This is a genomic window from Nostoc sp. UIC 10607 (assembly GCF_047228265.1).
Lineage (GTDB): Bacteria > Cyanobacteriota > Cyanobacteriia > Cyanobacteriales > Nostocaceae > Nostoc > Nostoc foliaceum_A.
The window spans coordinates 1-44186 of the sequence record NZ_JBIQNW010000052.1 but is presented as its reverse complement, the minus strand read 5'-3'; the positions used below and the strand labels follow the sequence as shown (position 1 = coordinate 44186).

Sequence of the window (44186 nt, the reverse complement as noted above, 5' to 3'; positions counted from 1 at the left end):
TCTTTTCCTCGTACCCCTGTTGATGAATTTTACTGTTATAACTCCTCCTAACTGTAAAAAACCTACACTTGTCAGGGAACTAGTGCCCCCTTTTTAAGAGAGTTGGGGGATCTCAAACCACGGTAAATTGAGTGTTTTAGCTTAAGTTGACACTAAACCCTATTGGATTTTACTCAACTCACGATCGCACCCGCACCCGACACCCCATTCATAGATCCATTTGTGGAAGAAACCTTAACAGAATCACCTGCTAAAGAATTGGTGGGTTTGGAATTGCCTAGTACGCTTTGCTTCTTCTTGGTATTACCTCGTCGCGCACCACCCGCCATCTCGTATTCTGGGCTGGTTTTACCGTAACGGCTGCCAACTCCTAGTAACATTTTTTCTGATATCGCTATTACAGCCTTTTCTGCGTTATTCACGTCATCTGTGAGTTTGTCAATGGTAGATAATGCAGTGTTGTAAGCAGCAAGCTTAGACCGGAGATCGTTAATTGTTACGGTGTAAGCTTGGATAGTCAATCCTTGGCCAAAGTCAAGTTCTACACTGATAGATTGCAAACTTTCAATCCGGCGATCGGCTCGTTCTAAAATGCTGGAATTTCTTTTACGACGTGCCATAATGCATCTCTGCTACTAGGTTGATAGTACTGTTTTATACCAAAATATTTCTGATTGTCATGGGAAAATATAGCAAATCAGTTGCGTAGGTGTAGCCCGTCGTAGACATCGCATCTCAAAAATTTTAGTTAATTTCACTTAGACTATATTTTATTTTCGGTATTAAATAGATTCATAAATTTGTTACAACAATTGCTGCAATGATTTAAGCCTTTCTTATACATGGAATAGCATTTGTTGCAAAGTATTAAACAATTGCAGCAACGACTTATACATTTGTAAGAAAGACTTAAGCCTTTCTTATACATGGAAGAACATTTGTTGCAAAGTATTAAGCATTTGCAGCAACGACTTATACATTTGCAAGAAAAACTTAAGCCTTTCTTATACATGAAGTAACATTAGCTGCAAAGGTTTAAATTTTCACAGCCTCAAGCGTAAGAGCGTGGGCGTAGACCGTCGTAGACATCGCTTTCAATACGGTTCGGTTAAGCAAAGACGCGATAAATCGCCGTCTCTACAATAATTTTTATTTGAACATTTAACGCATCTACTTTCTAAACTGTCACTCCTTCCAACTCTTCATCTGTCAACTCATACAACTGACGCAATTTATCCAACTTATCAGCATCAGCTTCCCAGAAACCCCGCCCATGCGCCTCCAACATTCTCCCTAAAATATTGCGAAAAGCTTCAGGATTTGCCTTGCGTAATTTCTCCGCCATCTCTGCATCTAACGCATAAGTATCAGCCGCTTGGTCATAAACCCAATCATCGGTAAAATCGGCAGTACCACTCCAACCAATCAACGCCGTCATTCGTTGGGAAATTTCAAACGCACCACCAGAACCTTGATTCGCCATCGCTTGCGCCCATTTGGGATTCACCAACTTAGTGCGATACTCCATTCGCAGCAAATCATCTAAATTGCGGGGTGTAGTATCCTTCGAGAAACTTTCCACAAAGCTGGTTGTAACCTTCTTACCGCTTTGTTTTTCTGCTGCCTTTTTCAAACCGCCAGTATTAGCGTAATATTCTTGAATATCGGTTAAACCATATTCTACCGAATCGATTTCTTGAACAATGCGATCGCTAGTTTTTAACAATGTATTCAAAATTTCCGGTCTAGCTTGACCTTTATCTTCTCTCCCGTAGCTAAACACATTGCGACTTTGCCAAGTATTGCCTAACTCCTCACCAGATTCCCAGTTACCATCCACAACCCGATCATTTACCAAAGAACCAAAATCACCCGCCGGGTTAGAAAACAATCTCGCTGATGCATTTTCCACACCTTGGGCTTTTAAAGCTAAAGCGTGTTTCCTAATAAAATTCTGATCTTCCGATTCATCAACATCAGTCGCCCGTTGAAATAAATCATCCAACAATTCGATGATATTTACAAAACTATCCCGGAAAATACCAGACAAATTACCCAACACATCAATACGGGGATGTCCAACCTCCGCCAACGGCTTCAACTCATAACGAACAACTCTACCAGTTCCTTCCTTAACAGGTTCAGCCCCCACCAATTCCAACAGAATCCCCAGAGATTCACCCTTAGTTTTAATTGCATCCAATCCCCAAAGCATCACCGCCACCGTTTCAGGATATTTCCCATATTCCTCCAAATGCTGGGCAATAATTTTTTTACCAATTTCCCGTCCCCGTTCATACGCCGCAGGCGAAGGCATCCGATAAGGATCTAAAGCATGAATATTCCTCCCAGTCGGCAAAACCCCAGCCCCATCCCTTAACAAATCCCCCCCAGGCGCAGGCGGAATATACTCCCCATTCAACCCCCTCAACAAATTCGTCAACTCATCCGTAGACTGCATCAACAAATCCCTTATTAGCCTTTCCTCCTCCTCTCTGTGTTCTCCGCGCCTCTGCGGTTCGTCTCCAAAATAAGCCTCCAAATAAGACCCCAACTCCTCCTCACTCGGCTTTTCCCCCAAAGTATGCAACCCCGAAGAAAACAACCGATTCTCTAAAACTTGTAAATATTCGTACAACTCCACCAAATAATCATCAAAAGCATGACTGCTAAACATCCGAATATTCTCCGGCGTAAACGCAATCCCCAACTTCTTCGCATCCTCAAACGGACAATCTGCATCCAACCCAGAGTCCACAATTTTTTTACAAATCCCTTCCTTTAAAACATAATTCTTTTGCGGATCTTCACGATACTCCGAAATCAAATCCCGCAACGCTACCAATTCCTTATATAAACCTGCGCGACCATAAGGCGGTACATTATGAGAAATCAACACACCATAACCGCGACGTTTTGCCAACATCGATTCAGAAGGATTATTCGCCGCATATATATATAGATTAGGCAAGTTTCCTAACAGAATATCCGACCAAGAATAACCCGTATTCCCCAAAGGAGAACCAGGCAACCATTCCACCGTCCCATGCATCCCAAAGTGAACGATAGCATCAGCTTCAAACTCATTTTGCAGCCATTTATAATAAGCTGCATATTGAGGATGTGGTGTTAAATCTCGTTCAAACATTAAGCGCATGGGATCACCTTGTATCCCCAAAGGTGGTTGTACACCTATCCATACATTTCCTAATTGCACACCGCCAACCTGGAATTCGTCGCCATAAGTTTTAATTCCAGTTCCAGTGAGAGATTTCCATTGTTTTTCGATGCGGGAGGTTTGCAGATATCCCAGCCATTTTTCTAGGGTACGGGCGCTAACGGACGCGGGAATATTTTTTGTATCATCTAAAGATTCATCCGCCTCTTTCACCCAGCGAATTAATTCTTCCCCATCTTCTGGTAAATCTCCTACGGTGTAACCTTGTTCTTTAAGTGCGTGGAGAAACTTCAGTAAACTACGCGGCACATTTAATAATGCAGCTGTGCCTACAGCACCATAACCTGGAGGAAACCCATATAAAATGATGGCAATCTTGCGTTCCGAAGCAGGTTTTTGTCGCAAAGACACCCAAGTTTTTACTCTACCAATTAATCGCTGCACTCGTTCGGGAACCAGATAAATATTTTCGCCCACTAAACCACCGAGGGGAACGGTATCAATAGCCCCATCTAATTCTGGTAAAGCGTACAACACCACACTTTGCAATCCGCCGACACCTTGGCGCGTCCACGAGGAAATATCTTGAATTAATAATGGTGCGGCAACAATATAAGGTACATTTTTGGCAGTGAGGATGCGTTTTGCTACTTCTATCTGACGCCCAGCTTCCATTGAACCAGCCGGGCCACCCACCAGAGGAAAGCCAATTGTGGAAACGATCGCATCTACTTTTACTGCTTCACTTGATAGTGAGGGAGTCTCTATATTGCCTAGTTGTCGTTGCTGAATTTCATAGTCGGTTGTCATTAAATCTCGTACCGCTACATGTCCTTCTACGCCGTTGATGAAGATGGGTAAAGGAGTTAAGCCAGCTTTTTCAAAACTGCGAATCAGTTGGGGAATGTATGGTTGTTTGGTGATGACATGTTTGCGGTAGAGTAAAATCCCAACAATCGGTTTTGTAGAGACGCGATTCATCGCGTCTATTGGGAAGACGCGATGAATCGCGTCTCTACAATGGGTTTTATACCATTCTAAATAGTCGCGGGGGGATTCAAAAAACCCTTGATAGTCGGGGTGGAGTAATCCGATGTTGGGGGTTTCAATTAACGGGGGAATGTCGCCGACTTTTAAATTTAAATATTTTTCTGCTAGTGTCCAGAATAATGAGGCGACGTTTTCTGGGCCGCCTGCATTCCAGTAACCATAGATAATTAACCAGTTGCGTAAGTCTTGGACTTTTTGCACTGGGACATATTTCAGTAGTTTGGGGCCAATTTTTAAGAAGCTGATGTAACCAGCGAGTTTGTCTTCTTCTCGTCCGTTGCTAAATTTATCGAGGATGAATTTAACTGGTTTGGGCATTCCTTTGGGTTTGTCGCCAATGGCAAATATACCCAGCTTGGTTAAACTCATCAATTCCAAGGCTGACTCAAACACCAAACGGATGGGAATTTGGGAAATGCGATCGCGCAACCACACAACCTGGTCATAATCAAATAGTAGGCTACCGAAAAACACATCAGCCCCATCCAGTGCTGCTTCTACCTCGGTACGTTTGTTGGTAAGATCGCGATCGCTAAATACCCGAATATCCAACTCAGGACAGCGAGAGTTAGCCAAAAAAGCTGCTTTTCTATACAAGTCAGCATTGAACGATTCAAACCCAGCAACCAAGACGATGCGTTTCATGCCTGTAAGCTACGAAATATTTCTTTACTTAAATTTTAAACGTGCTTTCAGGTTGAGTGTTAAATATCTACCCACAGATTCTGGTCAGTAATTCCTTGAAGGAGTTAGGACTTCACTATCACCGCTGCCTTTTAGATATTTTGATTTCAAAAAAGTTGTGATGTGTTGAGTCAAATTAAGGGCATCATTGAATTCTTTCGACTCCTGTAGCGCTTCATATAGCGAACGAATTTCTTGTGGTGACAGGTTTGTGAATGTACGCAACTCGGTAATATCTAATCTCCGATTAAACTCATTAGCAGTATGCCGCCATTGATGTATAAGCGAAAACAACTCTCTATCTTGACGTTCTGCAAAAACATTAGATGCGATCGCTGTTTCGGTAACAGATATAATTAATCGCGGAAAGACTATTGGTCGTCCCGGCTTATGCGAGTTTGGGTTGAAGCGGCTATCAGATAAAATTACCTCATTTGATCTGCACTCATTCAGTAAAGCACGCAGAAATTCTATCCTCTTTTCGTTAACTGATGCCCATCGTTCGCCAAAAATCCCGGTAATTGTTGCTAATAATCCCAGACCTGTCAGTAGTGACTCAAAACTTCCTCCCTGAGTCCACCATACGGCAGCTAGAATAAATCCTAGAAGTAAAGGGAAAAACGTGATAAAGGTCACTAAGTTTTTCATACTCATATCACATTTTACCGTTTAGACCATATACTATCTGCTACAGAAGAATTCTTGTTAATTCCTGAAGAGTCAGGGGCAACTAAGATTAAATCCATACCAAATCCATTCTTCAAACGTGGTTCCAATACTGTATGTAGCCTATCAACAAGCACAAGCTTACTGTCTGATATAGTTTTATCGATACCATTAGAAGTATATTTCCGAGTCAGAAGCAAACGAATCGTGTCTTGGTCTTCAAAATTCATTACTGACCGGTCAGGTAACACCACTTCAATTTTGTTTCCAGTGAGGTTACGATACAAGATTTTTATTAAAATTCCTCTATCAGTCTCTATAGAACCATCAAAAAATACACTATTCAAGTCGATATGTAAATCAGTGTTTTGCAGCAATGCACTTGTGACAAACTCTTTAAAAGACCTAGTTTTAGCGTACTCTTTCGCTGCCTTTTGTGCTGCTTCTTCGCTTAAATCTTCAGTGGTTGCTACTTCTAGGAGTAGCCTATCCTCAGGTCGCATTAACTTAGAAAGACTTTCCAGCAGTTCTGTATCTCTTTGAAAATTAGCTAATGTGTTTCCCAATAGAGAAAATAGTACAGGACTATCATTGATGACTTTATCTAGTAGTTTTCGTAGTTCGTCAACATTTCTCTCGATTGAAAAGTCAACTTGAATTGGTAGCACATGACTACCTTGCAATTGCGAACTTCGAGTTGCCCGTTGCACACCTAGCCTTAACATCTCCGAACTCATATCAACTGGAAAATAGAGTAAATCGGAATTTGTGTTGAGCAATAAACTTAAAATATTTTGGTCTTTTTCACCTGTGCCGACACCTAAACTTACATAATGATATTTCTGATCTCTAATATTATTAGAATGAATTTGATGCCATCGATATCTAAAAGACTCTATACTCTCTTTCATCACGAGATAGAATCGATCATTGCAAGCATGATCCCATGCGATCGTTGGGCCTATTCCCCAATAGGAAAAACCAGATAAAATCTCTTTTCCATCGCCTGTGGTGGAAAATTCTCCTCTCAATTCCTGCGTGAGTTCTGCAAGTTTGTTAGATTGATCTTCCCCTATAAAGCAGAGAGTCCACCCTAAACCGGGTTCATTGATGGAATTCTCCAGTAACTTCACAAAATTTAAAGATCCCATGTTGAGCCTCGTTTCTTGAGCAGTTTATCTGATTAATCTCCGCAGATGTTTAGAAGCCATCAGGTATTAGTTAATACTGTAAAGCATTATGTGTTAAGCTGCTCAGGTAAAAAAAAGCCCAGGGTAGAGTATGTAAATAGTTTACGACTTTATCAGCCCACATTCACATCAAAGGGTGCGTTCGGTCTAGGGATTTGGGCATCGAACTACTACAGCAGAGCGTAAACCTATGCACCATCTCAATTAACAAGACTTGGGACTTAATAAGGGGCTTAAGCCTTAGACAAAGTTCCGCCACAGTTTACTAAGTACATTTGTCATGGCTTTCTACTTTTACAAAGCGTTATTATCTGAATAACGGAGGCAATTACTGCATTTAAATTTTTTGCAAAAGTTAACGGATTATTCACGATTTGATAACTTATACTAGTTGTATTTTTGGTTATAATATACCTTTAGATTAGTGGATTTTAGTACATAAAATTTGCTGTTCATATTTGCACAAAAAATTATTTTGCCTACTAGCGTAATAATGATTAAAATCATATAGACATTGCTAACAAGTACCTCAATTAATTTATTAACAAAACTTTATCTGGATATGTTAGAAAAGTTTTGAACTAGTGCAAAAACAAGTAACTTGAGGATGAAATCATGAAATTTGGAATTGATAGTGGGCACAATTGTCCACCAGACACAGGAGCCAGAGGAATCAAAGTTGAGGATAATTTAACTCTAGATGTAGGTAATAGAGTTATAGCTAAGTTAAGAGCTTTAGGACATGAAGTCGTAGTATGTAAACCAAGTAGTGCTAGAACAGTCACGGAATCACTCTCAAAAAGATGTGCTACAGCTAATGCCAGCAGAGTAAATGTTTTTGTTTCAATTCATTTTAATGCTTTTAACAGACAAGCCAATGGCACAGAAGTATTTGCAACTAGCGAAAATGGGAGAAAAATCGCTAAACCTGTATTAGATGAAATCGTCAAGTTGGGATTTTTTAATCGTGGTGTTAAGAGTGGTTCCCACTTGTATGTCCTGAAAAATACAGATATGCCTGCGATTCTTGTAGAATGTTGCTTCATTGATTCGCAAAAAGATATGAATCTTTTTAATCCAGAAACAATGGCCAATGCGATTGTCAAAGGCTTAACTGGTAAATTGCCAAGTGTTCCTGTTAATCCAGTGCCAGATGAAGAAGATAATGTAGATGCCACTATTCTCAGACTGCAAAAATCTTTAAATCGACTCAAAATAACTGATAAAAATGGTAAGGCGTTAGTAGAAGATGGCATAACCGGAGCTAATACAAAATCTGCCGTAGAAAAATTTCAGGCTATTGTCGGGGTTCAAGCGACTGGAATTGCTGACTCAGCTACATGGAATGCCATAAATCTAATTTTGGCAAAACGGATTATCCGACCAAACCATGCTGGTGGTGCAGTTGTCAGATACTTGCAATACCGTGTAGGTGTTGAGGCTGATGGCGTTTATGGGCCGCAAACAGAGGTTGCAATTCAGAACTTTCAAAAGCAAAATGGTTTAGATGCCGATGGCATTGTCGGGCCTGCTAGCTGGCAGAAATTAATTGGTTAGATTGAGGGGTAAGTATTGTTCGTAGTTGGCGTTTTAGTGCTAAAGCACCAACTATGAACTTATGACTCTTAGCTAACTCGTGAAGGTTCTAGATGGTATTGGCTATTACGTCAGTTTCCTCAATTTTAAGGATGCTTAGAGAGGATCGAGTTTAAACTCACAAGCGACGCAGAATAGCCCGTCGTAGACATCGCTTTAAGCCGTTGACCTAAAAATAATTAAAAGAAATAACCAGGGCGTAGGAAGTCACCTATGCTGCTGACAGGAATATGTTCAACTTAACCAGGTTTACGTTTGATAACTATCAATCGCACTTGGTCATAGGTAATTTCCTATCGCTCTGGTGCTTTTTTGGCGGTGAAGTTTCGCCAAAAGTATAAAAGTAAAGGGCTTTTCAAGCCTATAACAATTATTACTATTTTGTTGTATAAGTGGACACAATTTTTTTAGTTTTCAAATTTCTTTTTTATGTTATAGCAATGGACAAGGCTAATCACTGGACGAACTAAAAAGCTATTTTTCTACTTAAGAATATTTGGGTTCTAGCACTCACAGTAAAGACGTTACACTCCAACTTCTTTACATGATCGACAGACAAATTATTTGATATCTAAAATTCATCACCCTAGTGTGTAGATATAAGGGAACTCCAAAAAATAAATTATCCTAATTTCTGGACTCAACACGACTGTTGCTGCTCCCTGCTCCCTGCTCCCCTGCAAAGAAAGAAATGGGATATTTTTTTAGTTGGAAGTCCCTAAACTTGTCTTAACCGGCGTTGATCAGTCTATTCTTGTTCTTCTAGGCGCGATCGCAGCCGTTGTCCCTGACGTTCTGTTATGACTAATAGACCCACAAGGTTCATGATTTCGCAGGGATTTGTAAAATGCCAAGGATGAACAGGGCTGTATCTTTTTCGGCGCGGCGAAGAAACGATCGCAGTAGATAAAATACTAATATTTAGATTATGAAGAAAACAACTATAAATGCGCCAAATGTATAGAATAAAGAGCTAATTTGTGCGCCTGTTGGTAAAGTTGGGGGTGGTGGTACTACGCTAGCTTTTGATGCAGATTTTGCCACTTGGGCGATGAAAGGATAATTCATTGGTCTCTACTTTTTTATCAGTGCGATCGCTTCCTGTGCGTTTTCGTTGTGCGCTAAATAACGCTGTCAATTCATCAATGGGTTCTCCCAAAAGAATTGAATCTTATCGACAAGATTCACGACTGGCGCTAAAAGAGATATTTAAACATCAGCATCCTCACAATCCATCTGCACCACACAATTTCTTCCTTGTGCTTTTGCTTGGTAGAGTCCCTGGTCAGCAGCAGCAATTAAGATTGCGGGAGATAATTGGCTATGAGGAGTGATGGTTGCCACACCAAGACTTAGGGTGATGAATTCATTGACATGAGAATAGAGATGAGGCATTTTTAATGCACTAACATTCTTCTGAATATTTCTTGCAACTGCCATGGCCCCTTCGATATCAGTATTTGGCAAAATGACCGCAAACTCTTCTCCACCATAACGAGCGACTAAATCAGCGGGGTGTTTAGCTGTCTGAGAAATTGCCTTGGCAACCTGTCTGAGTCCATCATCTCCTGCCAGATGTCCATGCGTATCGTTGTAAAGCTTAAAGTAATCGACATCACACAAAATCAAAGATAGCGAACCTTGCTCTCGTGCCAACCTTTCCCACTGTGCGTTTAACGTATCATCAAAGCAACGTCGATTTGCCACTTGGGTTAGACCATCCGAACAGGCAAGACGCTGTAATTCATGGTTTGCTTGTTGTAATTGGTGGTAAAGTTCTGATTGCTGAATAGCGATCGCAGCTTGTCCCGCTAACTGGTTAAATAGGTTAATCTCCGATTGTTGCCATTGTCTGCTATTACGGCATTGGTGAGCTATCAATAGTCCCCACAAACGCTCTTGCTGCAAAATGGGCACAACAAGGTTTGCCCGGATTTGCAAACTCCGCAAAAGGTCAACATGACACGGCGATAGTCCCGCATTTTCAACGTCTTTGATCGCTCTGGTGTTACCTTGTTGATAGTAAGCTGCACGTGTAGATTTAAAGCAGGTGTCCATGACGTGAAATCCCAAAATCGACATGCACCCTTCTGCTAAGGATTCTACAGCGACTAATCCACTCCAGTCTGGCTCAAACTTGTAGATCACCACTCGGTCTACCTCAAACAGTTGTCGCACTTCGGCTGCTGTGGTTTGCAAAATCTCGTCCAACTCCAACGATTGTCGAATTCGCTGCGTCACAGCCGCGACAATTCGCTCGGACTCGCTTTGGTGTTGGACATGCCCCTCAACCTGCTTACAATTTGCCAATGCTACATTTAACGCGATCGTATCAAAATGAGGGGTTGTAGTAACGGGCACTGCACTGGCTTTAGCAATCAAATGACCTTGAGCAAGAGTTGCACCTCGTTCTTGCAGCCAGTTCAGTTCCTCAATGCACTCAATTCCTTCAGCAACGGTCTGGATGTTTAATTTTTGAGTAATCTCTAGAAGCTTCTCGGTAATCGAGGCTTTGTACAGGTCTTGATGCACATTTCTGATTAATTCCATGTCCAGCTTGATAAAATCTGGACGTAACTGATGCAGCAAGTTTAGGCTGGAATAGCCAGAACCGAGGTCATCAAGGGCGACTAAAAACCCAGCATCTCGGTAGTATTGAAGCACTGCCTTGAGGTGGGCTAAATCTTGGGGATTATCTGACTCCACGACTTCAAAAACAACCCGCTCATGGGGAATGCTAGCAGCATCAATTGCCTCTACCGTACTACGTAGGCAAAAAGCTGGATCATAAAGTGACGTTGGTGCAAAATTAATGAAGATGTGCCCACTCACTTGATAGCGGCTGAATTGAGTAATTGTGCTAAGGCGAGCCACTTGGTCAAGTTGTGGTAGGAGTCCGGCTTCGGTTGCTAACTCCAGAATTGGCCCCGGTAACACTAAATTGCCTTGTTCATCCAGTCCCCGCAAGAGCGATTCATATCCAAAAATCTGCGATGTATCCTTAATTGAGACAATTGGTTGAAAGTAACTGGTGAATCGTTCCGTTGCCAGCATTTCAATCAGCCAGTCGGATTGGTTGAACTTAATAAAGCGTTGTAATGAGGTTATATCACTAAAATCGTGGAGTTGAGGTTGCATAGCGCCTTGAATGAAAAGGACTTGCGTCTCTTTTAATTCTCTCGGTGCAAGTAGTTGGGCCAGATTACGCGCAATTTCTAGCGAATGTCCGGGTCTACAGTTCAAACTCAGACCTGGACGCTCGTGCATCAGTTCATACTCAAGGGCAAACTGCTGTAGGTAGGTGGTGACTTTTTTCAGGGTATGTGGAACGGGGAACCAGAGAAAGAGCCTACCTGCCTCCTTAGTCCGGCAGCGTGCAACATTACGACAAGCACAGGTTTTGGAGATAGGACATATGTGGCTCATAGCTAACTAATTTGTTCAATCCGATTTACTTTATTATTCCCATTATTTTGCCTATAAAAGATAAACTAGACTTCAAATATATGAAGATTTGATGAGTTAAGTTAATTGAATAATTTAGCTGCTCAGGTAACTCGCCAACATCTCCCCAAAATTATATTAAATACTCAATTAATTGCCGATATATTCTGTGCAATTAATCAAAATAGCGAAAATTTAAATTAATAATTAAATTTCTCAATTAAAGATAAAGTCAGACAAGATTAGGAATAGTTTTTAGCTAGATTAACGTAATTCCGATGAACCTTTCCATGCCTTTAACTAAAGCTAAAGTTTCTCTCACCCGTAAGAGCTACGCTGTATACACAAGTCTTATAACATTGTTGCTCCATAAGCTTTAAATTTCCCCAAACCCGAATAAATTGGCTGGCACAAAACTCTCAATTTCCGCCATTTTTAAACTATCCATTACCTACATCTTTATTAACAATCTTGAACCCATTATTTTATAAGAATAAGAAGACTTATATTTTCTTTTTATCTTGGCAAATTATCCCATATTTTTCGATAAAAACGCAACTTTATGCAGAATAGACAACGTAGCTTTAAGGCTTCGGGATTTGGTGAGCGATCGCTCTGGCAAATGTTATTTGAATTTTCCCCAGCCCTTGCTATACGAACAAAAAGAAAGCAATTAAAATTGCACTGAGAATAATAGCGATCGCAATAGCATATTCAACTCTGCGACTAAAAAATCCTACAGCAGCAATCAGGGTGATCGCTAGCCCGATAATGCCAAAATACTGCTCTTTTTGTAAACTGCGGGCAATTAGTGGGTCTGTGGCTGGTGAGGGTGTTTCTTGAATGGTTTTTGGAGAGATATCTAACGCTGGTATTTCTTGCACGAATAAATTCATAAATTCCTCTGGTATAAATATGCATTTACATGGTTTCTGCACAGCAGCCGAATACTCAGCTATTCTCACTCCTTGCAATCAGAGTTGCAATTGCCTTGACTAACTCCTCTGGTTCGACGGGTTTGGACATATGTTTTTGAAACCCTGATTCGAGTGCTTGTTGCTGGTTGATTTCTCCGGCATAAGCAGTTAAAGCGATCGCGGGAATCTGTTTAGCTTGCAATGCCTGCAATGTTTTAACTTGGCGCATCAGCATATAGCCATCTGTTTCTGGCATCCCAATATCACTGAGCAGAATATCTGGTTCTGACTCTGCCAATACTTGCAGTGCTTCTTTTGCCGATGCCACAGCATTCACCCTAGCTCCAGCCTGCTCTAGGACAAATGTGTGGAATTCACGGGTATCATCGTCATCGTCTACAACTAAAATTTGGATACCTGCAAGGATTTCAGTTGTAGGAGAAGCATTTAAGGTAGCAATTATCTGTTGTTTTGGGGTTAACTTTTTTTTGATGAGCGGTATCCTAGCCGTGAAAATAGCTCCTTGCCCTTCACCTAAACTTTCTGCCCAAATCGTGCCGCCGTGTAATTCTATCAGATGATGGACAATTGCTAACCCTAACCCCAACCCACCAAACCTCCGGGTTGTTGTGCTATCAGCCTGACGAAAATATTCAAACACATGAGGAAGAAATTCAGGGCTGATTCCCTTGCCGCTATCGCTGACGGTAATCTGAGCTTGAGTATCAACGCGCTCCAGTTGAATAGCAATTTTTCCTCCTTCAGGAGTGAATTTAACGGCATTCGATAGGAGATTCCAGATAACTTGTTGTAAGCGACCGGAATCACCCAAAACTTGCCCGCAAGAAGCATCTAGCATTATCTGAATTTGAATATTTTTAGCCTCTGCGGCCAATCGCACTGTCTCTAATGCCCCCTCAATCACAAGCACTAGGTTGACGGGAAACATGTTGAGGTTGAGCTTGCCTTGTAAGATGCGAGAGACATCGAGCAAATCTTCAATTAGTTGAGCTTGTAATTGAGCATTCCGCTCGATGGTTGCAATAGCTTTCTTCACCGCTGCTGCATCAAACTCACGAGTCTGTAAGAGTCTAGCCCAACCAAGAATAGGGTTGAGAGGCGATCGCAATTCATGGGAAAGCACTGCCAGAAACTCATCCTTAATGCGGTTGGCTGTTTCGGCTTCAGTTCTGGCAGCTTTCTCAAGTTGCAAGAGGCGATCGCATTCGGCTTCTGCTATTTTGCGTTCTGTAATGTCAATTACTGAGCCAATATAACCTTTAAATTGACCGTCTACCCCAAACCAAGGATTAGCAGCATCGATCACCCAGCGATACTCGCTATCTTTGCGCCGCAAGCGGTACTCGATACGGAAATCCTCGTAGCGCCTGTTAGCTTCTAGGAAAACATTCTTGGCCTGATTGTAATCCTCTGGATGCACAGCGTTCAACCAGCCAAATCCCAGACCTATTTCCTCGCTCTGACCCGTAAACTCGTACCAGCTTTTGCTGAGATAGGTGCAGTAGCTATCTGTATCAGTTACCCAAACCATAAAGGGGGCATTGTCAGCCATGTTGCGGAACCGTTCTTCGCTTTCACGGAGTGCTTTCTCTGCCTGTTTGCGATCGCTGATGTCTGTAACAAAAATGCTTACTCCAAAAGCATTGGGGTAGAGGCGATTCTCAAACCAGCGCTGCCAAGCCGGATAAAAGTATTCAAATTGAACAACGGTATTTTGTGCAAACGCGCGCTGAACCTGAGTATAAAACTCGCTTTTGACCACATCTGGAAAAACTTCCCAAATGATCCTACCTAGCAACTTTTCCTTTTGGATGCCAACAACTTCTGCTACCTGGTTATTGACAAAGGTATAACGCCACTCTCGATCCAACACAAAAAACTGGTCTTGGATGCCAGCTAAGACAGTCTCTAGGTGTGCTTTCGCCACCTCAGCTTCAATTCGCAGATATTGCTCCCGTTCCATTGCCTCCTGGCGGAGACGAGCCATTTTGAGGGCTGCCTCTACCCGTGCCAACAATTCACGAGCAGAAAACGGTTTAATTAAGTAATCATCGGCTCCTGCTTCTAACCCTTCCACCCGTGCCTCTTCCCCCGCCCGTGCCGACAACAGGATGATTGGAATTTTTCTCGTCTGCGGATCAGCTCGTAATTCTTGCAGCAGTCCAAAGCCATCTAATCCAGGCATCATTACGTCCGTCAGTACCAAATCTGGAACACGCCCACGAGCAGAATTCAAAGCAGCTAAACCGTCCGACACTGATTCCACCTCATAATGCTGACTTAACAGCCGCTTGACGTAATCGCGCATGTCTGCATTGTCGTCAGCTAGAAGAATCCGGGCAGAAGAAGGTGATAGGTGATAGGTGATAGGTGATAGGTAAGATTCTTCTCTATTCCCTGTTCCCTGTTCCCTGTTCCCTTCCTCAGGTAGCCAACGCAGTGCCTCTTCTAGATAGGGTGTTGCCCCTAATGCAGTTGAAGCTAAGGTTCGAGGGGCACTAATCCGGTCTGAAGGCAAATGAGCAGATCCTGTTGGAATTGACACAGTAAAGCAACTACCTGCTCCTAAAACACTGGTGACATGGACTGTTCCACCATGCATTTGCACCAATTCTTGCACCAGCGACAATCCAATTCCTGATCCTTCAAAAGTACGTCCTTGCGCTCCTTTGACACGGTGAAATCGTTCAAAAAGGTGGGAAATTTCTTCTGCTGGGATACCGATTCCTGTGTCTTTTACTGCGAACTCAATATGGTCATTTGACCACTGTAAGCTGACAGTAATTTCTCCAACCATTGTGAACTTAAATGCATTTGAGAGCAGGTTAAGAACAATTTTTTCCCACATCTCTCGATCTACATACACTGGTGCTGGAAGGGAAGGACAATTGACTGATAACTGCATCCCTGCCCGTTCTACCGTTGAACGAAATACACTAGCTAGTTCTGCGGTGAAAGTGGAAAGGTTGGTGGGTTCGTATGAAGCTTGAACCCGCCCGGCTTCAATGCGCGAGAAGTCTAATAGGCTGTTGACCAGTTTCAGCAGGCGGAGTCCGTTGCGTTGCACCATTTCTAACTGCTCTCGTTCTTTGGCTGGAAGCAGAGTGGCACAATTGGCTAAGGTTTCCTCTAATGGCCCCAACATCAGGGTAAGTGGGGTACGGAACTCGTGGCTGACGTTGCTGAAAAAGATGGTTTTAGCACGATCAATTTCTGCCAAGGCTTCAGCGCGTTTGCGTTCTTCCTCGTAAGCTTGGGCGTTAGCGATGCTGGCTGCAATTTGAGCCGCAACCAAATCGATGAATCCTCTATAATTATCGTCGAATAGCCTAAAAGGGTTTAAACCAGCAATTAATATACCAGCTTTTCCCGTTTGACCAGATGGTGCAATTGGCACAGCGATCGCTTGATGGGGCGATCGCTGCCAAACACCACAAGGTAAGCTACTAAAAGACACTGCCAAATCGGAAATCAATTTTGCCTGATGTGTTCTAATCACTTCCGCAAAGGGCCAAACTGAATCAGAATCGAGAGCTACTGTTTCTGGAACTGCTACGTGGTTTTCCCCAATGCGGCACGTTCCAGCCAGAAAAACTTGCTGCTGATCTGGGTCAACCAGATAAATCATTGCAAAAGGCAGGTCATAAGGGTTGCTCTCTAGACAATTCGCACTCAGCGTACAGGCTTCATCAAATGTCCGTGCATCTGCCGTCCTCGCCGCTAGTTCGCGTAAAAGCGCTAACTGACGCTCACCGATGATGCGCTGCGTGTCCTCTGTATTGGCACAGATGATCCCACCTGTGTCGCCCTGGTCATTAGGAACCGGGCTATATGAAAAAGTGTAATAGGTTTCCTCCGGGTAGCCGTTGCGCTCCATAATTAGCAGTAGCGCTTCGTCGTAAGTGCCCTCGTTCTTCAGCATCGCTGATTCTGCTCGAGGCCCAATCTGATCCCATATTTCCCGCCATACATAGGAAGCTGGCTGTCCAAGTGCTTCTGGATGTTTGCCGCCAATAATACCCTTGTAAGGGTCATTGTAAAGGTTAATCAGTTCCTCGCCCCACCAGACAAACATAGGTTGACGGGAAGTCAGCATAATTCGGACAGCAGTCTTCAAACTCTGTGGCCACTGCTGTGTTGGGCCAAGGGACGTTTTTGACCAGTCCTGTTCTCGCATCCGCGCACCCATTTCACCCCCACCGAGAAGGAAATTTACGTCGGCGTTGCTTGCTGACGTTGACTCGTTCTTCATTGATTCCTCTCGATTGGTCATGCGTCGATTACAGGCTATATCCGTGGTCGTCTTTTGGGAAAAATCCCCTCTAAATCAGAGGTTTATGATCCTAAACAGTCATTTTTGAGGATATTCAAGGACAGATATAGCGTAAAATCCCAACTCTGTCGTGACTTTTCAAAGCATTGAGATTGCCTTTTAGCGGCAAGTTGCGGTTTTAGCTATTTTCTATTGTCACCTTTATATCATCTATATTCCAAGCTACCAAGGCCGATTCTCATTCAGAACTCACAAAGTCTACTCCTCTTCTCGGAAGTATGTTACCTTAGCAATTTGACCACGTTCACCTAACTCATTGAGTAAACTACTAATTCGCTGTATTGCTAAAGGAAAAGGTGTTGCACGTGCATTTTCCCGACAATTAATTGTTGCAAAAGTGACATGAAACTCGGCGGCAAATTTTTCTTGAGACAGATTTAACTCTTGCCGCAGGGCACGAACTAGTTTGCCAATATTAGGTTGCTTTGCCACAAGTAGGCTTCCACTCTGAAGCATATAGATCAAAGTTTATAAAGCACTATATATTATCATTTCTACGACAGAGTGTTCTTTTGCGTCTATTAATCCTGAGATAGAGATTTTAATCTCAAGTTAGAGGATGTTTGAAAAGTATTATTGCTAACATCAAAATCTTAAAAAACCTAACCAAGTAATTTATTTTTTGTAGATCAAAAAAACTGAACCAATCGGCCCAAAATTTTCTACATAAGTTTTTTGGTTGTAATACAATCCTGGAGACATACCCCCATCAAATAATATCCCTTCTTGAATCTTACCTAAACAGTTATTGCTAGCAATGCCTTCCAGGACATTATCAAACATATCTGGCAGTAACTCTTGATTAACTTGAGATAATTCAATATCTGAATTAGCTTTCAAGTCATTAACTAATAGTATTACATAGCCTTGATTAGTGATAGCTGCCAAAGAACGATTAGTTGCATTTTTACAAGCAAATTCTCCCAAATCTTGACAAATATCTTTAAACTTACCCTGACGATAGAATCTGCCATTACCGCCCACTAAATTGTAATTGAGAATATCGCTTTTTCTTCTACCAGCCTGGATAGTAGCCTGTCGCTGCTTGGGTGTACCTCCTGATATCCCAAAAGAAGAACGCTTATTCTTAAATGCTCCTGAATACTCGACACCACGAGAAACATTTAAGCCTTGTGGTTTATCATCAGTACCTATATAGTCAGCATTAATTGCAGCAATCGGTAGCTGTCCGTTTAATTTGGCATTATCATCGGCAATGAGGTCACGAAACTGTTTTGGTACATATTCTTTACGCAGTTTCCCCCTAGCATCTTTGGCATAAAGTTTATGAGATATACCAACATTAACTTTGAAATCTAATTCTGATGATTTGGGATTAAAAATAATCACATTGTTAATACCTCTTTGATTTTTTTTACCTTGATTATTGGTTTTAAAAAAATCAATACTGAACTTAGGATCTTTGCCAGGACAAGTTTTAGATGCTTTTGGCAGTGAATTTGCTTCAATTTCTTGACAACCTGATAATAAGCTTGCACCAATTATCAAGATAAATAACAAAAATAATTTTTTTGTAGACATAATAATGCAAAAAAAAACCGCTACAGAATTACTATAGCGGGGAATAATTTAAAATTTCAGTCTGGAGTTAATCTGATCACCAAAACTTAAGAGAACCATTCTATAACAGCTTCTTCTTTGGTATTGGTATTTCGGGATGGTGTCTCACGGTTGAATTTCATCTGAATTGACCGGGTTTGCTCACCGTCAGCAGCTACAGCCAAAATCGGATAGTCAATTAAACCATCCTGGAAGGACATCTGGAAGCGGAATGTTCCATCTGGATTTAGCTGAATTGGCCGGCCACCAATGGTTACGGTAGCATCAGGTTCGGTTGCACCGTAGACTATCAACTCAGCATCGGCAATTAACCAGAACTGGCGCGGACGCATTGGTATGGCGGAAGCTGAGAAGCCAACACCTGACATTCCTGCACCGGAAGCAGTTAAACCAGAGACGGTAGGAACTGCCCACATACCCACACCAGATGGGAAAACGTAGGAGCTAATGGCTTGTTCAGGACGTGCTGAACCTGGTACTTGGTGCTGGGAGCCGAAGATAGAACCAGCAACCCGTAGTGCTTCGGCAGATTCGGCTAAACCAAAGATTTGGTCGTAGATGGGGTTGCCGTTGGTATTCACAGGATTACCACTGGCGGTAGCTGCAATCTTCTTGGCAGGGGGAACTAGTTCGTATTGAGTCTTACCACGCAAATCTTCTTCAAAGTTGACAGTGATGAAGACATCCTCTATCCAGTCAGAAGGATAAACGGGAGGAATGTGTACTCTAGCAGAACGAGCGAGTACTAACCAGCGACCATCAGCAGCACGATAGCCGATATCGATTACATAATCGCGATCGCTAACTGGAACTGGTAGATACCATTCTCTAGCTAGTTCATCAGCAGGATATTCTTGAATGCTGTGGGGGCTTTGGTATTCGATATCGATGTCGGTGACATCATAAATCCGTAGTGCCAGTTGTTGTCCGCCTTGCCGGCGCAGTTCCTCTTTGTGCTCATTAGGAATATCCCAGTAAGTGTAAGCCCACTGAGGATCACGTGGTAATAGAACAATCCGGCTTTCACCATAGCCAGAAGGCAAATCTGCGAGTCCTTCATCAACATCAGCTAGAGATCCACCAGTACGATCTTCCTGACCTAATTCAAACTTTGCAGCTTCCACGGTTTCCTGTGCCTCCAATGAACGAGATGGACTGAACGAATTTTTGCTGCGCTGGACTTCTTGAATTGATGCCAGCAATTGTGATTTACGCATTCGGCTATAGCGAGAGATGCTATATTCGCTAGCAACTTTGCGTAGTTGGCGTAAGGTCATCTCCTCTAGTGGCGGGCGTTCTTTTGCCATTAATTTGGCCTCCAGTAGTTTAAGCGGTAAATGATTTCCCCTGGTTAAAGAATGCTATATAAAATGTCATCCACTCCAGATGAATTTCTTATTCCTGACTCCTGGTTTTGCCCAGTTTTTAAGTTTTTTAGTCTGTTTTTAAATTGGGGTCACTTCTTTCAATTCCTTAGTTATGCCAAAATCAGCATTTCTTCGGGATCGGAGAAGTTCTATTTGTTAAGTCAATATTAACCACTAAGCATATGTAGGGATCAAGTGTTTTCCATAGGTTTTTTGCCTGTTACACGAATTTATCAGCCCTTCCGGGATCTAATTGTCATGATTTTATGACATTGATAGCTAGTTGGATGTCGAGCAATGACCAAAATGTCAATTTTTCATGACATTGCGTTGTGTGTTGGTCAAAAACCTAAATCTACAAAGACAGGAGCAGGATTTAAAGGGGCTTGGCGTGAGGAATTAAACCCACTACTATCTGACTTTTCACGGTATCTGGAAAACCTCTCTCTAAATCTCTTTCCTTTTAGGCTACGGTGTACACACAAGTAGACCCAGAGTCAGTTTACAGGCGAAAAAGGTGGATTTCTCTCGTTCCCATGCTCTGCATAGGAATGGATTATTAGAGGCTGCCGCCTCTAGTCAGATATTAGACCTCTTGCAAAAGTGCTTTTTGCACTCTTGGGGAAAAGGTTTTGGTTAAAGGGGAAGGGGACAATACAAAACCTTTTCCCCTTCCCCCTTTTCCCGACTTATGCAAGAAGTCTATTGAGTCAGAGACTCAATGAATGCATTCCCAGTCTCCGACTGGGAACGAGTCAAGCCTTATCAAGCTAGGTTTTTAGGGCTTGTGTGTACACCGTAGCCTAAAAGGAGAGAGACTTTGAATTTCCCCCTTCCCGACACGGGCTATCCATTAGCCGGATCTTTCTTAACATTGCTGTAAATTAGACTCACAGGGGATTACAGAAACAAATAACGCCATCATGATTGACTTTAAAGACAGAAAATGCGCTAAGGTATAGTGCGATCGCGTAGCATGCCGGAGGTAATCGTTAACTACAAAGATGTCTTCGGAGAATCTGAGTAGAGAAGTTTCCAAGTGACAGCGATATCGTGTAATTGCCGCAGCCCAAGCCAAATGGTTTTCACGCCAAGTTCACCATCACCTCTTCGACCTAAAAAGTCACCAAGATGTGCAATCGTAAATATGATGGTGTGTCAGGTGAAGTAGGATTTTCATTTATAGTGGCACACAAGGATTGCCATTCACTCTTTTCTAAAACTGTGTCACATGACTCTTCATGTGCGATTAATTCAAAAACTTTTCCACGCATCTAACAAACATTTCCACACCCATTCCCAACGCCGTTTCGTCAAAATCAAACCGGGGATGATGATGAGGATACGCCAAATCTTTCTCTGGATTCGCAGAACCTAAAAAGAAATAGCAACCAGGAACCTCTTGCAAGAAAAATGACATATCTTCAGCAGCCATAGTTTGGCATTCTGGCACAATACCCAACGGTGTTTCTACTACTTCTTCTGCTACAGTTCGCACCAATTCCGCCATCTTCATATCATTAATTACTGGTGGATAAAGTGACCAGTATTCTAAGTCATAACTCGCACCATGACTTTGACAAATTCCAGCAATAATCTGCTCGACACGCTGGTTGAAAAAGCCTTTCAAACTAGGATTAAAATACCTGATAGTGGCACTCATTCTCGCTGTATCAGCAATCACATTCCGCTTGGTTCCAGCATGAAGTTCGCCCACTGTCACCACTGCTGAATCAATGGGATTCACATTCCGAGCGACAATAGTTTGCAAGGCATTCACCACCTGAGCTGCAACTACAACTGAATCCACTGTTTGATGTGGTAGTGCGCCGTGTCCACCTTTACCCAAAATTGTGCAGTTAAAGCACTCCACCGCTGCCATCAACGCCCCAGCCCGCACGCCGACTGTTCCCAAGGGCAAATTATTCCACAAGTGCAAACCAATAATCGCATCAACATCAGGATTCTTCAGAACTCCAGCTTCAATCATCGGCTTTGCGCCTCCTGGTGATTCTTCTGCTGGTTGGAAGATAATTTTCACGGTACCGGAGAAGTCTTGGCGATGCTGTTGCAGATAATAAGCTGTACCTAAAGCGATCGCAGTATGTCCATCATGTCCACAAGCGTGCATCACTCCATCATGCTGCGATTTGTAGGGCACTTCGTTAAGTTCTTGGATTGGCAAAGCATCCATATCCGCCCGAATCGCCAAAACTTTCTCTGCACCTAGTTTGTTACCCTTGATGGTGGCAACAATCCCAGTGTGAGCAATGCCAGTTTGATGATCAATCCCCCATTCTTGCAGCTTTTGTGAGACAAACTCAGCCGTCAGTTTTTCTTGAAAACCCAGCTCTGGTTGTTGATGCAATCGCCGCCGCCACTCTACCAATTGTGGTTGCAATGAACGGATCGAAAGTCGGATGTGAGATAGGTCAACAGAAGAGGGATTGGGAAAGGTAGAAACCATTATAAAGACAAGCTAGTTTAAGTAAAGCTAACTTAGGCAGCTAACTTAGTTTATTTTCTTAGTTTATCGTTCTGAATGTGTCAGTGTTTCCCAATCTAAATCTGATGCTACTTGAGCAAGTTTATCTAAATCAGTCAGGTTATCTAAATAGGGCAAGCAGCCTAAAACTGGCGTGTTAGTAAGTGATTGAATCAATTGGGGTGGTGTCCAGTCGGCTATTTCTGCATCCGTTCGGGGTTGTACGCAGTTGAGAACAATCCCTTTAAGATTGATGCGCGATTGTCTAGCTAATGCTACGTTCGCCACTGCTTGAGCGATCGCACCCAATCTCACTGGCACTACCAATACCGTTGGTAAACGCCATTCTCCCGCTAAGTCAGCTACCGTTAATTCCTCAGTGACTGGCGAACCTAACCCTCCTAAGGCTTCTACAAGCACAAAATCACGTTGCGATCGCAACTTAGACAAAGCTTGCCAAACTACTGCTAAATCGACTCGACGATTTTCCCGTGCTGCTGCGATGGGAGGGGCGAGAGGTGCTTGGAAGTACAAAGGTGTAATTTCATCTGCGGTTTGTTCTAGTGCAAATAGCTTTTGATACCATTCGCGATCGCCAATTCCCGATTGAATCGGTTTCATGATTCCCCAGCTACGCTGTGGGTAATATTTTTGCCAATAGGCTGCTAATGCTGTTGTTAAAACAGTTTTACCAGCTTCTGTATCAGTTCCAGTAATCAGTAGTGTGTTTAACATTAATTTCTTTGGCCAGAAAATGGTTGTGTTTCATCAACCGGCGGAAAAGTTGGCGTTTCACCAGTAGTCGGAAGTGGGGTAGGTGTCTCTGTCGGAATTGGAAAGGGTGTTTCTGTCGGAATTGGAAAGGGTGTCTCTGTCGGAATTGGAAAGGGTGTCTCTGTCGGAATTGGAAAGGGTGTCTCTGTCGGAATTGGGAGGGGTGTTTCTGTAAAAATTGGGGTAGGTGTTGGTTTGACTGGTTTTTCTAATGCAACATTGAGATTGTAATTGCTTTCGGTAACTCCTGAAACCAGTGTTAACTCAATACTATATCTACCAGTAACCAGTAATGTGCCTTCATAGGATGTTACTTGCTGGGCATTATTATCAATTGGTTGTTGATTGGGACTTAAGACTGTGAGCAAAACGCTGTTTCCTGGGTCAATCAACGTACTTAACTTGTCACCTTCCTGTCCAAAAAAAGTGTACCGGATTATTTGATTTGTTTTAAGAGTATCTTGAACTGCGGTTGTGTTATTAGATGCTCCTAGATTGAGGCGCTTACTAGATACAACAGGTTGATCGTTGGTGGGTGTGGGCGTGGATGTGAATGTAGTACCACCAGAAATCACTGGTGAAGGGAAATTTTGTGGAAGTGTCTCATCTGGGGTTTTCGACTGACTGCGGATGGAACTTACGAGTGCCCAAGAACCAAATCCCGCCACAATCACTACAGCAGTGGCAATTGCTGCGATCGCTAAAGGATTATCCAAGAGTGAACTAGGGGGACTTGGGGGTATCACAGGATCGGGTTGTTTCTTGGGCGAAGCTGCTGGTGGTACAAAATCAGGACGGCGGCCAACAGCCATTGTCTGCAAGTTAGATGTATTCAGGGAAGGAAGACTGACTTGCTGTAAAGGTTGTAGTGCTTGAGATACACTAGCAGCACTTTGGTAGCGATCGCTCGGTATATGATTCAACATTTGATTCAAAACCAGGGTCAATCGCGGATTAACTGTTACCCACCGCTGCCAATTCCAAGTTAGTTGGTTTTCGTCAAATAGATCCCTTGGTTCTTTACCAGTTAGCAAAACAATTGCACTCACCGCTAATGCATACAAGTCACTACTAGGATAAGCTCCCCCTGTTTGCATTTGCTCACTAGGAGAGTAGCCTAATTTGCCCACGGTAGTTTCTGGCATTGCACTCTCTGGCGATCGTAAACGCGTTGCCAGTTCTTTTACCACTCCAAAGTCAATTAACACAGGTTTAGCGTCACTATCTCGCAAAATAATATTTTCTGGCGAGATATCCCGGTGAATAATCCCTCGACTGTGAATATGCTCTAAAACAGGTAACAACAACTGAATCAGCTGCAATACTTCTGCCTCTGTGAAAGTTTGTCCCACAGCTTGACGTTCAGCCAGCAAAGTTTGGTACGTTTGACCTGCAACGTAGTCCTCCACCAAAAATAAACGTTGGTCTTGCTCAAATCTTTCCCGGAATTTAGGGACTTGTGGGTGTTCAATTTGATATAAAATGGCGGCTTCTCGATGAAAAAGCTCTTGCGCCTTCTCCCAAGCCAAAGCCTCCGTTGCTGTTGAAATCAATTCCTTGATCGCGCAAAGTTCGTTAAAGCGCCTCTGGTCTTCTGCCAGATAGGTTCTACCAAATCCCCCTTGTCCGAGAATTTGAATTATGCGGTAACGGTTTTGCAAGACAGTGCCAACTGTAATCGGTGGTTGCATGATCGAATCATTGAGTGTATTAGCAACTGAAGAGGCAGTCACCCACAAAGATTAAATCCAAGAGGCGACAGACAGTTACCTGCGGCAATATTCTACTATACTCAACGGGTACACCCCCACCAGAGCAAGGTTGTTTCGTACTGTATAACTTACAGAGTCTGCAATCTCCAATTCAATTTTTCTTCTTGGGAAAACGATAAATTTTGAAATATGTAAAATTAACTTGAGAATCCAGGTTATACAAATCACTCATCTCTTTTTCAATCAATCCTTTGGGAAATAGATGTTCCCGATTAACTACGATCAAAACTGTGTCTGCACTATTTGTTAATTTTTCAATTTTTTCTGCAAAATTTTCATCAGTAATGCCTTTTCTTAACTGATTACCTAAATTGTGTGCATCCAGAGTTAGAGGATCACCATAGTATTTAAATAATCTGAGATTGCCAAATAAAACTACAGATTTTGTCGAAGAAGAACGATTTTTTATAATGTACTGGATTGTAGAGCGGTAGTCATCTTTCTGATAGTCATCATTAAAGTAGTAATTACAAAGAGAATAAATATTCATAACTATCAGAGATATGACAGCGATTTGAGCAAACTTAGACACTCCGTAGCGCTTTGACCTAATACCAGTCCTTTGACTCAAAGCTGATGGGATAAGCATGGCAAGTGGGAACCAAAGATAATAAGAGTGACGCGGTACCCAATTAAATTTGGTAACAATAGCTAAGAGCAATCCTAGTAAAAATGTCATAACAAAAACAGAAGCAAAGAAGCAATCAGGATGCTGCTCTCTGTTATTTTTTTTGTGTCTCAATAAAACTTTTATTAAAGCCAGAAAAATTACACTACCGACAATCACCAATAAAAGTATGTGAGGCCAGTAACGAAGCACAACCTGTACTTTATCATCGCCTCGCAACTGTTCCATTGAAGGTCCATAAGTTGTTCCCACTAAAATTCCATGTAACACAAAAATAATATTTTGAATGATGGGGAATCCCAATCGAGAAACTGAAATGCTTTCTGGATCAGTTGCTCCAGATAAAGACAGATAATATAATACTGGCGGTAAAGATAAAAACCCCGCAGGCAGCCACCATTGCAGCCATTGTCTTAAATTTCTATAGATAACAATATGAGATAGACATAGAGCTATAGTGGAAAAGCAGAAGTTAATATTAGTAAAAATTCCTATAGCGGTAAAAATACTGAATAGCAATATTGAAATACCTAGATCACCTTCGCTTTTAACTAATACCTTGCTGAAGAAATATAGTTGAAGTGAAGCTATAAACATTGCTAAGGCATAAATTCTTGCTTCTTGGCTGTAGTAAATACAAAAAGAACTGAATGTCAGGATTAGCAAAGACCATAAAGCGTGCTTTTTTCCATATATCCGCAAAGCAGTAAAGAATATAACAATAGTTGAGCTAATTCCTAAAAGAGTAGAGAGTGAGCGAAGGGCAAATTCACTTTCACCAAATATCTGACGCCACAAAAAGAGAACTATAAAGTATAGTGGTTGAAATCTATCACTATTTCCTACGGCTCTTACGTTCGCAATGCTCTCTTGAAGTGTCGAGGAATCAGAAAGAGTTAACGTTAAGCCTTCATCATACCAAAGACTCTGTTTCCCTAACAGAAAAAAGCGCAGAAAAACACCCAAAATAATTACTATTAAAACAGAGAGATAATATCTTGACCATCTCTGGTTTAACATTTTAATCATATTTTTGTTTCTTTTTAATGACACTAAATTAATCATTACTGCACACCTTATTTAAATCCAATTTTCGTAACAAGTAATCAAGCAAGTTCTTCAAATAAATGTAATGAATTAAGCGTAGTTTATTAGTAATGTTAGGATAAAAGTTTTTTATACTGACAATTTTAATTACATAATTTATCTATTCTTAAAACACTAGAACACCAATTCAGTAATCCTGGAAGAACCCCTCCATCTTGGCGTAAGCCTGCCGTTAGGCATAGCAAAGAGGGGAGTTTGGCTCCCCCTTTCCTGCTAGGGAAGGGGGCTGGGGGGTTAGGTTTTTGATTACTGAATCGATGCTCTAGTCAATGCTTACCTAAAGCAATTGCCCCGATACCGCTCAACATCAAACCCGCTCCTAACCATTGCAAAACTAAGATTTTTTCTCGCAAAATTACAGCACCAGTAATCATTGTGAATATAATTGTTAACCCTATTACCACTGGATAGGCGACAGATAAATTCAGCTTTCCTAAAACTACTACGTAAAAAATCGTACTCAGACCATAACTACAAATCCCTCCTAGTAAATAGATATTTAAAGGATTTTGTCCTGCTCCTAGTTTCAAGAGATTTTGAGCAAGTGTATTTAACCCTACTGTGATTAGAATCAGTAAACTAAAAACTATCTGGTTATTCATGGTGAAAATTTAGTCACTTTACAAGGCGATATTTTTTGATAAAAAGAGTAATTTACAATTTATAAGAAGCTTTCATAGCCAGCAGCACCGTCAAAATTCCAAAGTTCTTCTCCAGATGGATAAGGTATTTGCACCCATTTGCTAGCAAGTTTTTCCCACCATCGAGGCGGGTGCGGTAGGCTAGCAACTTGTATGTAGCCACATCCACAAAGTAGTGCTCCTACAAAATCAGTATGTAAACTATCACCAATGACGAGTACATGTTTTGCTGGTAACCGCATATAAGCTATTGCCTGTCGAAATGCAGGGGGAAAGGGTTTTTTCGCTGGACTGAGCGCTGGAATATCAAGACGATGAGACCAATATTTGACGCGATAGCGACGTTTACCATTTGAGAGGATAAAAAATTGCAATCCGGCTAACTTGGCTTGTGTAATCCAATCTTCTGCACAAGGAGATAGGTAGCGATCATCTTCAGAAATAATAGTGTTATCTAAATCGAGAATTATTCCTTTAACACCACAAACCTTGATTTCGTCAATTTTTATTTGAGCGAGTGTATGGACATGTTGTGGAAGCTTATGGCGTTTCTGTTTAAAACCCAATTTGCGCCACTTCATCAAAAAAACCTTGAAATTTTTCATCCACAAATTCCCTTGCCAAACCAAAATTCTGCTATTAACTCATTTACTAGATTTATGCGATCAGCCCTTGGTGTTTGAGTAAAAGAATCACAAAGCAAGCTATCACCCAACTAATAACAGTTAATAGGATGGGTAAATCTTTCAATAAAACTTCTTCCGGCCTTTCACTGCTTCCACCTTGCTCTATAGTGTTTTCACTAGAACTGGCAATCACCTGAGGATCACTCAGCAGTTGATAGCGAAAAATTCCATACAAAACAAACGGCAAAGTGATTAGCATCCAAGAGGTGCGTGCTCCATGCAAGTAAGGGCCTGCGCTCCAAAGAGCATAGGTGACAACCGTACAAGTAGTTACGACATTTTCCATGCGAGCAAGCAGAGGCAAGGAATAGTATTTGAGGACAGAGCGAGGTTTGTTGCCTTTAATTTGTGCTAACCGTAGTTCTGCTTTGCGTTTTTCAATACCTAAGAATAGCGCCAGCATTGCAGTGCAGATTAAAAACCAACTAGATAAAACAATTCCGGTAGCAGCAGCTCCGGCATAGGCTCGTAGGACAAATCCGGTAGCGATCGCCCCAACATCTAAAATCACCATCCGTTTGAGTCGCAGATTATAGGCGATCTGCAACAGGGCGTATGCAGTTATGGCTGCACCCAACTGAGGCGATCGCAACCACCCCAAAATCAGAGCACTACTCAACAACACTAATGCCATCCCAGCAGCAACACGGATACTAACTAATCCAGCGGCAATTGGCCGCTTACATTTAACAGGGTGTTCACGGTCAGATTCAACATCTGCGATATCATTGATTAAGTAGAAGCCACTTGATGCACAGCAAAATAATACAAATGCCAATAAGCTACCTAGCAGAGATTGCAGATTAATACTAAATGCAAACAATGGTGCTGCAAACACCACCAGATTTTTTGTCCATTGTCGCGGTCGCATCGCAGCTAGATAGTACGGCGACTTCTTGGAACTAGTTACTATGGCAGTTAAAGATTTCTCTACTACTGAAGTCCGTCGAGAGTCCATAAGTATATTTTCCGCTTTTATGTCTCAGGAAAATTAGAGGGAACAACTTTATCTAGATTTAATTAAAATTTGTTTCAGTAAAAAATTTTAAGCATTTTTACTTAACATCTAAGATGATATTACCCTGATGATATTACCCTTGTTAAGTAATGTTTTGGGAGTATAAAAATATCTTTAATCAATCTTTATTCAAACTTTATTAAAACTTTATCTAAAAATTTTCCTGTGTGTGGGTGGATTGTCTCTACTGCGAGTGACTTCTAAATTATGTAATTGTCGTTTTTGTCAATGCTAATTACTGGAATAATAAAATACATTTAATATACTTAGTCGCAGGTGCTATACTGTATGAGAACAAACTTCAATATCACTTAAGTTGTAAATGCTTTACTGTCAGCTATAAATGAGGTAGTTAGAAGAACCTAGCATACCAATGTTTACCTCAACCCAAAAAATTTGAACTATAGACCTAGTGGACGGTCTTGATGTCAGTTAAGCTATCAATAGCTTGTTTGCCAAGAAGATTAGACAATTAGCAAATGATAATTTTATGGAAAAATGTTTAAATTTTGTATGGAAGTTTCAACAAAACTCACAGATGTTTTTTTAGGCGATTTCTCGGTTAAATCTATTAAATCTCTAACTATAGTATTGTTATGAATGCACATAGAGGATCTGCTGTGCTCAGTTCTGCAACTTTCAAAGTGCAACCATCTGCAACGGGACTGACCGAGAATCATCGCCTGCGGCTGTTTTCTGGCTCTGCCAATATACAGCTGTCTCAAGAAGTTGCTCGTTATGTGGGCATGGACTTAGGGCCAATGATTCGCAAAAGATTTGCGGATGGAGAACTTTACGTTCAAATCCAAGAATCGATTCGGGGTTGTGATGTCTATTTAATCCAGCCATGTTGTCAACCCGTGAACGATCATTTGATGGAATTATTAATTATGGTTGACGCTTGTCGTCGAGCTTCTGCGCGGCAGGTGACAGCAGTAATTCCATACTACGGTTATGCCCGTGCTGATCGCAAAACGGCAGGACGAGAGTCAATAACCGCCAAGCTGGTTGCTAACTTGATCACTGAAGCAGGTGCCAACCGCGTTCTAGCAATGGATTTGCACTCCGCTCAAATTCAAGGCTATTTCGATATCCCCTTTGACCATGTTTACGGTTCGCCAGTATTGCTGGATTATCTAGCAAGCAAACAACTCCCCGATCTTGTGGTTGTTTCCCCTGATGTTGGCGGTGTAGCACGAGCCAGAGCATTTGCGAAAAAACTCAATGATGCCCCACTGGCGATTATTGACAAACGTCGTCAGGCACATAATGTTGCAGAAGTTTTAAACGTCATCGGCGATGTTAAAGGCAAAACGGCAGTGTTGGTGGATGACATGATTGACACTGGGGGCACGATCGCTGAAGGAGCGCGATTACTGCGTGAAGAAGGAGCGCGTCAGGTATACGCCTGTGCAACTCATGCAGTGTTCTCTCCACCAGCGATGGAGCGGTTATCCAGTGGCTTGTTTGAGGAAGTCATTGTTACAAATACAATTCCCATACCAGAAAACAATCGTTTTCCACAACTAGTGGTGCTGTCAGTAGCTAATCTTTTAGGAGAAACTATCTGGCGGATTCATGAAGATACTTCAGTCAGTAGTATGTTCCGCTAGCCAATACAAAGACTGTCATTTGTATTATGGGCGTAAATTACCCACATTGTGCTCTTGATCGGGCACAGTGTGGGTTTTTAGCATTTTTAAACTTTCTTTACTGTGATTACAACACAAATAGTTCAAGCTGCCAAGGTGGTTTACAGAAAACTCTTTCTACCCCTGCTTCCCCTCCCTTACCGATACAGCCAAACCCGGAGTAGTGAAAGCAGTTGCTCAGTATCTACAGGTTTGGTGATGTAGTCAGAGGCTCCAGCTTCGATGCACTTTTCGCGATCGCCTGGCATGGCTTTAGCAGTTAAAGCAATTATTGGTAAGGAACGAAACTGTTGTTGTTGGCGGATGGCGCGGGTAGTTTCGTAACCATCCATTTCCGGCATCATGATGTCCATCAAAACTATATTAATCTCAGGATTAGTTTGCAGTCTCTCTATGCCATCTCTGCCATTTTCGGCAAACAGCACTTGCATTTGATAGCTTTCTAAGAAGCTGGTAAGAGCAAAAATATTTCGCAGGTCATCATCTACAATCAAAATTTTCCGATTAGCCAGCACCGGGTCAGTTTGGTGTAGTTGCTCTAGCATTTGCCGCTTTGGTGGCGGCAAATTTGCCTGCACTCGATGTAAAAACAGGGCAGTTTCGTCTAACAACCGCTCTGGCGATCGCACATTTTTAATGATAATTGTCTCTGCGAGTCCCCGTAGTTGGGTTTCTTCTTGTCGGCTAAGTTCTTTGCCGGTGTAAACGATGATCGGCAGTTTTAAAAGCCTGGGTTCTTGCTTTATTTGCTCAATTAGTGTAAAGCCGCTCATATCGGGCAGACCAAGATCCAGTACCATACAATCAAAGTGATGCGATCGCAAAATTGAGAGAGCTTCTGCCCCCGTACCCACTGCTGTACTGTGGACATCGCCATTACCGATCAGTTCGATAATACTTTGGGCTTGTACGGGGTCATCTTCTACGATGAGGAGATTTTTTACCTGACGCTCAATAAAGCCTTTAATCTCAGTCAATACTTGAGTTAGCGCTTCTGGAGAAACGGGTTTTTGGAGATAGGTAATCGCGCCTAGCTGTAATCCCCGTTGTTGTCTTTCATCAACAGAAAGTATATGTACTGGTATGTGTCTAGTATCTGGGTTATGTTTCAGACGATCTAGCACCGTCCAACCATCCATCTCTGGCATATGGATATCTAGCATAATTGCATCGGGCTTAAACTGTTGCGCTAGTGCTAGACCTTGTTTGCTCTGTAAAGCAACAATGGTTTTAAATCCCTGCTCACGGGCCATATCTAGTAAGATGCGGGCAAATTTATCATCATCCTCGATAATTAGCAAAATGCGATCGCCTGGTTGAATTATTTCCCGGTCGTCTGGAATTTCGCTGATGAAGGTGCTAAGTACTTTCGCGGTTGGAGAGATATCTACAGTTGTGGATCTATTTTCGACCCTTGGCACTTCTTTTATGATCGACGCTGTGCGGATAGAGGTGGTTAACTCAGCGGGTGGTGTAGTGAGAGTATTTTGAATATTCTTTTCCTGTCGCCTAGGCAAGTAAAGGGTGAAGGTGCTTCCCTGCCCTGGTTGGCTGACTAGTTCAATTCTTCCGCCCAACAGTTGAGCCAGTTCGCGGCTGATGGACAAGCCCAAGCCAGTTCCGCCGTACTTGCGGCTGGTTGTGCCGTCTGCTTGTTGAAATGCCTCGAAAACAATCTTCTGTTTCTCGGCTGGAATGCCTATGCCCGTGTCGCTAACTGCAAAAGCAATCATGGGATTATCAACTGCGGCTGTCTCATCTGTCATGCGAATTTGTAACTTTACGCTTCCCTGTTCCGTAAATTTAAAGGCATTAGCTAGGAGATTTTTCAGCACTTGTTGCAGACGTTTGGAGTCGTTATAAATTGTCGGTGGTAACTTCTCATCCCGTTCAATAGTAAAATTGAGTTCTTTATTGTGCGCAAGCTGCCGGAAAGTCTGCTCTAAAGATGTTTCCAAATCTGCAAGAGCAATTTGCTCAATATCGAGCGACATAGTACCCGACTCAATTTTTGCCAAATCTAGAATGTCATTAATTAATTCCAGCAAATCAGTCCCAGCCGAGTAAATAGTCCGGCTGTACTCTACCTGTTTGTCGGTCAAGTTGTTAAGAGAGTTATCTGCTAGCAGCCTTGCTAAAATTAACAGGCTATTTAGCGGTGTTCGTAACTCGTGGGACATATTCGCGAGAAATTCCGACTTATATTTGGAAGACAAGGCCAGTTGTTCCGCTTTTTCTTCTAAAGACTTCCTCGCCCGCTCAACTTCCTGGTTCTTGCGAGCAACTTCCCGATTTTGAACTTCTAACAACTCTGCCTTTTCTTCTAGCTCTTCATTTAGTTGTTGTAATTCTTCGTTAGACTGCTTGACAAGAAATTGCGATTCCTCTAATTCGTGCGCCTGTTCTTCTAGGCGTTGATTGCTCTGTTGTAGTTCTTCTTGCTGGCTTTGCAGTTCCTCTGTTAAAGCAACAGACTCTTCAAGTAGTTGCTGGGTTTGAAATTGTGAGGCGATATTATTTAAAAATACACCAAGAATTTCACTCAATTGCTCTAAAAATGTCAGATGCAGATAGCTGAAAGGCCCAAATGAAGCAAGTTCAATTACAGCACTCACTTCTGCCTCAAATATTATGGGCAACACAATAATATTTAGCGGTGGAGCTTCTCCCAAGCCGGAACTGATGCGGATATAGTCACTAGGTACTTCTGTGAGGAGAATTCTTTGTTTTTCTAGGGCGCATTGTCCCACCAATCCCTCGCCCAACCGAAACTGATTTGCCAGATTTTTGCGCTCTTTATAAGCATAACTACTCAACAACTTTAGTGTAGGCTCGTCGTCTATGGAGTCCATCACATAAAAAACGCCCTGCGATGCCCCAACCAGTGGTGCTAAATTCGACAATATTAAGCGAGACGCACTTTCTAGATTTCGATGCCCTTGGAGCATCTGGGTAAATTCAGCCAAATTAGACTTTAGCCAGTTTTGCTCGTCATTTTTTTGAGTTGTGTTTTGCAGATTAACGATCATCTGGTTGAAAGTGCGCGTCAACACGCCAATTTCATCCTGGCGATCGCTATCTGGTAAACTCACCGATAAATCCCCATCCGCCATTCTTTCTGCCAAATCAGAAACTTGTTTCAGCGGTGCTGAAATATGTCTGGTCAGGGCGAATCCGATCAAAGCTAAGACTAAAGAAAAGAAGGGAATACTATAGACAATACTAGCGATCGTTTTTTGAGCAGCTGCTTGCGCTGTTTGAGAGCGCTGTTTCAGCAATGCATTTTCCTCAGTTTTCATTGCCTGGATAACTTTCTGAATCTTATCCATCAGCTGCTTACCCTGATCTGTCAGGACAGCTTTCTGGGCAGATTCTAAGCCTTGGATTTGCCGTAGGTCGATGACATCTTTCATTACAGCCATTCTCTCGGTTATTAGTGGCTGCAAAATATCAAGCCGATTTTGTTGGTTGGGGTTATCTGCCGTTAATCTTTGAAGTTCTTTGAATTTTTGATTCAGTAATTGAATGGCAGCATTATAAGGTTCTAAATAGCGCTGTTCTCCAGTAATAATGTAACCGCGTTGTCCAGTCTCAGCATTTGTCAGTTGCAAGTTAAGGTCTTCAAGCTGACTTAACACCTGGTAGGTATGGCTTTCTTTGCGTGAAGTTTCAATTAGCTCATTGGTGCTTTGGTATGAGATTAGACCGATGGTGGTCAGAGTTGCCAAGCTCAGGGCAAAACTAATTCCAATTTTGGTTCCAATCTTCAAACGTTTCAACATTACTCCAGGCAGTTAATTGCAATTATTTATATTTTTGGCACTAACTATTGGGATTATATTTTAGCTATACAAATTTATGAAGATTTCGTTTACATGCCATATCTCTATTTTTTTGCACGCTAAATAATATTACTTGCATCCTTTAATTAAATACTAAATACATTTATTTATATTATTTAACCCTTTCATCAAAAAATATATTAAATAATCTAATTTTCTAACAATTTGATAATTAGCGTAACATTAAATCTTGAGATAGCGTAGCTTCTTTCAAAAGAAGCACCCATACATTGTTTTAATTGAATCTTGTGGTGGATAATTAAATGCTTGTTATTAGATTATAAATTTAATAACAGACTTTAACTAAAAAAGGGTGGTTTTTATGAGTACAGCCCTTGACCTAACAATTCCAAAATTTTGTAAAGGACAAAAGGTAGAATTTATTGGTGGATTGGGAACCATAATACAATACTGTCTTAACTCTGGATACTGGTCGTATCTTGTAGAAATGGAAATGGGTTCAGAGCCAGAAATGGGTAGGATTGGTTGTGAAACTACAATTTTACTATTTGAAACAGATATGATCTTACCCCAAGACGAGACTGTTGTAGCTTAAATTTCAGCTTAAAATGATCTTTTGAGCAAAAAGTCATTGGAGTATATTAAGTAATTTAACGAGCGCTCAATATTTTCTTGTGATGGTTAAGCAACTTTTAGAACTGATAAAAAGCCTATATCCTACAGTAAGCACAAAGCTCTAATACGGAATTTACAATTTCTATACTGCAAGCCTTTCATTGATTTGGAATGGGTAGTTTACTTACGCCTTACTCTACTGCATAGTAATGGAGAAGCCGAATAGTGAAAATTAAGCTCATTCAACCATAATTTTTATAAATGTTAAATATATATTGTGCTTATTGATGTTATATGCAACATCAATATTATTGTATATAACAATACAGTTCAGTCATAACCTAATTTCCGCCAAATCAATATACTTTCCTAACAATTTCTGGGAACATGCACAATTCTGTTATGGTGTCAAACCCCTTAAGATTAACTTTGAGGTTTAACTAATGCTTATCGGGGAAGCTGTTTTAAGGAGAATTCAGTATTAACCTAAGCCTATTGACTAATAACCTCGCGATCGCTTCTAGTTGCATTAACTACGGATTGGTTATAGATCCGAAAATATTGAATTTTGTTACTCTCTAAAATAGCTCTTGCACCTGCCATGTAAATATCAGTACTATTTATGACTAATAGGTAATTGCCAAGAGCCACTTGATCTTCATAATGTTTGCCTAGATTATCAGGAATTCCTAAAGTAGTGTAGTCATTTTTAAAACTGCTGATATCTACCTCAGCAAGACCATTAAGCGTGTTTATATCCTTAGCAATCACCGAGACTTGACTCATCGGAAAGCCAGCAGTTTTAAGTTCAGTAAGTGCTTTTTCTGTGTCTTGGCGAGTAGAAAAAACACCAACTGCATTTTTATAGCGGCTATTTGGGGTCAAGTATGGTTCATACATGCTAAACCCTTGAATATCAAGGCGATTAAAAATCCTCTTAGCAACACGAATCTCTATGTCTATGCCGGTTACCATCACTAAATAGTAACCTTTACTAACTAGATCGCTGTAATCCTGTACTTGCTCTTTAGGAATTCCTAAACCTAGCAACACACCATGCAAACTATCAGCCGCTGCATTGATCGCACCACCTGTTAAAGTGGTAGCGATCGCTGTTGCTTCCGCTCCGGCTAGCATAACTCTGCCTATACCAGGAATTACCCAAAGGACTAAACCGACTAATAAGCCAGTAAGACCGTTTAAAGCACCACCAGTATTTTCTGAGGATGTATTGCCAGTGCGCTTTTTAACTTCAACACCAGCAATATCACTTTGTTGTGCTGCATTCCGTGCAATTACAGAAACTTTGTGCATCGGGAAATTAGAAGCTTTTAGTTCCTGAAGTACCAATTGTGCATCGGAACACTTAGCGAAAACTCCTATAGTTCTTCGCTCTTTTTCTAATGTCATTTTATCGGTTTGTTGCAGCTTGAAATGATTCCCAATAGTATTAGCTAATTTGAGGCAATTACACAGCTCGACGAGTCAGTAAACCCCAAAGGAAAATCAGTAGCATAGCGCCAAGAACAGCAAATAAAATACTTCCAAGGGATAAGGCTCCTACAGATGCGGCGGCTGCCGAACCACTTCCTAGCAAAGTTTGACCCAAATAACCTCCAACTACGGCTCCAAGGATTCCTAATACAATGGTGGAAAGAATCCCGCCACCTTGGGTTCCTGGATAAAATAACTTAGCTAATGCACCTGCAATTAAGCCTAAAACCAGCCAAGCAATAATGTTACCCATAAAATTTCTCCTTCCTTGAGAATCTGTTTTTTTTGCTTTTGACTATTTCATATTAAAGTTTGCCCACAAAATTCCTGATCTATCTAGAGAACTAATATCAAAAATCTTTAGATATCATTTGAATATTCACCAGGTCGTCTTTGAGGATGAATATATGAATTATTCATAATAATGTATTTCCCAACATAAGAGTGAGAACTCGACTTAAAAATTATGCTTGTCCTAAAATATCAAGCAGATAATTCTGTAGATTCAATTATTCACAAGAAGGTAAGTAGATATTTGAATTTGCAATTTTCTGAAAGCGATATGAGCATTTCAAGACTCAGGACTGAGGACTAAAGAAAGAGCTAGTTGATAGAGTTGGCGACGGGGAAGGGAGGTAAATTTTGCTAACTGACGGCTAGCTTGCGATCGCGATATTCCCTGACTAATTAACTGCTTCAATTCGGCTTTCAATTCCTCTTCTGTCAATTGTGGCTGACTGGCTGGAATTCCCGCCACTACTAACGTATATTCACCTTGGGGTTCTCGTTGGCTGTAGTGAGCGATCGCTTCGGCAATTGTCCCCCGCCAAAATTCTTCATACAATTTTGTTAACTCCCGCCCTAGCACAATTTGGCGATCGCTTCCCCAAACCTCTGCTAAGTCTTGCAAAGTATCTCGCAAGCGGTGGGGCGATTCGTAAAAAATTAATGTGCGAGATTCTGTTTGCAGAGATTCTAAATGTTCTTGTCTCTGTTGACTTTTTGCTGGGAGAAAGCCTTCAAAGACAAACCGATCTGTTGGTAATCCTGCTGCACTCAAAGCGGTAATTGCTGCACTAGCGCCTGGAATGGGAACTACTGGAATCCCCACTTCAATACAGGCTTTCACCAGTTCATATCCAGGATCGGAAATCCCTGGCATTCCAGCATCACTCACTAGAGCGATCGCTTTATTGTTGACTAAATGCTCTAATAATTCTGGGATGCGGCTGGTACGATTATGTTCGTGGTAACTCACCTGGGGAGTTTTAACTTGAAAATGCTGTAGCAGTTTCCCTGTATGACGAGTGTCTTCCGCAGCAATGATATCCACAGTCTGCAAAATTCGCACCGCCCGAAAGGTTATATCTTCCAGGTTGCCAATTGGTGTGCCGACAACATAAAGTGTTCCTGGTTTTGGATCGGTTTGCATGAGGGAAAGTTAGGAGTTTGTAGAGACGCGATTCATCGCGTCTGTGTAGGAGAGACAGGAGAGACGCGATGAATCGCGTCTGTACAAGAGTTAAAAATAATTACGAACATATATGACGAATGGATAATCTAAAATCCAAAATTCAAAATTCAAAATCGGATCGTGGATTATTTGTAGGTTTAGTAACCTTAGATTTGATCTACCTTGCTGACTCTGCCCCTAAAAATAATCAGAAGATTGTTGCTACTGACTATACTGTAGCGGCAGGGGGGCCAGCAACAAACGCGGCTGTAACTTTCAATTATTTAAAAAATCAGGCTACAGTCTTGGGTATAGTGGGTTCTCACCCAATGACACAGCTAATTCGAGGTGACTTGGCAAATTACAAAGTTGCGATCGCAGACCTTGAGCCTACCACTGATTTAGCACCGCCTGTCTCCTCAATCATTGTTACCCAAGCCATGGGTGAACGAGCTGTAGTTTCCATCAATGCTGTTAAAACTCAAGCCAGCAGCGCATCTATCCCGCCAGATATTTTGCAAAATATCGATATAGTACTGATTGATGGACATCAGATGGCGGTTAGTTATTTCATAGCTCAAATGGCTAAAGCCAAGAATATCCCAGTAGTAATTGATGGTGGTAGTTGGAAACCCGGATTTGAGCAAATTCTGCCTTTTGTAGATTACGCTATCTGTTCGGCTAATTTTAATCCTCCCAATTGCCAAACTGGAGAAGACGTTTTTGCCTATCTGAGTGGATTTGGCATTCCTCACATCGCTATTACCCACGGACAAAAACCAATTGAATACTTGAGTTGCACTAAAACTGGTATCGTAGATGTGCCGCAGATTCAAGCGGTTGATACATTAGGGGCTGGAGATATTTTCCACGGTGCTTTCTGTGATTACATTTTAAGGGAAAGTTTTACTAATGCACTGGCACTGGCAGCTAATATTGCTGCTGATTCCTGTAAATTTTTTGGTACTCGGCGCTGGATGAATTTAAAGGGCTGAGTAGTCAGGTTAATAAAATTATATAAGGTCAAATTTAATGAAAGACTTACAAGAAATATTAGCGATCGCTCGTGAGGTAGGTTGGGGCGCAGCAGATATACTGCGATCGTATTATCACGGCACTGCAAAAGATCCTAACTTAGAAGTCCAATATAAACAGAATGAGCCTGTTACCGTTGCCGATATAGCTGTGAGTCAATACATTTTGCAGAGGCTACAAGCAGCTTTGGGTAACGAAGATTTTGCCTATATCAGTGAAGAAACTTACCAATCGCCAAGTCCGGGCGCACAGCCTTCCGCCCCTTGGGTATGGATAATTGACCCTTTGGATGGCACACGAGACTTTATCGAAAAAACTGGGGACTATGCAGTTCACATTGCCTTAATCAAGGAAACACGCCCAGTTTTGGCAGTGGTGGCAGTACCAGAAGCTAAAAAGTTATATTACGCTATCAAAGGCGGGGGTACATTTGTAGAAACCCCTGATGGTTCTGTTCCTTTACAAGTGTCGTCAGGTAAACCAGTTGAGGATTTAACCTTAGTTGTTAGTCGCTCTCACCGTAACCAACGCTTAGATTATTTATTACAAAACTTACCCTGTCAAAATCATAAATCCGTGGGTAGTGTAGGCTGCAAAATCGCCACCATTGTGCAGCAACAGGCAGATATCTACATTTCTCTTTCCGGCAAGTCTGCGCCCAAAGATTGGGATATGGCAGCACCAGAACTGATTTTAACAGAAGCTGGTGGTAAATTTACCCACTTCGACGGTACTTCGTTGCAGTACAACACTGGTGATATCAATCAATGGGGAGGTTTGTTGGCTAGTAATGGTGAATATCACGAAGCACTATGCAAGCAAGCGGAAAAGATTTTAGCGCAGTTCGAGCATAGCTAAATGGGGCATTTGAGGATGAATATTTTTTAATTTGCTTTTAATACAGTTAGTCATGGTATGATTAGCCCCAATACCGATAATAATCTTTACCCCTTAGTCCACAGCTTAATTTTCAAAACACTAAATACCTGGGCGATCGCTAGTTAATTCCGATTTCCTGTTAAAAGTGTAACTTTTATAGTACAACCAACAAAAGCCAGTCTTTGGAAAGTCTGCAAACCTGCCCTAAAGGTTTGATTTGTGAATAAAATTCACTATAAGACGATTTTCAAAGGCTGAAGGCTGTGCTACACTCATGGACATAAAGATTATTTTCGGTTGAGTAACTCGTTTTGATTTCTAAAAACCGTCTCTCCGAATTTAAGTCTCTACACTCCCTGAATTCGGAGATTTATATGTCAATTTACGTCGGAAACCTGTCCTATCAGGTTACAGAAGAGGACTTAAAGCAGGCTTTTGCAGAATACGGAACAGTAAATCGTGTTCAACTACCCACAGATCGGGAAACAGGCCGGCCTCGTGGGTTCGCTTTTGTGGAAATGGAATCAGACACACAAGAACAAGCTGCCATTGATGCACTTGATGGTGCTGAGTGGATGGGACGTGACTTGAAAGTGAACAAAGCTAAACCTCGTGAAGAAAGAAGCAGTTCTCCTCGTGGTAGCTGGGGTGGCGGTAATGCCCGCCGCAACAATAATCGCTACTAAGTCGATTCGTTAAAGTTTCACATTTAGAGTCTCCAGCAGATAAAGCCAAAGGCTCCACTCTGCTGGAATATTTTATTTTGTATCTAGCTTTAAACTATTCATCCACATTAAGGAGGAATGAGAATGACACAAGTAGTTTTAGGGGAGAATGAAGGTATTGAATCAGCCTTGAGAAGATTTAAACGGGAAGTTTCTAAAGCAGGAATTTTCCAGGATATGAGAAAAAAGCGTCACTTCGAGACACCAATAGAAAAAGAGAAGCGTAAAGCAATTGCTAGGCACAAGCAACGTCGTAATCAACGTTCTCGCTTCAATTAACAAGTCTAAGCAAATTTGCCCTTCAATTTCACATCCAGCCAGCATCTCTTCATTGTTGTCATATCTCCGGCACACCACAAGGAATTACGCATATATAAACAACACTGTTCCTAGTAGCACTCTGCTTCCTTTCAGCGCTACTATGCGTATATGTTTTCAATTGCATGAAGTAGGTAGGCATAATTAAACATACAATTAAATCTTAGTTCTAGTGAACAACTCATCGCTCATAGCAAGGTTTATCAGGACTAAAGTCCTTACTACAAACTTTAATTTATTTGTGCTTCGCTACTTAGAGCAATTCCTAGGGGTGCACATCTGTACGTCCCTACTTTATACCTGATTCCACAAAGAAGCACTATAGTTTGTTGGGTTCCATTTGCGGAACTTGCAGCAATAAAAATGTATTCTTCCTATATACCCATAAAGTATTGTAGATATCGTTAGTCTAGTCTACAATTCTTAACTTTAAATTTTCAGGAAAATGTTACGACTTTATCATTTATTGCTAGGTTCTATTTTACTGGTGTCAATACCACTGGGGGCCAAATTTGTTCTCCCCCAATTTTCTCTACCCAAAGTGGTAAAGTCCCCTGCTGTTGCAAAACTTCCCAACCCTAATGAGGGAAATATCTGGCAGAAAATCCTGGGAAATACTGCTGCTCCAACTAACTGGCAAGTTGCTGCTTGTGAGGGAAATGCACCTCTGTTGTGTGTCTTTTCTAAAGGGAAACGTTTGGGTACAGTTGAGATTAACATTTACCCACTAGTAAACAATGAGGATTTCCAAAAGAAACTTGTAGCAGCGGGTATTCCCAATAGTTCCCAGGTGGACTACCAAAGTTCCAAATACCAAACCCAGGTATTACCAGCCCTCAAGGCTTGGGTTGCAGACCACTACGCTGCTTTTGCTAAAGACCGTCAGGGTGAATATGGAAAAGAGATTAGTTTTTCAGCCTACCCACCGCAACCAGTAGCTGTTGGTAAGCTTCAGGGAATTCGCTATGGGTTCGCCGGACTCAAACAACAAGGTGAAGTACAAGAGCAACATATCGGCCATGTTGCCTTTGATGGCAGTAAACTTTACGTAATTACCACTGCCTTTGATCCAGGTACGCAAACAGGTAAGTTTGAGAAACTAGAAAACTTGGCTATTTTTCAACCTTACTTATATGCGATCGCAGCAGATTTGCGTTTACCCTGATAGGGATTGGGGATTGGGAAATCTTATCTTCCTAGTCCCTAGTCCCCACTCCCCATTAACCTAAATCTCAGCCACCGCTCGTTCAATCAAGCGACGTGCTAAAGTTTGCGTGCCGGTGTGCTCATAATAATTCGTTGCTACATCTAGGAACGCTGCGAGGTAATCTAACTTGTCATCAGCAATATCGGCAAAACTTTGCAAGTTGTGGACAACCTTTTGTGGCGTTAAATTATTGGCGCTAACTAGCCCATTCATCCAACCTTTAACTGAGTCAAAACTTTCGCCGATAAAATTGAGTTTACTGCCAGCATTGTTCCCTGGAATCACATCTTTGATGTTTTGGAAAGTGGAGTTTTTTTCTAATTCCTGTGGATTTGTTTGATTAAGGCCAGATATCGCTTTGCTAATGAAGTCTGGGCCTAAGGGTATCAAACCATCAACGCAAACTAATGCCACCATACGGATGAGCGATTCACCACTATACTCACTTAAAGAGGCAACAAAATCGCCAATGCTGTCTCCAGGAATGCCGTTAATTTGGCAGAAGGCTACCAATTCAGCCACTAATTTTAATGTCAGATCGATTGTTTGGGCTTTGTCAGGTTTGGGAGTGACAGAGTTTAAAAAACCCAACAGAGGAATTTTCTCACCGACTTTGTTAGCTAAAGCTGCTGCACCAAGCGCTTTATCTGTACTATCAACGGTTTGATATAACCACAAGGCTGTTTGGTATCCTTGAGATTTGTCGTTGAATAAATAAATTGCTCTTTCACCAATTTGCTGAATTAAATCTTCGTCATCTTCGCCAGTGACGGTCTTAATAGTGTTGACAAAGCCGACAGTATTTTGCCACTCTCCAGGAGTAACAAAATCGAGGGACTTCAACATAGAAATGGTCAGGCCACCGGTTGGTAATTGATCAACCAACTCAAAAATCGATTTGCTCACAAAAATCTCCTTATTTAGGTTTTATTATCTAAATGTTCGTAGTGCAAATCATTTCAGTTTAGCCAGACCATTAAGATTAAACTTCTCTAGCCAATCTGCGCGATCGCTAGCTGTAAATGACGGAACGCGGGAAAGTATTTTTACTTGGTACTTACCTACCAAAATTGCAGTTTGCGTCTTACCAACTTCTACTGCGGGATAACCGCCAATTTTTTTGGTGCTCTTCGAGAACTTTGCTGCTGCGTTTGTGCTGGTGGTATCAGAAATAGACAGCATCGCTATATCTTTACCGCCTTTTTTCAACTTCGCTTCCGCAAAGCCTTTTTTCTCTTGGGTATAGACGCGTTGATAGCCATCGCCTGCATCAGGAAAAAGTTTATTAAATTCGCTACCCTGAGTTGCGGTTTTAGCCACCGCTTGACCCTTTCTTTGTTGAGTGCTTTCTTTTTGCACCTGGTCAAAACGTCCAGGTGTTTTTGGACTACAGGCTGTTGTCAGTAATACCACTGACAGTAGCAAAGCAGCTACTACCCTACGCCCACGATGTAAAATCATTATTGGCTTCTCCTTATAATTGAGCTTTGAGGCAATTATCTGCGCTGCTAGCAATTATTACCCGTAAAATTTACTTTTTGATAATTATTGCCTAAGTTCTAAACTATAGCGGTCTAGTTTTGATATAACACCCATCATTTTGCACTTCAAAAAAACGTACTAATTAACCCAATGCAAAAACGCCCCCCCTTTCGGGAGAGCGTCTTTTACTTATAGATAATCGTGAAAATTGTATCTCAGATTATGATTAACCGTTGATAGCAGGAGCAGTCAGAGCTACAGGAGCAACATCACCAGCAGCCAAATCTAGGGGGAAGTTGTGAGCGTTGCGCTCGTGCATTACTTCCATACCCAGGTTAGCCCGGTTGATTACATCTGCCCAAGTGCTGATAACGCGACCTTGAGA

The 44186-nt window shown here is 41.7% G+C and carries 32 protein-coding genes and 2 pseudogenes; 8 read left to right on the top strand and 26 right to left on the bottom strand.

The genetic code is table 11. The features are described 5' to 3' along the window. Nucleotides 1–173: 173 nt before the first annotated feature. The 4 genes from ACEYW6_RS28330 to ACEYW6_RS28315 form a co-directional block, all read right to left on the bottom strand. Nucleotides 174–620, bottom strand: a complete 447-nt coding sequence (locus ACEYW6_RS28330) for a hypothetical protein (protein ID WP_412982364.1) — start codon at nt 618–620, stop codon at nt 174–176. Nucleotides 621–1177: 557 nt separating this feature from the next. Then, nucleotides 1178–4873 (bottom strand): magnesium chelatase subunit H, encoded by a 3696-nt coding sequence (gene bchH, locus ACEYW6_RS28325; protein WP_412982363.1) that lies wholly within the window; start codon nt 4871–4873, stop codon nt 1178–1180. Nucleotides 4874–4957: 84 nt separating this feature from the next. Then, entirely contained in the window at nt 4958–5560 is a 603-nt protein-coding gene (locus tag ACEYW6_RS28320) for a hypothetical protein (protein WP_412982362.1), read from the bottom strand. Nucleotides 5561–5574: 14 nt separating this feature from the next. Beyond that, complete coding sequence (locus tag ACEYW6_RS28315; RefSeq protein ID WP_412982361.1) at nt 5575–6729, bottom strand: L-histidine N(alpha)-methyltransferase; 1155 nt, start codon at nt 6727–6729, stop codon at nt 5575–5577. A 654-nt stretch (nt 6730–7383) separates the two neighbouring features. Between ACEYW6_RS28315 and ACEYW6_RS28310 the strand changes: the two genes are divergently transcribed. After that, a complete protein-coding gene (locus ACEYW6_RS28310) occupies nt 7384–8325 on the top strand; it encodes an N-acetylmuramoyl-L-alanine amidase (protein WP_412982360.1) in 942 nt (313 codons plus the stop codon). A gap of 960 nt (nt 8326–9285) precedes the next feature. Here the strand turns inward: ACEYW6_RS28310 and ACEYW6_RS28305 are convergent. The 15 genes and pseudogenes from ACEYW6_RS28305 to ACEYW6_RS28235 all read right to left on the bottom strand — a co-directional run bounded on the left by ACEYW6_RS28305 (nt 9286) and on the right by ACEYW6_RS28235 (nt 29099). Further along, on the bottom strand, nt 9286–9432 hold the full coding sequence (locus ACEYW6_RS28305; protein ID WP_412982359.1) for a hypothetical protein: 147 nt from the start codon (nt 9430–9432) through the stop codon (nt 9286–9288). A gap of 141 nt (nt 9433–9573) precedes the next feature. Further along, entirely contained in the window at nt 9574–11790 is a 2217-nt protein-coding gene (locus ACEYW6_RS28300) for an EAL domain-containing protein (protein WP_412982358.1), read from the bottom strand. Between the two features lie 668 nt (nt 11791–12458). Further along, a complete protein-coding gene (locus ACEYW6_RS28295) occupies nt 12459–12704 on the bottom strand; it encodes a hypothetical protein (RefSeq protein WP_412982357.1) in 246 nt (81 codons plus the stop codon). A gap of 55 nt (nt 12705–12759) precedes the next feature. Beyond that, nucleotides 12760–16998 (bottom strand): ATP-binding protein, encoded by a 4239-nt coding sequence (locus tag ACEYW6_RS28290; RefSeq protein ID WP_412982356.1) that lies wholly within the window; start codon nt 16996–16998, stop codon nt 12760–12762. Between the two features lie 279 nt (nt 16999–17277). Further along, nucleotides 17278–17511, bottom strand: a complete 234-nt coding sequence (locus ACEYW6_RS28285; RefSeq protein ID WP_412982355.1) for a helix-turn-helix domain-containing protein — start codon at nt 17509–17511, stop codon at nt 17278–17280. 183 nt (nt 17512–17694) lie between these two features. Continuing rightward, nucleotides 17695–18621, bottom strand: coding sequence for a phosphodiester glycosidase family protein (locus ACEYW6_RS28280; RefSeq protein WP_412982354.1), 927 nt, complete (start codon nt 18619–18621; stop codon nt 17695–17697). A gap of 86 nt (nt 18622–18707) precedes the next feature. After that, the gene (locus ACEYW6_RS28275) at nt 18708–19967 is read right to left on the bottom strand and encodes a DUF4912 domain-containing protein (protein ID WP_412982353.1); all 1260 of its coding nucleotides are present in this window, start codon (nt 19965–19967) and stop codon (nt 18708–18710) included. A 1056-nt stretch (nt 19968–21023) separates the two neighbouring features. After that, nucleotides 21024–21167 (bottom strand): annotated as a pseudogene (locus ACEYW6_RS28270) (IS4 family transposase); the annotation flags it as partial. Nucleotides 21168–21276: 109 nt separating this feature from the next. Further along, nucleotides 21277–22494 carry a M20 family metallopeptidase gene (locus ACEYW6_RS28265; protein ID WP_412982352.1) on the bottom strand — a complete coding sequence of 406 codons (1218 nt, stop codon included), beginning with the start codon at nt 22492–22494 and terminating at the stop codon, nt 21277–21279. A gap of 63 nt (nt 22495–22557) precedes the next feature. After that, nucleotides 22558–23247 (bottom strand): dethiobiotin synthase, encoded by a 690-nt coding sequence (gene bioD, locus ACEYW6_RS28260; protein WP_412982351.1) that lies wholly within the window; start codon nt 23245–23247, stop codon nt 22558–22560. Further along, nucleotides 23247–24977: a protein kinase domain-containing protein gene (locus tag ACEYW6_RS28255; protein WP_412982350.1), complete on the bottom strand. Its 1731-nt coding sequence runs from the start codon at nt 24975–24977 to the stop codon at nt 23247–23249. The genes bioD and ACEYW6_RS28255 overlap by 1 nt, the downstream gene beginning before the upstream one ends. Before the next feature lie 172 nt (nt 24978–25149). Further along, nucleotides 25150–26751: a glycosyltransferase family 39 protein gene (locus ACEYW6_RS28250; protein ID WP_412982349.1), complete on the bottom strand. Its 1602-nt coding sequence runs from the start codon at nt 26749–26751 to the stop codon at nt 25150–25152. A 308-nt stretch (nt 26752–27059) separates the two neighbouring features. Then, nucleotides 27060–27395: an SMR family transporter gene (locus ACEYW6_RS28245; RefSeq protein WP_190895734.1), complete on the bottom strand. Its 336-nt coding sequence runs from the start codon at nt 27393–27395 to the stop codon at nt 27060–27062. 59 nt (nt 27396–27454) lie between these two features. Beyond that, a complete protein-coding gene (locus tag ACEYW6_RS28240; RefSeq protein WP_196512297.1) occupies nt 27455–28039 on the bottom strand; it encodes a YqeG family HAD IIIA-type phosphatase in 585 nt (194 codons plus the stop codon). 52 nt (nt 28040–28091) lie between these two features. Beyond that, entirely contained in the window at nt 28092–29099 is a 1008-nt protein-coding gene (locus ACEYW6_RS28235; RefSeq protein ID WP_412982365.1) for a decaprenyl-phosphate phosphoribosyltransferase, read from the bottom strand. 635 nt (nt 29100–29734) lie between these two features. Here ACEYW6_RS28235 and ACEYW6_RS28230 point away from each other — a divergent pair. Beyond that, nucleotides 29735–30751 carry a ribose-phosphate pyrophosphokinase gene (locus ACEYW6_RS28230; protein WP_190895737.1) on the top strand — a complete coding sequence of 339 codons (1017 nt, stop codon included), beginning with the start codon at nt 29735–29737 and terminating at the stop codon, nt 30749–30751. A gap of 176 nt (nt 30752–30927) precedes the next feature. On the opposite strand, the gene ACEYW6_RS28225 is transcribed toward ACEYW6_RS28230, so the two are convergent. Then, the gene (locus ACEYW6_RS28225; protein ID WP_412982348.1) at nt 30928–34572 is read right to left on the bottom strand and encodes a response regulator; all 3645 of its coding nucleotides are present in this window, start codon (nt 34570–34572) and stop codon (nt 30928–30930) included. Nucleotides 34573–34954: 382 nt separating this feature from the next. On the opposite strand from ACEYW6_RS28225, the gene ACEYW6_RS28220 reads away from it, so the two are divergent. Further along, nucleotides 34955–35188, top strand: coding sequence for a hypothetical protein (locus ACEYW6_RS28220; RefSeq protein WP_412982347.1), 234 nt, complete (start codon nt 34955–34957; stop codon nt 35186–35188). Nucleotides 35189–35700: 512 nt separating this feature from the next. Here ACEYW6_RS28220 and ACEYW6_RS28215 read toward each other — a convergent pair. From ACEYW6_RS28215 to rsmI, 3 genes are all read right to left on the bottom strand, one after another. Continuing rightward, nucleotides 35701–36618, bottom strand: a complete 918-nt coding sequence (locus ACEYW6_RS28215; RefSeq protein WP_412982346.1) for a hypothetical protein — start codon at nt 36616–36618, stop codon at nt 35701–35703. 58 nt (nt 36619–36676) lie between these two features. Next, nucleotides 36677–36955 (bottom strand): GlsB/YeaQ/YmgE family stress response membrane protein, encoded by a 279-nt coding sequence (locus tag ACEYW6_RS28210; RefSeq protein ID WP_412982345.1) that lies wholly within the window; start codon nt 36953–36955, stop codon nt 36677–36679. Nucleotides 36956–37273: 318 nt separating this feature from the next. Continuing rightward, complete coding sequence (rsmI, locus tag ACEYW6_RS28205; RefSeq protein WP_412982344.1) at nt 37274–38134, bottom strand: 16S rRNA (cytidine(1402)-2'-O)-methyltransferase; 861 nt, start codon at nt 38132–38134, stop codon at nt 37274–37276. 119 nt (nt 38135–38253) lie between these two features. Between rsmI and ACEYW6_RS28200 the strand changes: the two genes are divergently transcribed. The 5 genes from ACEYW6_RS28200 to ACEYW6_RS28180 all read left to right on the top strand — a co-directional run bounded on the left by ACEYW6_RS28200 (nt 38254) and on the right by ACEYW6_RS28180 (nt 42277). After that, nucleotides 38254–39150 carry a sugar kinase gene (locus ACEYW6_RS28200; RefSeq protein ID WP_412982343.1) on the top strand — a complete coding sequence of 299 codons (897 nt, stop codon included), beginning with the start codon at nt 38254–38256 and terminating at the stop codon, nt 39148–39150. A 37-nt stretch (nt 39151–39187) separates the two neighbouring features. Further along, the gene (locus tag ACEYW6_RS28195; protein WP_412982342.1) at nt 39188–40048 is read left to right on the top strand and encodes a 3'(2'),5'-bisphosphate nucleotidase CysQ family protein; all 861 of its coding nucleotides are present in this window, start codon (nt 39188–39190) and stop codon (nt 40046–40048) included. Between the two features lie 395 nt (nt 40049–40443). Further along, nucleotides 40444–40755, top strand: coding sequence for an RNA recognition motif domain-containing protein (locus ACEYW6_RS28190; RefSeq protein WP_094348369.1), 312 nt, complete (start codon nt 40444–40446; stop codon nt 40753–40755). 123 nt (nt 40756–40878) lie between these two features. Then, complete coding sequence (gene rpsU, locus ACEYW6_RS28185) at nt 40879–41073, top strand: 30S ribosomal protein S21 (RefSeq protein ID WP_190895748.1); 195 nt, start codon at nt 40879–40881, stop codon at nt 41071–41073. A gap of 484 nt (nt 41074–41557) precedes the next feature. Then, nucleotides 41558–42277 carry a hypothetical protein gene (locus ACEYW6_RS28180; RefSeq protein WP_412982341.1) on the top strand — a complete coding sequence of 240 codons (720 nt, stop codon included), beginning with the start codon at nt 41558–41560 and terminating at the stop codon, nt 42275–42277. Nucleotides 42278–42337: 60 nt separating this feature from the next. Here ACEYW6_RS28180 and ACEYW6_RS28175 read toward each other — a convergent pair whose 3' ends face one another. The 3 genes and pseudogenes from ACEYW6_RS28175 to ACEYW6_RS28165 form a co-directional block, all read right to left on the bottom strand. Next, complete coding sequence (locus ACEYW6_RS28175) at nt 42338–43225, bottom strand: hypothetical protein (RefSeq protein WP_412982340.1); 888 nt, start codon at nt 43223–43225, stop codon at nt 42338–42340. 48 nt (nt 43226–43273) lie between these two features. Next, entirely contained in the window at nt 43274–43780 is a 507-nt protein-coding gene (locus tag ACEYW6_RS28170) for a hypothetical protein (RefSeq protein WP_412982339.1), read from the bottom strand. A 247-nt stretch (nt 43781–44027) separates the two neighbouring features. Then, a pseudogene (locus ACEYW6_RS28165) lies at nt 44028–44186 on the bottom strand (photosystem II q(b) protein); the annotation flags it as partial.

Excerpts from the sequence above, each read along its gene's own strand:
- bchH (WP_412982363.1), bottom strand. The coding sequence starts at position 4,873 with ATGAAACGCATCGTCTTGGTTGCTGGGTTTGAATCGTTCAATGCTGAC.
- ACEYW6_RS28275 (WP_412982353.1), bottom strand. The coding sequence starts at position 19,967 with ATGGCAAAAGAACGCCCGCCACTAGAGGAGATGACCTTACGCCAACTA.
- ACEYW6_RS28295 (WP_412982357.1), bottom strand. The coding sequence starts at position 12,704 with ATGAATTTATTCGTGCAAGAAATACCAGCGTTAGATATCTCTCCAAAA.
- ACEYW6_RS28245 (WP_190895734.1), bottom strand. The coding sequence starts at position 27,395 with ATGAATAACCAGATAGTTTTTAGTTTACTGATTCTAATCACAGTAGGG.
- rpsU (WP_190895748.1), top strand. The coding sequence starts at position 40,879 with ATGACACAAGTAGTTTTAGGGGAGAATGAAGGTATTGAATCAGCCTTG.
- ACEYW6_RS28225 (WP_412982348.1), bottom strand. The coding sequence starts at position 34,572 with ATGTTGAAACGTTTGAAGATTGGAACCAAAATTGGAATTAGTTTTGCC.
- ACEYW6_RS28190 (WP_094348369.1), top strand. The coding sequence starts at position 40,444 with ATGTCAATTTACGTCGGAAACCTGTCCTATCAGGTTACAGAAGAGGAC.
- ACEYW6_RS28200 (WP_412982343.1), top strand. The coding sequence starts at position 38,254 with ATGGATAATCTAAAATCCAAAATTCAAAATTCAAAATCGGATCGTGGA.
- ACEYW6_RS28265 (WP_412982352.1), bottom strand. The coding sequence starts at position 22,494 with ATGGTTTCTACCTTTCCCAATCCCTCTTCTGTTGACCTATCTCACATC.
- ACEYW6_RS28220 (WP_412982347.1), top strand. The coding sequence starts at position 34,955 with ATGAGTACAGCCCTTGACCTAACAATTCCAAAATTTTGTAAAGGACAA.
- ACEYW6_RS28195 (WP_412982342.1), top strand. The coding sequence starts at position 39,188 with ATGAAAGACTTACAAGAAATATTAGCGATCGCTCGTGAGGTAGGTTGG.
- ACEYW6_RS28330 (WP_412982364.1), bottom strand. The coding sequence starts at position 620 with ATGGCACGTCGTAAAAGAAATTCCAGCATTTTAGAACGAGCCGATCGC.
- ACEYW6_RS28315 (WP_412982361.1), bottom strand. The coding sequence starts at position 6,729 with ATGGGATCTTTAAATTTTGTGAAGTTACTGGAGAATTCCATCAATGAA.
- ACEYW6_RS28210 (WP_412982345.1), bottom strand. The coding sequence starts at position 36,955 with ATGGGTAACATTATTGCTTGGCTGGTTTTAGGCTTAATTGCAGGTGCA.
- ACEYW6_RS28215 (WP_412982346.1), bottom strand. The coding sequence starts at position 36,618 with ATGACATTAGAAAAAGAGCGAAGAACTATAGGAGTTTTCGCTAAGTGT.
- ACEYW6_RS28320 (WP_412982362.1), bottom strand. The coding sequence starts at position 5,560 with ATGAAAAACTTAGTGACCTTTATCACGTTTTTCCCTTTACTTCTAGGA.
- ACEYW6_RS28255 (WP_412982350.1), bottom strand. The coding sequence starts at position 24,977 with ATGCAACCACCGATTACAGTTGGCACTGTCTTGCAAAACCGTTACCGC.
- ACEYW6_RS28290 (WP_412982356.1), bottom strand. The coding sequence starts at position 16,998 with ATGAAGAACGAGTCAACGTCAGCAAGCAACGCCGACGTAAATTTCCTT.
- ACEYW6_RS28280 (WP_412982354.1), bottom strand. The coding sequence starts at position 18,621 with ATGTCTACAAAAAAATTATTTTTGTTATTTATCTTGATAATTGGTGCA.
- ACEYW6_RS28300 (WP_412982358.1), bottom strand. The coding sequence starts at position 11,790 with ATGAGCCACATATGTCCTATCTCCAAAACCTGTGCTTGTCGTAATGTT.
- ACEYW6_RS28170 (WP_412982339.1), bottom strand. The coding sequence starts at position 43,780 with ATGATTTTACATCGTGGGCGTAGGGTAGTAGCTGCTTTGCTACTGTCA.
- ACEYW6_RS28180 (WP_412982341.1), top strand. The coding sequence starts at position 41,558 with ATGTTACGACTTTATCATTTATTGCTAGGTTCTATTTTACTGGTGTCA.
- ACEYW6_RS28310 (WP_412982360.1), top strand. The coding sequence starts at position 7,384 with ATGAAATTTGGAATTGATAGTGGGCACAATTGTCCACCAGACACAGGA.
- ACEYW6_RS28240 (WP_196512297.1), bottom strand. The coding sequence starts at position 28,039 with ATGAAAAATTTCAAGGTTTTTTTGATGAAGTGGCGCAAATTGGGTTTT.
- bioD (WP_412982351.1), bottom strand. The coding sequence starts at position 23,247 with ATGTTAAACACACTACTGATTACTGGAACTGATACAGAAGCTGGTAAA.
- ACEYW6_RS28250 (WP_412982349.1), bottom strand. The coding sequence starts at position 26,751 with ATGATTAATTTAGTGTCATTAAAAAGAAACAAAAATATGATTAAAATG.
- rsmI (WP_412982344.1), bottom strand. The coding sequence starts at position 38,134 with ATGCAAACCGATCCAAAACCAGGAACACTTTATGTTGTCGGCACACCA.
- ACEYW6_RS28230 (WP_190895737.1), top strand. The coding sequence starts at position 29,735 with ATGAATGCACATAGAGGATCTGCTGTGCTCAGTTCTGCAACTTTCAAA.
- ACEYW6_RS28305 (WP_412982359.1), bottom strand. The coding sequence starts at position 9,432 with ATGAATTATCCTTTCATCGCCCAAGTGGCAAAATCTGCATCAAAAGCT.